This is a genomic window from Halomonas sp. Bachu 37, assembly GCF_039691755.1.
GTDB classification, from domain to species: Bacteria; Pseudomonadota; Gammaproteobacteria; order Pseudomonadales; family Halomonadaceae; genus Vreelandella; species Vreelandella kashgarensis.
The window spans coordinates 1,376,490-1,434,160 of the sequence record NZ_CP137552.1 but is presented as its reverse complement, the minus strand read 5'-3'; the positions used below and the strand labels follow the sequence as shown (position 1 = coordinate 1,434,160).

The 57,671-nt window shown below is 60.3% G+C and carries 52 protein-coding genes and 1 pseudogene (2 of these 53 cut by a window edge); 47 read left to right on the top strand and 6 right to left on the bottom strand.

Annotation, left to right across the window (positions count from 1 at the left end; all coding sequences use genetic code 11):
- From pabC to R5M92_RS06555, 8 genes are all read left to right on the top strand, one after another.
- Positions 1-461 carry the 3' portion of an aminodeoxychorismate lyase gene (gene pabC / locus R5M92_RS06590; protein ID WP_346798785.1) on the top strand. 352 nt of this gene lie to the left of the window's left edge, so only the last 461 of its 813 coding nucleotides appear in the window; its start codon lies off the left edge, out of view; its stop codon occupies positions 459-461.
- 35 nt (positions 462-496) lie between these two features.
- On the top strand, positions 497-1,501 hold the full coding sequence (gene mltG, locus R5M92_RS06585) for an endolytic transglycosylase MltG (protein WP_346798783.1): 1,005 nt from the start codon (positions 497-499) through the stop codon (positions 1,499-1,501).
- Positions 1,502-1,523: 22 nt separating this feature from the next.
- A complete protein-coding gene (gene tmk / locus R5M92_RS06580) occupies positions 1,524-2,177 on the top strand; it encodes a dTMP kinase (protein WP_346798781.1) in 654 nt (217 codons plus the stop codon).
- Entirely contained in the window at positions 2,168-3,154 is a 987-nt protein-coding gene (locus R5M92_RS06575) for a DNA polymerase III subunit delta' (protein ID WP_346798779.1), read from the top strand. The genes tmk and R5M92_RS06575 overlap by 10 nt, the downstream gene beginning before the upstream one ends.
- Positions 3,155-3,179: 25 nt before the next feature.
- Positions 3,180-3,515, top strand: a complete 336-nt coding sequence (locus R5M92_RS06570; protein ID WP_346798777.1) for a PilZ domain-containing protein — start codon at positions 3,180-3,182, stop codon at positions 3,513-3,515.
- A gap of 81 nt (positions 3,516-3,596) precedes the next feature.
- Positions 3,597-4,424 (top strand): TatD family hydrolase, encoded by an 828-nt coding sequence (locus tag R5M92_RS06565; protein ID WP_346798775.1) that lies wholly within the window; start codon positions 3,597-3,599, stop codon positions 4,422-4,424.
- A gap of 77 nt (positions 4,425-4,501) precedes the next feature.
- Positions 4,502-5,065, top strand: a complete 564-nt coding sequence (locus R5M92_RS06560) for a DUF1285 domain-containing protein (protein WP_346798773.1) — start codon at positions 4,502-4,504, stop codon at positions 5,063-5,065.
- Positions 5,062-7,284, top strand: a complete 2,223-nt coding sequence (locus R5M92_RS06555) for an ATP-dependent helicase (protein WP_346798772.1) — start codon at positions 5,062-5,064, stop codon at positions 7,282-7,284. The genes R5M92_RS06560 and R5M92_RS06555 overlap by 4 nt, the downstream gene beginning before the upstream one ends.
- A 66-nt stretch (positions 7,285-7,350) precedes the next feature.
- Here R5M92_RS06555 and R5M92_RS06550 read toward each other — a convergent pair whose 3' ends face one another.
- Positions 7,351-9,015 (bottom strand): electron transfer flavoprotein-ubiquinone oxidoreductase, encoded by a 1,665-nt coding sequence (locus R5M92_RS06550; protein WP_346798770.1) that lies wholly within the window; start codon positions 9,013-9,015, stop codon positions 7,351-7,353.
- Between the two features lie 440 nt (positions 9,016-9,455).
- Between R5M92_RS06550 and R5M92_RS06545 the strand changes: the two genes are divergently transcribed.
- The 15 genes from R5M92_RS06545 to R5M92_RS06475 all read left to right on the top strand — a co-directional run bounded on the left by R5M92_RS06545 (position 9,456) and on the right by R5M92_RS06475 (position 25,328).
- Complete coding sequence (locus R5M92_RS06545) at positions 9,456-10,205, top strand: electron transfer flavoprotein subunit beta/FixA family protein (RefSeq protein ID WP_346798768.1); 750 nt, start codon at positions 9,456-9,458, stop codon at positions 10,203-10,205.
- Positions 10,206-10,219: 14 nt separating this feature from the next.
- Complete coding sequence (locus R5M92_RS06540) at positions 10,220-11,158, top strand: electron transfer flavoprotein subunit alpha/FixB family protein (protein ID WP_346798766.1); 939 nt, start codon at positions 10,220-10,222, stop codon at positions 11,156-11,158.
- A 224-nt stretch (positions 11,159-11,382) separates the two neighbouring features.
- Complete coding sequence (locus R5M92_RS06535) at positions 11,383-11,994, top strand: superoxide dismutase (RefSeq protein WP_346798764.1); 612 nt, start codon at positions 11,383-11,385, stop codon at positions 11,992-11,994.
- Positions 11,995-12,321: 327 nt separating this feature from the next.
- Positions 12,322-12,543 (top strand): glutaredoxin-like protein NrdH, encoded by a 222-nt coding sequence (nrdH, locus tag R5M92_RS06530; RefSeq protein WP_346798763.1) that lies wholly within the window; start codon positions 12,322-12,324, stop codon positions 12,541-12,543.
- On the top strand, positions 12,540-12,983 hold the full coding sequence (gene nrdI / locus R5M92_RS06525) for a class Ib ribonucleoside-diphosphate reductase assembly flavoprotein NrdI (RefSeq protein ID WP_346798762.1): 444 nt from the start codon (positions 12,540-12,542) through the stop codon (positions 12,981-12,983). The genes nrdH and nrdI overlap by 4 nt, the downstream gene beginning before the upstream one ends.
- Positions 12,965-15,130, top strand: coding sequence for a class 1b ribonucleoside-diphosphate reductase subunit alpha (nrdE, locus tag R5M92_RS06520; protein ID WP_346798761.1), 2,166 nt, complete (start codon positions 12,965-12,967; stop codon positions 15,128-15,130). The genes nrdI and nrdE overlap by 19 nt, the downstream gene beginning before the upstream one ends.
- 173 nt (positions 15,131-15,303) lie before the next feature.
- Positions 15,304-16,296: a class 1b ribonucleoside-diphosphate reductase subunit beta gene (gene nrdF / locus R5M92_RS06515; protein WP_346798759.1), complete on the top strand. Its 993-nt coding sequence runs from the start codon at positions 15,304-15,306 to the stop codon at positions 16,294-16,296.
- A gap of 137 nt (positions 16,297-16,433) precedes the next feature.
- Entirely contained in the window at positions 16,434-20,117 is a 3,684-nt protein-coding gene (locus R5M92_RS06510; RefSeq protein ID WP_346798757.1) for an ATP-binding protein, read from the top strand.
- Between the two features lie 11 nt (positions 20,118-20,128).
- Entirely contained in the window at positions 20,129-20,755 is a 627-nt protein-coding gene (locus R5M92_RS06505) for a hypothetical protein (RefSeq protein WP_346799277.1), read from the top strand.
- A complete protein-coding gene (locus R5M92_RS06500; RefSeq protein WP_346798755.1) occupies positions 20,752-21,996 on the top strand; it encodes a hypothetical protein in 1,245 nt (414 codons plus the stop codon). Before R5M92_RS06505 ends, R5M92_RS06500 begins: the two co-directional genes overlap by 4 nt.
- A 2-nt stretch (positions 21,997-21,998) precedes the next feature.
- A complete protein-coding gene (locus R5M92_RS06495) occupies positions 21,999-22,880 on the top strand; it encodes a DUF7281 domain-containing protein (protein ID WP_346798753.1) in 882 nt (293 codons plus the stop codon).
- 245 nt (positions 22,881-23,125) lie between these two features.
- Positions 23,126-23,650, top strand: coding sequence for a hypothetical protein (locus R5M92_RS06490; protein WP_346798752.1), 525 nt, complete (start codon positions 23,126-23,128; stop codon positions 23,648-23,650).
- A 189-nt stretch (positions 23,651-23,839) separates the two neighbouring features.
- Positions 23,840-24,058: a CopG family transcriptional regulator gene (locus tag R5M92_RS06485; RefSeq protein ID WP_346798750.1), complete on the top strand. Its 219-nt coding sequence runs from the start codon at positions 23,840-23,842 to the stop codon at positions 24,056-24,058.
- Positions 24,058-24,243, top strand: coding sequence for a hypothetical protein (locus R5M92_RS06480; protein WP_346798748.1), 186 nt, complete (start codon positions 24,058-24,060; stop codon positions 24,241-24,243). The genes R5M92_RS06485 and R5M92_RS06480 overlap by 1 nt, the downstream gene beginning before the upstream one ends.
- Positions 24,244-24,365: 122 nt before the next feature.
- On the top strand, positions 24,366-25,328 hold the full coding sequence (locus R5M92_RS06475; RefSeq protein ID WP_346798747.1) for a ribonuclease Z: 963 nt from the start codon (positions 24,366-24,368) through the stop codon (positions 25,326-25,328).
- A 63-nt stretch (positions 25,329-25,391) separates the two neighbouring features.
- Here the strand turns inward: R5M92_RS06475 and R5M92_RS06470 are convergent.
- Positions 25,392-27,063 (bottom strand): annotated as a pseudogene (locus R5M92_RS06470) (isovaleryl-CoA dehydrogenase).
- Between the two features lie 261 nt (positions 27,064-27,324).
- On the opposite strand from R5M92_RS06470, the gene R5M92_RS06465 reads away from it, so the two are divergent.
- Genes R5M92_RS06465 through R5M92_RS06440 form a run of 6 tightly spaced genes read left to right on the top strand, consistent with a single transcriptional unit; the run spans position 27,325 to position 32,396 of the window.
- The gene (locus R5M92_RS06465) at positions 27,325-28,137 is read left to right on the top strand and encodes a DUF3450 domain-containing protein (RefSeq protein WP_346798745.1); all 813 of its coding nucleotides are present in this window, start codon (positions 27,325-27,327) and stop codon (positions 28,135-28,137) included.
- Positions 28,134-29,522, top strand: a complete 1,389-nt coding sequence (locus tag R5M92_RS06460) for a MotA/TolQ/ExbB proton channel family protein (RefSeq protein WP_346798743.1) — start codon at positions 28,134-28,136, stop codon at positions 29,520-29,522. Before R5M92_RS06465 ends, R5M92_RS06460 begins: the two co-directional genes overlap by 4 nt.
- Positions 29,500-30,039, top strand: a complete 540-nt coding sequence (locus tag R5M92_RS06455) for a MotA/TolQ/ExbB proton channel family protein (RefSeq protein WP_346798741.1) — start codon at positions 29,500-29,502, stop codon at positions 30,037-30,039. The genes R5M92_RS06460 and R5M92_RS06455 overlap by 23 nt, the downstream gene beginning before the upstream one ends.
- Complete coding sequence (locus R5M92_RS06450; protein WP_346798739.1) at positions 30,032-30,439, top strand: biopolymer transporter ExbD; 408 nt, start codon at positions 30,032-30,034, stop codon at positions 30,437-30,439. Before R5M92_RS06455 ends, R5M92_RS06450 begins: the two co-directional genes overlap by 8 nt.
- Entirely contained in the window at positions 30,436-31,263 is an 828-nt protein-coding gene (locus R5M92_RS06445; protein WP_346798738.1) for a TonB family protein, read from the top strand. The genes R5M92_RS06450 and R5M92_RS06445 overlap by 4 nt, the downstream gene beginning before the upstream one ends.
- 26 nt (positions 31,264-31,289) lie before the next feature.
- The gene (locus tag R5M92_RS06440) at positions 31,290-32,396 is read left to right on the top strand and encodes a hypothetical protein (RefSeq protein ID WP_346798736.1); all 1,107 of its coding nucleotides are present in this window, start codon (positions 31,290-31,292) and stop codon (positions 32,394-32,396) included.
- Positions 32,397-32,414: 18 nt separating this feature from the next.
- Here the strand turns inward: R5M92_RS06440 and xthA are convergent, their stop codons facing one another.
- Both xthA and R5M92_RS06430 read right to left on the bottom strand, forming a co-directional pair.
- Positions 32,415-33,239, bottom strand: a complete 825-nt coding sequence (gene xthA / locus R5M92_RS06435) for an exodeoxyribonuclease III (protein ID WP_346798734.1) — start codon at positions 33,237-33,239, stop codon at positions 32,415-32,417.
- Positions 33,239-33,490 (bottom strand): hypothetical protein, encoded by a 252-nt coding sequence (locus R5M92_RS06430; RefSeq protein WP_346798732.1) that lies wholly within the window; start codon positions 33,488-33,490, stop codon positions 33,239-33,241. The genes xthA and R5M92_RS06430 overlap by 1 nt, the downstream gene beginning before the upstream one ends.
- A gap of 142 nt (positions 33,491-33,632) precedes the next feature.
- Between R5M92_RS06430 and rhlB the strand changes: the two genes are divergently transcribed.
- Both rhlB and dinG read left to right on the top strand, forming a co-directional pair.
- Positions 33,633-34,907: an ATP-dependent RNA helicase RhlB gene (gene rhlB / locus R5M92_RS06425; RefSeq protein ID WP_346798730.1), complete on the top strand. Its 1,275-nt coding sequence runs from the start codon at positions 33,633-33,635 to the stop codon at positions 34,905-34,907.
- Between the two features lie 5 nt (positions 34,908-34,912).
- On the top strand, positions 34,913-37,039 hold the full coding sequence (dinG, locus tag R5M92_RS06420) for an ATP-dependent DNA helicase DinG (RefSeq protein WP_346798728.1): 2,127 nt from the start codon (positions 34,913-34,915) through the stop codon (positions 37,037-37,039).
- Between the two features lie 69 nt (positions 37,040-37,108).
- On the opposite strand, the gene R5M92_RS06415 is transcribed toward dinG, so the two are convergent.
- A complete protein-coding gene (locus R5M92_RS06415; RefSeq protein WP_346798726.1) occupies positions 37,109-38,185 on the bottom strand; it encodes a 3-deoxy-7-phosphoheptulonate synthase in 1,077 nt (358 codons plus the stop codon).
- Positions 38,186-38,543: 358 nt separating this feature from the next.
- Here R5M92_RS06415 and rpoE point away from each other — a divergent pair, with 358 nt between their 5' ends.
- From rpoE to acpS, 12 genes are all read left to right on the top strand, one after another.
- The gene (gene rpoE / locus R5M92_RS06410) at positions 38,544-39,143 is read left to right on the top strand and encodes an RNA polymerase sigma factor RpoE (protein WP_346798724.1); all 600 of its coding nucleotides are present in this window, start codon (positions 38,544-38,546) and stop codon (positions 39,141-39,143) included.
- A gap of 175 nt (positions 39,144-39,318) precedes the next feature.
- Positions 39,319-40,065, top strand: coding sequence for a sigma-E factor negative regulatory protein (locus tag R5M92_RS06405; RefSeq protein ID WP_346798723.1), 747 nt, complete (start codon positions 39,319-39,321; stop codon positions 40,063-40,065).
- Positions 40,066-40,162: 97 nt separating this feature from the next.
- On the top strand, positions 40,163-41,185 hold the full coding sequence (locus tag R5M92_RS06400; protein ID WP_346798721.1) for a MucB/RseB C-terminal domain-containing protein: 1,023 nt from the start codon (positions 40,163-40,165) through the stop codon (positions 41,183-41,185).
- Positions 41,178-41,639: a SoxR reducing system RseC family protein gene (locus R5M92_RS06395; RefSeq protein ID WP_346798720.1), complete on the top strand. Its 462-nt coding sequence runs from the start codon at positions 41,178-41,180 to the stop codon at positions 41,637-41,639. The genes R5M92_RS06400 and R5M92_RS06395 overlap by 8 nt, the downstream gene beginning before the upstream one ends.
- A 113-nt stretch (positions 41,640-41,752) precedes the next feature.
- On the top strand, positions 41,753-43,174 hold the full coding sequence (locus R5M92_RS06390) for a DegQ family serine endoprotease (RefSeq protein ID WP_346798718.1): 1,422 nt from the start codon (positions 41,753-41,755) through the stop codon (positions 43,172-43,174).
- A gap of 233 nt (positions 43,175-43,407) precedes the next feature.
- Entirely contained in the window at positions 43,408-45,225 is a 1,818-nt protein-coding gene (lepA, locus tag R5M92_RS06385) for a translation elongation factor 4 (RefSeq protein ID WP_346798716.1), read from the top strand.
- A gap of 15 nt (positions 45,226-45,240) precedes the next feature.
- Entirely contained in the window at positions 45,241-46,044 is an 804-nt protein-coding gene (gene lepB / locus R5M92_RS06380; RefSeq protein WP_346798714.1) for a signal peptidase I, read from the top strand.
- A 54-nt stretch (positions 46,045-46,098) separates the two neighbouring features.
- On the top strand, positions 46,099-46,791 hold the full coding sequence (rnc, locus tag R5M92_RS06375) for a ribonuclease III (RefSeq protein ID WP_346798713.1): 693 nt from the start codon (positions 46,099-46,101) through the stop codon (positions 46,789-46,791).
- Entirely contained in the window at positions 46,788-47,687 is a 900-nt protein-coding gene (era, locus tag R5M92_RS06370; RefSeq protein WP_346798711.1) for a GTPase Era, read from the top strand. The genes rnc and era overlap by 4 nt, the downstream gene beginning before the upstream one ends.
- A gap of 8 nt (positions 47,688-47,695) precedes the next feature.
- Positions 47,696-48,397: a DNA repair protein RecO gene (recO, locus tag R5M92_RS06365; RefSeq protein ID WP_346798708.1), complete on the top strand. Its 702-nt coding sequence runs from the start codon at positions 47,696-47,698 to the stop codon at positions 48,395-48,397.
- A 70-nt stretch (positions 48,398-48,467) separates the two neighbouring features.
- Positions 48,468-49,286, top strand: coding sequence for a pyridoxine 5'-phosphate synthase (gene pdxJ, locus R5M92_RS06360; RefSeq protein ID WP_346798706.1), 819 nt, complete (start codon positions 48,468-48,470; stop codon positions 49,284-49,286).
- 12 nt (positions 49,287-49,298) lie between these two features.
- Entirely contained in the window at positions 49,299-49,676 is a 378-nt protein-coding gene (gene acpS / locus R5M92_RS06355; protein ID WP_346798704.1) for a holo-ACP synthase, read from the top strand.
- A gap of 39 nt (positions 49,677-49,715) precedes the next feature.
- Here the strand turns inward: acpS and R5M92_RS06350 are convergent, their stop codons facing one another.
- Positions 49,716-52,412, bottom strand: coding sequence for an ATP-binding protein (locus R5M92_RS06350; protein ID WP_346798703.1), 2,697 nt, complete (start codon positions 52,410-52,412; stop codon positions 49,716-49,718).
- A gap of 100 nt (positions 52,413-52,512) precedes the next feature.
- Here R5M92_RS06350 and cysM point away from each other — a divergent pair, with 100 nt between their 5' ends.
- From cysM to mazG, 4 genes are all read left to right on the top strand, one after another.
- A complete protein-coding gene (gene cysM, locus R5M92_RS06345; protein ID WP_346798701.1) occupies positions 52,513-53,409 on the top strand; it encodes a cysteine synthase CysM in 897 nt (298 codons plus the stop codon).
- On the top strand, positions 53,410-54,906 hold the full coding sequence (rlmD, locus tag R5M92_RS06340; protein ID WP_346798699.1) for a 23S rRNA (uracil(1939)-C(5))-methyltransferase RlmD: 1,497 nt from the start codon (positions 53,410-53,412) through the stop codon (positions 54,904-54,906). It abuts the gene before it with no gap.
- Positions 54,907-54,986: 80 nt separating this feature from the next.
- Positions 54,987-57,239 carry a GTP diphosphokinase gene (gene relA / locus R5M92_RS06335; RefSeq protein ID WP_346798697.1) on the top strand — a complete coding sequence of 751 codons (2,253 nt, stop codon included), beginning with the start codon at positions 54,987-54,989 and terminating at the stop codon, positions 57,237-57,239.
- A protein-coding gene (gene mazG / locus R5M92_RS06330) for a nucleoside triphosphate pyrophosphohydrolase (RefSeq protein WP_346798696.1) crosses the window boundary here: on the top strand, positions 57,236-57,671 show its 5' portion. Its footprint extends 431 nt past the window's final position; the window shows 436 of its 867 coding nt (coding positions 1-436); the start codon lies at positions 57,236-57,238; its stop codon lies off the right edge, out of view. The genes relA and mazG overlap by 4 nt, the downstream gene beginning before the upstream one ends.

Genomic DNA, 57,671 nt, shown 5'->3' with positions numbered 1-57,671 from the left:
ATCTTCGTCTGGGTCGTCAGCCACGGCTAGCTGGAATCAAGCATCTCAATCGGCTGGAAAACGTCCTGGCTCGAGGCGAGTGGGATCGAGTCGATATCGATGAGGGGCTGATGGCCGACCAGAATGGCCAGATGATCGAAGCCACCAGCATGAATCTGTTCTGGGAGCGCAACGGCAGCTTCTTTACCTCCGAGCTGGATACCTGTGGCGTGGCGGGAACCTTGCGAGAAGCGTTGCTGGCGGATAACCGGGTGAGTATCGCTCCCCTGGATGTGGCTGACATCGGCGGAGTGGACTCGCTATGGCTGGGCAATTCCATTCAGGGTTTATGGCCCGTTGCCGAACTCCTTGACGCCGATAACGTGCCTTGCCGCCGCTGGCCGTCGGCACAGCGAAATCGTGAACTGCAAACTGCCGCCCATCAGCTGCTGGGCTATCCCGTGATTGCCACTGACGTTTGAGTTCCTGGCAGGCGTACTACCAATCGAGGTGAAATGTGAAACGGTTACTGACCGTAGTGGCAATTCTGGCAATCGCAGCTGTCGCAGCCGGCTTGGCGGGACATCGTTATTGGCAGAGTCGCCTGGAAGCGCCTCTCGCTCTGGATGAGCCCATGCGCTATGAAGTGCCGCGAGGGGCCGGCTTCAATCGTGTCGTGGCGGAGCTCGAGGCACAAGGAGTCTTGACGGATCGATGGGCGTATCAGGTGTTGGCCCGACTGGAGCCGGAATCCATTCCGCAGCTGCGCACGGGAGAGTACCAGCTCGAACCGGGAATGAGCGGGCGTGACCTGCTGGCGCTGCTGGGAAGTAACGATGTCGTCACTTATCCGCTGACCATTCCCGAAGGATGGACGTTTCGCCAGATGCGCGAATTGCTCGATGACGCGCCGAAGCTGGAGAATCGTACCGCCGAGATGGGCGATGACGAGATCATGACTCTGCTGGACCGCGAAGGCCAGCATCCGGAGGGGTGGTTCTTTCCCGATACCTATCGTTATCACAAGGGCATGAGCGACGTGGATCTCCTGCGTCAGGCCCTGTCGCGCATGGAATCTATGCTCGAGGAAGTCTGGGCAGAGCGTGACGATGATCTGACGATCGATACCGCTTATGAGGCCTTGATCATGGCTTCGCTGATCGAACGTGAAACCGGGGCCCCAGAAGAGCGCAGGGAGATCGCTGGCGTATTCAAGCGGCGCATGGAGCAGGGCATGCGTTTGCAGACCGATCCCACGGTCATCTATGGCATGGGCGAACGGTATGTCGGTAATATCACCCGCGCCGATCTACGCGAAGCCAGCGAATACAATACTTACGTGATCGATGGCCTGCCGCCCACGCCCATTGCGCTGCCGGGCCGGGCGGCGCTGGAAGCCGCCGTCAATCCGCTGCCGGGAGACACGCTGTATTTCGTCGCCCGCGGAGATGGCTCTCACCATTTCTCGCGTACGCTGCGGGAACACAACAATGCGGTCAACCGGTATATTCGAAACCGTTAACTCTTTGCCATTGGGAAACTCGATGCATCAGCGTGGGCGTTTTATCACCCTGGAAGGTAGCGAAGGTGTGGGTAAATCCACCAATCTGGCCTGGGTGGTGGCCTGGCTGGAGGCACGCGGTTGCGAGGTCGTGCAGACTCGCGAGCCAGGTGGAACGCCACGAGCCGAAGCCATTCGCCAGTTGCTGCTCGATCCCGAGCCAGGCGAGCCGCTGGATAGCGATGCCGAACTGCTGCTGATGTTTGCCGCCCGCGCTCAGCATCTCGCTCTCAAGGTGCGTCCCGCCCTGGCCCGGGGAGCGTGGGTGGTATGCGATCGCTTCACCGACGCTACTTATGCCTACCAGGGGGGAGGTCGTGGGCTGCCGGCCGAGCGCATTGCGATTTTGGAAAGCTTCGTGCAGCAGGGGTTGGCTCCCGATCTGACCCTGCTTCTGGATATGTCACCCGAGGCCGCACGTCGGCGTCTGCAACGGCGCCTGGACAGCCATAACGAACAACGAGACCGGTTCGAACGCGAGCATACGGCGTTCTTCGATAGTGTGCGCCGGGCCTATGTGGAACGCGCCCGGGCCGAGCCCGAGCGTTTTGCCTTGATCGATGCCGAAGGGTCGTTGCAAGAGGTTCAATCGCAGCTGGCTCAGGTACTGGAAGCACGGGTGGCGGCATGGAGTTGACTTCGGTACCCCCCTGGTTGGCAGACACCTGGCAGCAACTGGTCGGTCTGGCACGCAGCGGACGCTTGCCCCATGCGCTGCTTTTCAGCGGTGCTCATGGCGTGGGCAAGCAGCAACTAGCCGATGCCCTAGTGGCACGTATGCTATGTGCATCGCCGAGGCATCAAGCCTGCGGGCGTTGCCACAGCTGCAGCATGCTGGCAGCCGGCTATCATCCGGACTTGTTGCGTATTGCCCCCGAAGAGGGCAAGCGACAAATTCGTATCGATCCTATCCGGGAGGTGAACCGCTTCGTGGCGCAGACGGCGCAGCAGGGTGGGTATCGCGTGATCGTGATCTCCCCAGCCGAGGCCATGAACGTCGCCGCCTCGAATGCGTTATTGAAAAGCCTGGAGGAGCCGGGAGGCGATACGCTTTTCGTGCTCATGGCCGATGTACCTTCGCGGCTGCTGCCGACCATCCGCTCGCGGTGCCAGCAGTGGCGCTTGCCGCCGGTGGAATTCCCTGCCTGCCAAGGCTGGCTGGAAGAACAGCTGGGAGGAAGGGAAGAGGCCCATTTCTGGTGGCAGGTCTCCAACGGTTTGCCCTTGCTTGCCGTGGAGCTGGCGGCACCGGAGGCGAGAGCTCTGCGCCATCAGCTTCACGACAGCTTCGAGCAGCTGGTGCGCGGCGCCGAGCCGGCGGCCGAGGCATCCCGCCTGGATCGGCAGGCGATAGATGACATCCTGTGGTACGGTATTGCTTGGCTGGAGGATCTGATTCGGCTGGGGCTTTCGGGCAATTCGACAACGCTTCACAATCCCGACCTGCTGCCGCTGTATCGGCAAGCGGTGAAAAATGCCCGGGTGCAGGACTGGTTCCGCCTGCTGGATTATGCCCGTGAACAGCGTCGCCTGTTGAGCGCCGGGGCGAATCCCAACCCACAGCTGGTCCTGGAAGCCTGGTTGGTGCGTTGGTCAACCTTATTACGCTCCTGATCGACTGTCGCCCCTGGAGGTTGCAATGACTGCCCGCAAAGCCTTGTCCTTGACTATCGAAGACGTGCCTACGCTGCTTTCGGCGTATATGCCGTTTCTGGATCGAGGGGGGATCTTCGTCCCCACCCGTGGCTACTACACACTCGAGCAGGAAGTTTTTCTGCTGCTGACACTGCCTGGCGAAACCGAGCGCATGCCGGTTTCCGGCCACGTTATCTGGGTCACTCCAGAGGGCGTGACGGGCCGGCGAATGGCGGGTATCGGCCTGCACTTCAGCGCCCAGGACCATACGGTTCGGGATCGCATCGAAACACTGCTGGCCGGTCAACTGGACAAGGCGGCTCCTACGTATACGCTCTAGCGCCGGCCGTCACTTTCCGCCAGGCAGCTATTGTTTACCTTTGTTCTGCCATTCTCCATTACTCTCCTGTACGAGCCCTGCATGTTTGTCGATTCTCACTGTCATCTCGATCGCTTATCGGAAAAAACTCACGGCGGAAACCTGAACGCCACTCTCGATGCCGCCCGTGCCAGGCGAGTCAATCACTTCCTGGCGATTGCCGTCACCCTCGATGAGTTGCCCAAGCTGGCGCAGATTGCCCGCGAGCATACGGACGTGGACATTTCCGCCGGTGTGCATCCCCTGCATCAGGTCGTGGAAGAGCCTACCGTCGAAGTGATCAAGGAAGCGGCGGAGAGTGTTGGCGCCATCGCCATCGGTGAGACCGGGCTGGATTATCATTACGACAGCGTTCCCCACGATGTTCAGCACGAGCGCTTCAGGCGCCACCTGATTGCCGCACGCGAGCTGGAGCTCCCGGTGATCGTGCATACCCGGGAAGCCAAGGACGATACCCTGGCGCTGCTCAGGGAATACAGCGATCCCAGGGTAGGGGGCGTATTGCACTGTTTTACCGAAGATATCGCCATGGCCCGCGAAGCCGTGCGCCTGGGATTCTATATTTCCTTGTCGGGTATCGTGACCTTTCACAGCGCGGCTGCCCTACGCGAACTGGCGGCGGCGCTGCCGCTGGATCGGCTACTGATCGAGACCGACAGCCCCTACCTGGCTCCGGTGCCTCACCGAGGCAAGCCCAATGAGCCCGCCTGGGTAGTCGAAGTGGCGGAATGCATTGCCGCCCAGAGGGGAGTCAGCGTCGACGAGATCGCGATGCAGACCAGCGCCAATTTCTATCGTCTGTTTCGCCAGGCGGCGCCGGCGGCGTCGTCGCAGGACCGCGAGACGCTTTCCCGTGCCGGCCTGCTATAGTCGCATCAGGGCGGGGTATTGAGCGTAGCGCAATGCGTCGAGAAGGACCAGGGGCGCTGGATGAAGGAGGGGGTGGCATGAATTTCGACAGATTGCTCGGCCAGCTGGACGCCGCTGATAGCATTCCGCCGCTTGATCAGTGGCAGCCGGCCCTGACCGGTGATATGGATGTGTGCATCACCGCCGACGGGCGCTGGCTGCACGAGGGCGTACCGTTTTCCCGGCCCCGCCTGGTGCGCATGCTCGCCAGCCTGCTGCGGCGTGATCCGGAAGGCTACTGCCTGGTGACACCGGTGGAGCGCTGGCGTATCCAGGTAGAGGACTTGCCGCTGATCATCGTCGAAGCGGATTATCGCGACGGAGCCTGGTGGTTGACCACCCAACTGGGCGATAGCGTTCGCCTGGGACGTGAGCACTGCCTCAGCGTGACCCAGACGCCGAGCGGCGAGCAGGTGCCACAGGTGCCGGTCCGCTTTGGTTTGGCTGCTCGCCTCAATCGCAACGTCTATTATCAGCTGGTCGAGGCGGCCAGCGTGCGGCCGCTGGCCTGCGGCGCAAGCGAGTTGGGCGTTGAGAGCGATGGCGTCTGGCAGCCGCTGGGGAGTATTGACAAAGAAGATACTCCGGACGAGGCGCCGTGAAACTTACCCCGGAACAACACGCGGTTGTCAGTCATACCGGTGGCCACGCTCGTGTGGCTGCGGTGGCGGGGGCGGGCAAGACCACCACGATGGCGGCACGTGTGCTGCACTTGTTGGAACAGGGGGTCGCTCCCAAGCGGATACTGGTGTTGATGTTCAACCGCGCCGCCCGGGAGGACTTTCAGCGGCGGCTGGGCGAGATGGCCGAACCGGGCCAAGAACTGCCCGATGTACGCACGTTTCACTCCCTGGGTCACCGGCTTAGCCAGAGTCTCTGCCGCTGGGGGGTCTTGACGTCTCGCCAGCTGCTCTCCGCCGATTGGCAAGTGGAGCGCCTGGTACGCCAGGCATCACTCAATGTATTGGGTAATGCGCGCGAGCGACGCGACGCCGCCCTGGACGGCGATCGCCTGGAAGCCTTGGCTCACTTCTGCGGGCTGGTAAAAGCGGAAGTCGCCGAGCCTGGAGAGCTTTACGCCCGCCTGGATTTCGACGCCGATACCGATTATTTTCCCGCCGCCTTCGAGGAAGCCGAGCGCCTTCTGGCCCAGGAAGGGGTAATGACCTATGCCGACCTATTATATCGGCCCCTACTGGCGCTTGAGGCAAATGCCGAGCTGAGCGCCAGGGTCCAAGGATTTCTCGATCACGTAATCGTGGATGAATACCAGGATATCAATGCCGCCCAGCAGCGCTTGCTGGCCGTGCTGGCGGGGCGGCAGGCGGCTGTAATGGCCGTGGGCGATGCCAATCAGTGCATTTACGAGTGGCGGGGCGCTCACCCCGATACCATGCTGGAAAACTTTACCGCGACCTTCGGCAGCGCGACCGATTACCCGCTTTCGACCACGTTTCGCCATGGACATGCATTGGCGCTCACCGCCAACCACGCGATTGCCGCCAACCGGCGTCGTCCCGATCAGATATGCCTTGCTGCCGCCTCGAATCCCGTCACGCAGATTACCGTGGGCCAGGGTAGCCGCCAGTTGCTGGATGCCTTGTCAGCGTGGCGCTCAGAGGGAAGGGCGCTGAGCGAAACGTGTCTTCTGGTGCGAAGCTGGGCGCTATCGGTTCCCGTACAGCTGGCGCTGCTCCAGGCGGGTTTTCCCTTTCGTCTCTCCCGTGACGATCGTTTCGTCTTTCGCCTGCCGCTGGTGCAGGCGCTGGCGGGCTATCTGAAACTGTCGCGCCGCCCGGCCTTGCTGCAGGACCCGGCTCACTTGCTGCTGCTGCTCTCCCAGCCGACGCCCTTCGTGGCGCGAGAGCGGTTGATCCAGCTGGCCAACCAACTGGCACGAACCCAGAGCTGGCCCGAGCGGCACGACCCGGTGCTGACCGAATTGAAACCGCAGCAACGGCGTAACCTCAAGAAGCGCTGGATACTGCTGTGCGAGCTTCCGCGCTTGGCGGCGTGGCCCCCGGCCAAGCTGCTGTCGCATGTCGTGGACGCCATCGATGCCGAGAAGATTCTCAAGCGAGCCGCCGCCAGGCGCGACAAGGGCGAGGAGGATGTCCGTCTGCTCGACGTGCTTATCGAACAGGCCCAGGAGGTTCAGGATGCCGATGCCTTTATCGAGCTGCTCGAACGCCCTGTGGAAAACCATGCCGATGGCGTTCTGATCACCACCGTACATGGGGCCAAGGGCCTGGAATGGCCGCTTGTGGCCGTGGTTGGCGTAAATGAAGAGGATTTTCCCCATTACAGTCGTGAAAACCCGCTGAGTGAAGAGCGTCTCGAGGAGGAGCGCCGGCTGTTCTACGTGGCAATCACCCGAGCGCGGGAGCGACTGATGCTGCTGCATGATGGGGGCGAACATCGCCCCAGCCGTTTCATCGGAGAAAGTAATTGGCAGGACGGCATGCGTGTCGCTTCGGTATTGACCGATGATAGCCGGCACAATGCATCGTTGCAGGTGGCGGTACCGAGCCTGACGAAACGCTACCTGGCGCAATTGGGCCTTGATGATATCGCCGTCGAGCCTCTGCGCGGAAATGAAACGAATAGCGTCAACGAAGGGCGGCCGAGCTACCACGGCAAGAGTGAGTTCTACCCTGGCCAACGGCTGCGCCATGCCGTGTTCGGGGAGGGCGATGTGGCTACGGTGGAGGGCAATCCCGCCGATCCGGTCATCGAGGTGCGTTTCGACCAGGCCGGCCGGCGCCGTCTCATTGCCCGGCGGGCGCCGATCGAGCTTCTGGCGGCCACTGCGGAAAAATAGATGGCCGCTCCCGACATACGCCTCTGTCGGGAGCGGCCATGGGATACTGCCTAACGAAAAGCGGGCCTACATATTGGGATAGTTGGGGCCGCCGCCGCCTTCCGGGGCTACCCAGGTAATGTTCTGGGCCGGGTCCTTGATATCGCAAGTCTTGCAGTGGACGCAGTTCTGGAAGTTGATCTGAAAGCGCGGCTTGCCCTGCTCATCCTCGACTACCTCGTATACACCGGCGGGACAGTAGCGCTGAGCCGGTTCGGCGTACTTGGGCAGGTTGACCTCGATCGGAATTGCCGGATCGTCGAGGCGTAGATGACACGGCTGGTCTTCTTCATGATTGGTATTGGAAAGAAAGACCGAGGAGGGCTTGTCGAAGGAGAGTTTGCCGTCCGGTTTGGGATAATCGATCTTGTCGAATTCCGCTGCTGGTTTCAGCGCTCCGTGATCGGTGGTCGTATCGTGCAGGTTGGGGAGCTTGCCGCCCAATAGCTGATTGACGAAGTTGAAGGCACCCCCGCCTACCGTGCCGTATTTGTGCAGGGCCGGGCCAAAGCTGGCGCTCTCCTTGAGCTCCTCGTATGCCCAGCTCTGTTCCCAACGCTGGCTGAACTGGGTGAGCTCGGTGCCGCCTTCATCGCCTGACTTCAGGGCATCGAAGACGCTTTCCGCCGCCACCAGGCCGGATTTCATGGCGGTGTGCAGGCCCTTGATCTTGGAGAAGTTCAGCGTGCCGGCATCGCAGCCGATCAGCAAACCGCCGGGAAAGGTCATCTTCGGCAGACAGTTCAGACCGCCTTTGGTGATCGCGCGAGCGCCATAGGCAACGCGCTTGCCTCCTTCTAGGTACTGGCGGAGCACCGGGTGATGCTTCATACGCTGGAATTCATCGAACGGCGAAAGCCAGGGGTTCTGGTAGGAGAGATCCATGATCAACCCCACGACAACCTGCTGGTCCTCGGCATGATAGAGAAACCAGCCGCCGTGGGTATTCTTGTCCAACGGCCAGCCTGAACCATGTACCACCAGGCCCGGCTCGTGCTGCTCGGCGGGTACATCCCAGAGCTCTTTCAGACCGATGCCGTAGTGCTGAGGGTCCTTGCCCGCATTCAAGTCGAATTGCTCGATCAGCCGCTTGCCCAGGTGGCCGCGCGACCCTTCGGCGAACAGGGTGTACTTGGCGCGGAGTTCCATTCCCGGCATGTGGCCGTCCTTGGGTGTGCCATCGGCCGCTACGCCCATGTCGCCGATCACGATTCCGCGTACGATTTCGTCCTCGTCGAGGATCACTTCCTGGGCTGCAAAACCGGGGAAGATCTCCACGCCCAGCTCTTCGGCTTGTTCGGCTAGCCAGCGGCACAGGTTGCCGGCGCTGATGACGTAGCGCTTCTGTTCGCCGGTATTGTGCATGCTCTTGGGCACCACGGCGTTAGGCACTTTCTGCGCCTTTTCCGCATCCTTCAGCAGATACACGTCGTCACGGATGGCCGGAGTGGTCAGAGGGGCGCCACGCTTCTCCCAGTCGGGGAACAGTTCCGCCAGGGCGCGTGGCTCGAAAACGGCGCCAGAGAGAATATGGGCGCCGACTTCGGACCCTTTCTCCACCACGCATACGCTCAGCTCCTGTTCGGCTTCATTGGCTTGCTGCATCAAGCGACAAGCTGCCGACAGGCCCGATGGGCCGGCACCTACCACGACTACGTCAAAGTCCATTACATCGCGTTCGACTTGTTCCACCTTGGTTTCTCCTCATCATGCGCGCCAAGCGATCCTCGCATGGAGCCCAGCAATTTAAACGGTCGTTTGCTTCTGATTATTCTCCATGATAGGCATAATACCTGGCTCAGGTCATCCCTACGATGGCAAAACGCAATTTCGCAGTGTCATCATTTAGTACTGTCGTGCAAGCGGGGTAGGGGGGCCAGGAAGGTCATGGCTAAGACCAACGCCGTACACATCCGGTATTGTTGCCGAGGTAATGCTTATGGCACATTAAAAGGGTTTTTTCACTTGATTGCCTATCAAACGCTTGCATGAATTATCGCGGCCTGGTGCGAAAGGGCCGCTCCGTGACTAGAGCAAGACTCAGCGCCTTGGCGTTATATTCATCCGGTGGCCGGGCACTGTCCGGTTTCGAATCAGCTTAGCGGCTTTTCCATGAGCCAAGCGAGGAATGTATGAAGGTACTCGTCGCGGTCAAACGCGTCATCGACTACAACGTCAAGATCCGGGTCAAGCCCGACCACTCCGATGTGGAACTGACCAACGTCAAGATGGCCATGAACCCCTTCTGCGAGATCGCCGTGGAAGAAGCGGTACGCCTGAAGGAGAAGGGCGTGGCCACGGAAGTGGTGGCGGTGACCATCGGCCCCAAGGCCGCCCAGGAACAACTGCGCACCGCCCTGGCGCTGGGCGCCGACCGCGCCATCCACGTCGCCACCGACGACAAGGTCGAATCCCTGGCCGTGGCCAAGCTGCTGGCCAAGGTGGTGGAAGACGAGCAACCCAACCTGGTGATCCTCGGCAAGCAAGCCATCGACACCGACAACAACCAGACCGGTCAGATGCTCGCCGCGCTGACCGACCTGCCCCAGGGCACCTTCGCCTCCGAGGTCACGGTCGACGGCGACAAGGTCGCTGTCACCCGCGAGATCGACGGCGGCCTGCAGACCGTGGAACTGACGCTGCCCGCCATCGTCACCACCGACCTGCGCTTGAACGAGCCGCGCTACGCCAAGCTTCCCGACATCATGAAAGCCAAGAAGAAGCCGCTGGACAGCAAGACCCCCGAGGACCTGGGCGTCGCCACCGGTTCCCAGGTCACCCTGCTCAAGGTCGAATCCCCCGCCGAACGCAAGGGCGGCGTCAAGGTGGGCTCCGTCGACGAGCTCGTGGACAAACTCAAGAACGAAGCCAAGGTGCTTTGATAGGAGCTAATTGCATGAGCATACTGGTACTCGCCGATCTCCACGACGGCCAGCTGGCCGGCGCCACCGCCCACGTGGTCGCCGCCGCCCAACGCATCGCCGCCGACAACGGCGCCGACATCCACGTCCTCGTCGCCGGTGACGGCGTGCAAGCCGCCGCCGACGCCGCCGCCAAGCTCGACGGCGTCGCCAAGGTCCGCCTTGCCGACAACGCCGTCTACGCCCACCAGCTCGCCGAGCCCCTCGGGGCACTGCTGGTCGCCCTGGCCGACGACTACAGCCACGTCCTCACCAGCGCCTCCACCACCGGCAAGAACGTCCTGCCGCGTCTCGCCGCGCTCAAGGACGTCTCGCAGATCTCCGAGATCGTCGAAGTCGACAGCGCCGACACCTTCAAGCGCCCGATCTACGCCGGTAACGCCATCGCCACCGTGCAGAGCGCCGACCCGCTCAAGGTCATCACCGTGCGCAGCACCGGCTTCGACGCCGTGGGCGAAGGCAACGACGCCACTGTCGAAACGGTCGACGTCGTGGTCGAGAACACCCAGTCCACCTTCATCAAGCAGGAACTGGCCCAATCCGACCGACCCGAACTGGCCGGAGCCAAGGTCGTCATCTCCGGTGGCCGCGGCATGGGCAACGGCGACAACTTCAAGCTGCTCGACGGCATCGCCGACAAGCTCGGGGCCGCCATCGGCGCATCAAGAGCGGCGGTGGACGCGGGCTTTGTGCCCAACGACATGCAGGTGGGTCAGACCGGCAAGATCGTCGCCCCCGAACTCTACATCGCCGTGGGCATCAGCGGTGCCATCCAGCACCTGGCGGGGATGAAGGACTCCAAGGTGATCGTCGCCATCAACAAGGACGAGGAAGCGCCGATCTTCCAGGTGGCGGATTACGGCCTGGTGGGAGACCTGTTCGAGATCCTGCCGGAGCTCGAGAGCAAGCTGTAAGTGGTTGCTTCCGCAATGAATGAAAAGCCGGCTTCAGCAGAAGCCGGCTTTTTTGTTTTATGCAGGCCAGAAGACGTTTGTCCATTAGATAAGAGGCGCTTAGTTGACTAGGCTACTAGGTCAACGATAGCAAAAGATGCCGGGACGGGATGGTTGAAAAGACCGACGAGTGCCCGCATCTAATTTGATGCAGTGAAAATCAAGCCAATCAAGGAGACGACGACATGGCGCATACACTTCCTGAATTGCCGTACGCATACGACGCCCTGGAACCGCATATCGATGCGATGACCATGGAAATTCACCATTCCCGTCACCATCAGACGTACGTCAATAATCTGAATGGCGCTCTGGAAGGCACTGGCCTGGAAGACATGCCGGTGGAAGAGCTCGTCGCGAATCTGGACCGTGTGCCGGAAGACAAGCGTCAGCCCGTGATCAACAATGGTGGTGGCCACGCTAACCACTCCATGTTCTGGCAGATGATGTCTCCTCAGGGTGGCGGTGCGCCTAAAGGCGACGTGGCCAAGGCCATCGACTCCGAGCTGGGCGGTTATGAAGATTTCAAGGAGGCGTTCAAGAAAGCGGCCCTCGGACGCTTCGGTAGCGGCTGGGCATGGCTCAGCGTCACACCCGAGAAGAAGCTGGTAGTGGAAAATACGCTCAACCAGGACAGCCCGCTGATGCACGGCAATACGCCGATCCTCGGACTGGATGTGTGGGAGCACGCCTACTACCTCAAGTACCAGAACAAGCGTCCCGATTACATTTCTGCCTTCTTCGAGGTGATCAACTGGGACGACGTGGAGCGTCGTTACCAGGCCGCCATCGCCTGATTTAGCAGCGACGAAACACCAGGCCGCGCCCCTCGGGGCGCGGTTTTTTTCTGCCTGAAAGAAAAATCGTGACTCCCAAATCCTTAGTGGCATGGCCAATTGGCTAGCGGTTTATGTCCCGGTCTCTACAACAAATGGGTTGGTGGAGTAAAGGATTTTAAACTAGATTTAACACTAGATGTGGTATTTGAAAAGGATCTTGGTAGCGTATATAGTGCCTGGAGCGAAATGCATGAGCTTTTAGCGCCAAGTGGCGACTGCCGCTTCATGGCCGTGATTCGGGTCATGGCGGGCTTTTTTACCTGCTTTGGAAGGAGAATGCACATCATGAAGATTAAGATTTACAGCAAGCCCGCCTGTGTCCAATGCACCGCTACCTATCGAGCGCTTGATAAGCAGGGACTCGACTACACCGTGGTCGATCTGATGGAAGACCCGACCGCCCAGACCACGGTGGAAGCACTGGGGTACCGCCAACTGCCGGTGGTCGTGGCGGGAGAGGAGCACTGGGCGGGGTTTCGTCCCGATCGGATCCAGGCACTGGCATGAATCGGGCCCAGCTTCTTGCCAGCGAGCCGCCAGCTCTCGGCGAGATCGTTTATTTCTCGACACGCTCAGGCAATACCCATCGGTTTGTCGAAAAGGTGGGGTTGCCGGCCAGGCGCATTCCTCTGGATCGCGAAGCGCCCATGCTGCGTGTCGAGATACCTTACATCCTGGTCGTGCCCACCTATGGCGGCGGAAGCCTGAAGGGAGCCGTGCCCGGCCAGGTGATTCGCTTTCTCAACAATGAACATAACCGCAGCCTGATTCGGGGTGTGATTGCCGCCGGCAATACCAATTTCGGCGAAGCCTACTGCCTGGCCGGGCGGATCATTGCCGAAAAATGCCAGGTTCCGGTCCTTTACAATTTCGAACTGCTTGGCACCAGTGAAGATGTCGCCAAGGTTCGCCAGGGAGTAGAAGAGTTTTGGAAACGACAAGCCTAGCCACGCCACGCCACGATGCCGGAACTTCAGGGGGACGTGCCCTGGATTACCATGCATTCAACGCCATGCTCAACCTCTATGGGCCGAACGGTGAGTTGCAGCTTGAACGCGACCGCGAGGCGGCGCGTCAGTACTTTCTCCAGCACGTCAACCAGAACACGGTATTCTTTCACTCGCTGGAAGAGAAACTCGACTATCTGATGGAGGAGGAGTACTACGAGGCGCAGGTGCTCGAGCAATACGAACCCGCCTTCATCAAGTCGCTGTTCGAGCAGGCTTATGCCTACAAGTTTCGCTTCCCCAGCTTCCTCGGTGCCTTCAAGTACTACACCAGCTATACGCTGAAGACCTTCGATGGCAAGCGTTACCTTGAACGTTACGAGGATCGCGTCTGCATGGTGGCACTCTCGCTGGCGCGTGGCGACGAGACCCTGGCACGCGCACTGGTCGACGAGATCATCAGCGGCCGCTTCCAACCCGCTACTCCTACCTTCCTCAACTGCGGCAAGCGCCAGCGCGGTGAGCTGGTGTCGTGTTTCCTGCTGCGGATCGAGGACAACATGGAGTCCATCGGTCGTTCCATCAATTCGGCCTTGCAACTCTCCAAGCGCGGCGGTGGAGTTGCTTTCCTGCTCAGCAACATCCGCGAATTCGGCGCGCCGATCAAGCGCATCGAGAGCCAGTCGTCGGGCATCATTCCGATCATGAAACTGCTGGAAGACGCATTCTCCTACGCCAACCAGTTGGGCGCGCGCCAGGGTGCGGGGGCGGTCTACCTCAATGCCCACCATCCGGACATCCTGCGCTTTCTCGACACCAAGCGTGAGAATGCCGACGAGAAGATCCGCATCAAGACGCTCTCGCTGGGTGTGACGATTCCCGACATAACGTTCGAGCTGGCCAAGCGCAACGAGGACATGTACCTGTTCTCGCCCTACGATGTGGAACGTATCTACGGCGTACCGTTCGGCGATATCAGCGTTACCGAGAAGTACCACGAAATGGTCGCCGACGGTCGCATCCGCAAGAGCAAGATCAAGGCGCGTGAATTCTTCCAGACCCTGGCCGAACTGCAGTTCGAGTCCGGTTATCCCTACCTGATGTTCGAAGATACGGTCAACCGCGCGAATCCCATCGCCGGACGTATCAACATGAGCAACCTGTGTTCGGAAATCCTGCAGGTCAATACTCCGACCGAGTACGACGAAGACCTGGGCTATCGCCATGTCGGCCAGGATATCTCCTGCAACCTGGGCTCGATGAACATAGCCAAGGTAATGGATAGTGGTGATATCGGTACCAGTGTCGAGATCGCCGTGCGCGGGCTCACTGCGGTCTCGGAGATGAGCAACCTGAGTTCGGTGCCTTCGATCGCCCAGGGCAATGCCCAGTCGCGCGCCATCGGCCTGGGGCAGATGAACCTGCATGGCTTCCTGGCGCGCGAGCGCATCTTCTACGGTTCCGACGAAGGGCTCGATTTCACCAACCTCTATTTCTACTGCGTGGCTTATCATGCCATTCGGGCCTCGAACCGCATGGCCATCGAAAAGGGCGAGAGCTTTTTTGGTTTTGCCGAATCGAAATACGCCAGTGGCGAGTTCTTCGACCAATATACCGAGCAGCCTTGTCTGCCCCGTACCGACAAGGTGCGCGATTTGTTCGAGACAGCCGGGATCGCCATCCCCGACCAGCAGGACTGGGAAGCGCTCAAGGCATCGGTGATGGCCCATGGCTTGTACAACCGCAATCTGCAGGCGGTGCCGCCCACGGGGTCGATCTCCTATATCAACCACTCCACCTCGAGTATCCACCCGGTCGCGGCCAAGATCGAGATACGCAAGGAGGGCAAGTTGGGGCGCGTCTACTACCCCGCGCCTTACCTCAGCGACGACAATTTCGAATATTACCAGGACGCCTACGAAATCGGTCCCGAGAAGATCATCGATACCTACGCCGAGGCTTCCAAGCATGTCGATCAGGGGCTGTCGTTGACCTTGTTCTTCCCCGATACCGCGACCACCCGCGATATCAACAAGGCGCAGATCTACGCCTGGCGCAAGGGCATCAAGACCCTCTATTACATTCGCCTGCGTCAGACCGCGCTGGAAGGAACGGAAGTCGAGGGCTGCGTCTCCTGCACCCTCTAGGAAAGCTCGATTTGTTGCTGTGCTCGATATCCTGGCCGCTGGCGGTGCTCGCTGTCCTCATGTAGCAGGCTACACTCCGGCAGCTCTGCTCCGGCAGCGACCAGCCTCTCGTCGCTCGCGACACAAATCTAGGTTTCCCTTAAGATCATCATCATCTGAGAAGAAGACGATACATGACTACCAAACATGTGATGCAAGGCGAAGCACCGCGCCTGGCGCGCGTCGATGCCATCAACTGGAATCGCTTGCAGGACGACAAGGACCTGGAAGTCTGGAACCGCTTGACCAGCAACTTCTGGTTGCCGGAAAAGGTGCCGCTGTCCAACGATATCCAGTCGTGGAACACCCTGACACACCAGGAACAGCAGCTGACGATCCGCGTGTTCACCGGCTTGACGCTGCTCGACACCATCCAGGGCAGTGTCGGCGCTCCGGCATTGATCCAGGATGCGCGCACGCCCCATGAAGAGGCGGTCTATACCAACATCGCCTTCATGGAATCGGTGCATGCCCGCTCCTACAGCTCCATTTTCTCCACGCTATGTGCCACACGAGACGTCGACGATGCCTTCCGCTGGAGCGAGGAGAACCCGACCCTGCAGGCCAAGTCGGAGCTGATTCTCGAGCGATATCGCGCCGATGACCCGCTGATGCGCAAGGTCGCCAGCGTATTCCTGGAATCCTTCCTGTTCTATTCCGGTTTCTACCTGCCGATGTACTGGTCTAGCCATGCCAAGCTGACCAACACCGCCGACCTGATCCGCCTGATCATTCGCGATGAAGCGGTACACGGCTACTACATCGGCTACAAGTTCCAGCTGGCGTTGGCGGAGGCGTCACCGGAGCGCCAACAAGCGGTCAAGGACTACGCCTACGAGCTGCTGCTCGAGCTGTACGACAACGAGGTGAAGTACACCGAGTCGCTCTACGACGACGTCGGCCTGACCGAGGACGTCAAGAAGTTCCTTCACTACAACGCCAACAAGGCGTTGATGAATCTTGGTTACGAGGCGCTGTTCCCTAGTAGTGTCACCGATGTCGATCCCACCATCATGTCGGCGCTTTCCCCCAGTGCGGATGAGAATCACGACTTCTTTTCGGGTTCCGGTTCGTCCTATGTCATCGGCAAGACGGTAACGACCGAAGACGAAGACTGGGCATTCTGAGGCGGATACTTCGGGAGGCAAGTGAACGTGATGTCGCTTTGAAGACGCGACATCACGTCCCAAGTGTCGTGTCTGGTGTGTCTTGGGGCCAACTGGCAAGATAGCGTTTTCGAGCGTTTGACGATCAAGGACACGGCATGGCCCACCTGCTACGCATCGTGATGATTCACGGCCACCTGGAAGGGGTGGTGGAACTGAGTGTGGATGGCCACACCAATATCTGCGGCACCAACGCCTCCGGCAAGACCACGCTACAGCGCCTGGTGCCGGTGTTCTACGGCGAGCTACCCAATAAGGTAGTGCCTAAAACCCGCATGAAGTTCGATGCGTTTTACCTGCCTCATCGCAACAGCTACCTGGTGTACGAATATCGCCGCGAAGCGGGCAATATCTGCCAGGCGGTGCTGACCCGCAAAGCCGAAGGCGGGGTGGAGTACCGCTTCGTCGGCGCGCCTTACCGGCCAGAGGATTATCTGGTGGAGAGCGAAAGTGGTGCGGTGGCGCTGGAGTACGCCCAGTGGGCCAACGGCCTGCGCCGGGAGAACCTCAACGTCTCGTTCAAGCTCACGGCCACCTCGGAATATCGCGCGGTAATCCAGAACGACTTTACCCCCACGCCAGGCATCATGCCCTACGGCAATCGTAAGGACGCCCTCAAGCTGCGCCAGCTGGCCGCGCAGTTCAGCCTGGTCAAGCCCGATCACCGTATCCGCCATATCGAAAAGCTGGTCTCGGCGGTGCATGCCAAAGAGGGCAAGATGGATACCCTCAAGACCATGCTGGCGGCGATCTTTGAAGAGGACGGCGTCGAGCTGCCCGTGACCCGCATCCGCAGCGCCAAGGCTCGGGAGTGGATCGACCAGATGCGCCAATCCATGCGTCTGGAGCCGCTGCAACGCTCGCTTGCCAAGCTGCACGACGTTGACCGTGAGCTGGCGGATGTGGAGGCCGCACTCTGGCAGCTGAAACCGCAGTTGGAAGCCGACCGCCACCACATCGAGCGCACCCTGGCCGATGCCGAAGCCGAAATGGGCGCACGACAAGAGGCATTCGACGACGAGAAGAACGCCTACGAGGCGGCCCGCGATGACCTGAATGAACAGCTTAGCGAGCTGGAAAGCGGCCTCAAGCAAACCCAGCGTGACCTGAGCGACCTTCAGACGCAATTTGAAGCTTATGAGGCAGCGGACATGCCCGCCCTTGAGCGTGACCTCAACGCGCTGCCCCAAAAACGCGAGCAGTTCGAGCAGCTAAAACGCCATCTGGCCGACTTACAAGAGGCCAACCAGGCAAGTCAAATCCTCAAGGAAGAGCGGCTGCGTGAGCTGGGCGAAGCGCTGGCCCGCCAGGGTGAAGAAATACAAGGGCTGGTCGATGGCCTCAACGAAGAAAAGGCCGCGCATCAGGAAGCCCACTGGGAGGCCCAGCGCCATCTGGACGCCCGCAACCAGGCCCAGCGTGAAGAGGCAGAAGCCGACTTTCAGGCACGCCTCAACCAAGGAGTTGAGCGCTTGGCGGCGCTGAAAGCCGCGCTTAGCCACAGCGGTCTGACGGCGGAGGAAAGCGAAGAGGCCGCCCTGGTTCAAGCGCGAATCGACCAGGCGCAAAGCGACCACAACGCTGCCAGCAGCCAGCGGGAAAGCCAGCGCCGCGAGCTGGATGGCCTGAAGCGCGAACGCGATAGCGCCGAACAGGCCCACGCGGATGCCCGCCGAACGCTTACCCGCGCCCAGCAAACCAGCCAGGCGCTGCACCGCCAGCGCGACCCCGCGCAAGGATCGCTGCGGCATTTTCTGCGCTACCACCTGCCCGGATGGGAACAGCGGCTGGGTAAGGTGATTGCCCCGGAGCTGCTGGAGCGCCGGGACCTTTCGCCGACCTTGACGGAGTCACCCAGTGACGACCTTTACGGCCTGGAGCTGGATACCCAGCTGATCGAGCCGCCGGACTACGCCCAGGATGAAGCCAGCCTGCTCGCCGCCATTGAAGCGGCGGACGACGCCGTGGCGCGCGCCGAAGCCGAGCTCGGCAACAGCGAAAGGCAGCTCAAGCGGCATAACGAGCGTGTCCAGGCCGCCGATGAAGCGCTAAGCCAGGCTCAGTTGGCGGTGAAGCGCGCCGATGAGGAAGTCGAATACGCCCAGGAGGCCCGCCGCCAGTGCCAGGCGCGCCATGCCCAGGCGCAACGCCAGCGCAAGGCCGGGCACGAAGCCGCCCTGGCCGAACAACAAGCTCAGCAGCAAGCCCTGCGCGACGAACGCCAGACCGCGCTGGACAAGCTAAACGCCGCCTATCAGGCGGAACTGCTGGAGTTAAAAGCCGATGCGCAAAGCCAGCTGACTACCATCGACCGGCAGATTCAGCAGCACAAGACCCAGCTCATTGAGCAAAAAGCCGAGCACAAGCGCCAGTGCGCTGAGCTGGAAGAGGCGTTCGACCAGGAATTGAAGGCCCAGGGCGTCGACCCGGAAAAACTGCGGGATACCCGCGCCCGGCTGCAGCAATTGGACGAACACATCCGCCACACCGCCGCCCGTCAGGATGAGCTGGACGCCTACAAGCGCTTTATGCGGGTGAGCTGGGGGCAGCGCAAACCGGAACTGGTCGAGCAGGAAGGGCGTTTAAGCCGTGAGATAGACGCTGCCCAGCGACAACGCGAGCAGCATCAAAAGGCGTTCAAAGCCACCAAGGCGGCCCACCAGCAGCACGTCGCCGCGTTTGAAACCAGGCGCCGCGAAAGTCACGAGATGCTCAACGACCTCAAGCCGCTGCTCAAGCAGCTCGATGAACTCACGCTGACCTCGGACGCCACGCCCCAGCAGGAGGCCCCCGGCGATGTCGCCGAGCGGTTGTCGCGCACCCGCCAGGCACTCTCGCGCCGGGCCCAGGAGCGCGACACGCTGCGCAAGGGCTGCCAGGATGCGGAGAGCCAGCTGATAAAGGGGGCCAGCACCAGCTTTGTCGATGTGCTGGAAAGCGAGCGCGCTCAGCTTGCCGACCCCGACGACCCGCGGGCGCTGCTGCCACTGCTGGGCGGTATGCTCAAACTGCTCGAAGACCAGCAGCAACAGCTGATTCAGCAGGGGCGCAACTTAAGCGACGACTTGGATAAGTTCTTCACCGTGTTCCGCGATTTGAACCGGCGCATCAGCGCCCAGAGCAAGCGCCTCTCGGATGAAGTGGCCGACGACCTGCGCCTGGAAGGTATCAGCAAGGCGGAGGTGCGCATCCAGTCGACCATCGACGAACTCGGCTTCTGGGACCCGCTCAAGCTGTTCGCCCAGCGCTACAAGGTGTGGCGCGACTCCGAGCAGACCCTGCCCAGCGACGACTACCTCAACGCCCTGGCGGACGTGGTCGATTTGCTGCGCAGCGACCAGCAGTACAGCTTCGAAAGCCTGCTGCGCCTGGAGCTGCACCTCAACGAAGGCGGCACCGACCTGATCATCAAGAACGACCGCCAGTTGCTGGAATCGTCCAGCCACGGCATGGCGTATCTGATTCTGTGCAAGTTCCTGCTGGCGTTTACCCGGCTGCTGCGCGGGCGGGCGGCGATCGCCATCCACTGGCCCATCGACGAGATCGGCACGCTGGCCTACCACAACGTTGAAAAGCTGTTCGAGGCCTGCGACAGCAACCAGATTCATATTGTCGGCGCCTTCCCCAACCCGGAATCCGACGTGCTGCTACTGTTCGCCAACCGCTACCTGATCGACCGCGACGCCGACGCCCCCGCCAAACGGCGGCTAAAACGCATCGAGCCCCGGCAAAGCCGCCTGGCCGAGCGGCTCAGAGCCCGCCATGAGGAGGTGCCGGTATGAGCGATATGAGTCTGTTACCCCATGGCCCGCTGCTGGAACGGCTGCTGGCGGGCGAGTTTATCTGCGCCGTGAGCGATGAAAGTGCCTTCAAGCGCCTGCAGGATGACGCCACGCGCGAGGCTATCGACAGCTATCTGCGCCCGCTCAACCGCCGCGTGGCCAGCAGCCTGGAGGAAGGCGTGTATTTCCTTGCGTGGCGTCAGTTGGATGACAGCGCGCGGGACCAGCTCGCCCGCCAACTGGGCGACACCGTCAACAGCCTGTTGCCGCTGCTGGAATGGCTGCAGCTCGTGCAGGAAGCCCTGGGCCGCGACAGCGTGCTGTCCCCCGGCGATGTGCTCAAACCCGGCGAGCTGCAGGCCAAAAGCGAGGATAACCCCAGCCTGCGCGAGCGCATCGAGCGCCTCGCTACCGACAGCTTCTTCGGTTCCCAAAGCGACCAGTTGGATGCCCAGGTCAAGCAGGTGTTCAAGCGATTAAGGGAGCACGGCTACCTGCTGCAGCCTCACGCCGATCGCCAGGTATTCCTGGTCACCGGCAAGGTCGACTACCTGCTCGAACTGGTGCGCTTTATTCGCGATGAAGAGCATCTGCCAGTGGAGGCCGAGGGCGAGGATACGCAGGAGTCGCTACTGTGAACGACGCGGAAACGCCAGGACTGGAAAGCCGCCTGATCACCACTGGGGTAGAGCGCCTGGCTCTGTTGGGCCGCCACGCCGAGGCGCTGATGCAGGGCTACGCCAACGATCACGTCCCCCTGGATGGGCTGAGCCACACCGCGTTGCGCAAGCTGCTGAGCGCGCGGATTGTCTGGCGGCCCGACGAGCAGGGCGGCATCAAACTCACCCCCAAGGTGCGCGAACTAATCGCCGAAATGGTCGCCGATGAAGCCCGGCGCCACGTCAACGCGGATGTGGCCGAGGCGCTGGAGCTGATCCGCAGCCTGATCGAGAGCTATCGCGATTCCAGCAGCCGCGGCGACTACTGGCAGCAGGAGCAGCAACTGTTGCGCCTGCGCCAGGCGGTGGATGACATGAACGGTCGCTTTGCCGACGCCATCGACAGCCTGTGGCAGCGGCTCAACAGCGATTTCGGCTTTGTCAGCCAGCTCAACGACAAGGTGCGCGAAAACGACCGCGCGCAAAAGCAGGTGGTCCGCCTGCTCGATGGGCTGGAGCTGATCGACTTTGACGAGTTGATCGAACTGGTGGGCAGCGACGGCACGCTGCGCAAGGTGTTGATTAGCCAGCTGCAACAGCAGCTCAGCCAGCACTACACCAGCTTGCGTGAGGTGCAGCACCGCCTGATCGAGTTGATGGCGCGTTTTCGCCGCATGCAGGCACGCAGCCGCCTGGTCGCAGGCATGGCCGCCTTCCTGCGCGAGCATCCCAACTTCACCCCCGGCAATTACGCCCGCCGTAGCGAGGTGCCCGTGCTGTTCAATCACGCAGCACCCCTTACCGCCGCCGGGGCCGTGGCGCTGGACCGCGCCCAGGACATGCCCACCCTCAGCGCGCTGCTGAAAAATGTGCCCACCCCGTCACGTGCCGCCCAGCCGGTCACCGCGGCACGCCCGGCGGAACACGTCGAAGACACGCTCGTCGCCGCTCGCCAGCAGGCCCTCAAGGATGACGTCGAAACCTTCTACCTCAACGTGGTAGACCGCGCCGAGCACGCCCCTATCAGCGCCCTGGATTACCTGCACCAAAGCGGCCTTGAATGGCCTGCCGAAATCTGGCTGTTCCAGGTTATTGCCGAGCACCAAGGCCTGCCGCACAGCGAGCAGCGCGCGTTTCACCTTTATCAGCAGGAAGAGCGGACGAGCGCCTACAACGATGTGAAATTGATTCGTGACGTTTCGTTAGGCCTGGCGGTGTAACGATGAATGATCAGACACTCACGGCCAAGGTCTACAGCAAGCTTGGCGACGTGGATCGCCAGCTGCGCAAGCAGACGTGGGTCGACAAGAAACGCAGCCAGCAGTGGGTAGCGGACTTCATTCACTGGTGTGATGAGCAACACATTGAGCTTGGCCCCGGGCTACGTCATCAAACCCTGCGCTTTGATCGCGCCCTTATCCAGCAGGTGAACGCCGCGCTCGAAAGCCAACGACTGACCACCATCGGGCAATGGCAGAGCGGCTTGACCAGCGCAGCGCAAGCGGAGCAGGGCGTCAACGAAGATAAAACCAACCGCGAAGGCCCGCGCGCCCAGCGGGTGCTGGTGAACACGCCTGCCAGCACACCCGCTTGGCTGTCGGCCCAGCCGCGCTCGATGCACGACGTCGGCTGGCGCGACATCGACCTCGAAGAGTGCGATGTACTGGTGCAGGTTGAAAACCTAGACAGCTTTTATGAATTCTCGCCGGAACTACCAGCGTTAAGCGGCTACGCTAATCCACTGATCGTTTACCGAGGCGATAGCCACTATGGTGGCGGCTTCAAGCAATTCGCCAGCGCCTGGAACGCGACCCAAAAGCCACACTTTTATGCAGGCGATTTCGATATCAAAGGCGTCAGCATCGCACTTTCCGGCGGCGCCTCGCACTTATTACTCTCGCCGCTGGGATGGCTCACCGAGCAGGCCACCCCGTTCCACGACCCCGCGAAACAGCTCGAATACCGCCCACGCCTGCAACGCCACCGCGACCAACTACCCGCTGCACATCCGCTACAGCCGTATCTAACGCTGCTACTCGACCAGCAGCGCGGGCTAAGGCAGCAGTGGTTGGGTGAAAAACTGGAGCGCGTGGCGTTGGTGTGAGGCAACCCCCGTCGACATAATGCGCATTGCCGCGTTGTGTGTTTGCGTTCAGTATGATTGAAGCGGGCAAAACGCGAAGTCACGCGAATTCTGGCTATGTTGCCAAAATTGACTTTTCTTTCAGCAGAATCAGTGGGGTGGAGTCATTTTTGTGGCTATATAACACCAATCAATTTGCCTTCACGTTCATTAGGGTTATATAGCGGGACGTATAATCACTGTTAACAACCCCCGAGGAGGGAATATTGAGTCCAATTCTGACTATTCAGGTAGAGAATTTTCGGGAGTCTCTAAAGCTTACCCAACGATCTATTTATTTGGGACTTTTGATAGCGGGGATAGTGCATTACTTGGGGCATCTGGATGAGGGTAAGCCGCTTCCCACTGTTCCATTTTTGAATGTCGAGTTCACCTCTGCGGAGTCTCTCCAGATCGTACTCCTGGTTTTGTATATTGGTTCGGGCATGACAGCTTGGTTTTCGACGAGTAGAGCCCTGCAGGTACTGGGTGATATTGATGACTCGGAAACTGCAATGGCTGCCTCAAAATATCCCTGCTTAGTCGTTTCTAATATTTGGTTCAGCTCTCTACTTGCTGGGGCGTTGCTAGGAATCGGATACCTGTTGCTATCATCAATTTTTGTTTTCGACAGTGTTTGGGAACGTTCTCTTTATTTCATCGTTTCATTGCCGTTTTTCGCTACCTTGAGATTTGGAAGAGATATTTACTCGTGGGGTCAGGAAAATGCGTGTAAGTCAGATGCTTGTTAACAAGTAGTTGCAGTTCGCTCCGGGCCTAACGGCCCTCCACCGGACGCCCTTTTCTCCGCTTCGCTACAAAAAGGTCGCCGCTGAACAAAAGCGTTATGAGTCTTTCATGTAGTGCGGAATTTCAGTACATTTGCAGTAATTTTAATGTAGTGCTATCCTTTGGGAATACGACTTGCAGAGGAAAGCAGTATGTCTAGGTTGACCGTTGATTTATCTAAAGAAATTAGCGATAGGCTCACGGAAATTGCCCGTAAAGAGGGAATCACGAAGGCTGAAGCAATGAGAAGGGCCTTTGCTCTATTGTCAGTTGCTGAACAGGAAAAGGCTAAGGGGAATTCTCTCGGTATCGTCCGCGAAGATCCGCAGAGCCACCAACTCCAGGCAATCGGGCGAGTGGTTGGTATCTAATGGCTGATGAAGGCAATGTAGATATCAATTCTGTCTTTACCCAAGACAGCAAGGTAACAATAGATGAAAGCGATAGGCTCAAGTTTGCAAAGCAAGTTCTTTGCTGGCTCGGGATTGTTTGCATAGGCGTTTTTGTTGCCTATGGATTTTTTTCCAACGAACCAAGCGCTATCTTCAATTTTTGAATTAATAAAAATAGGCGCATTGCCTTTGGTAACGTTGGTTGTGTCCTTTTACTTCCCAAACTCTAATTCCTAGGGTGGTAGCCTTCATTACCTTGGTCTTGAAGTGAGATCACGGACGCGCTATGAAGCTGATATTCCTCGGCACCTCCGCCGGTGTCCCCACCAAGCAGAGAAACGTCTCTGGGGTTGCGTTGCGAGAGAGCAAGGGGAAGGGCTGGTACCTGATCGATTGCGGGGAGGGCACCCAGCATCAGGTCTTGCACACGAAGCTGTCATTCCATTCTCTGAAAGCCATCTTTATTACCCACGTACACGGCGACCACTGCTATGGGCTGCCGGGCCTACTGGCGAGTGCGGGAATGGGTGGCCGGACAGCACCGCTGACCATTGTCGCGCCCGCAGGCATCAAGGCATGGCTGGACGCTACTTTTGATGCTACACAGCTTTGCTTGCCCTTCGCCCTGGAATTTATCGCCTCGGATAACCTGCCCAGCCTCGAGTTTGAGAACATGGCGGTGGCCACGTTCGGACTTTCACACAGGGCGCCGTCCTATGCTTATGGGTTTACGGAGACAAAGATGGATGCTGCCTTGGACGTGGATAAGCTAGCGCAGAAGGGGATTCCCAGAGGGCCGTTGTGGGGGCAGTTGAAGCAAGGCTTTGATGTTGAGTTTGGGGGCGAGCGGTTAAAAAGCCATGAGTTCTTGATCTTCAAACACAAGCCGAGAAAAGTCGTGATTGCCGGGGACAACGACCGGCCCGACTTGTTGTATGAGGCGTGCGCGGGGGCGCAGGTGCTGGTACATGAAGCCACCTACACCGAAGCAATGGCCGAGAAGGCCGGTGACGTGGGGCATAGCTACGCCAAGCTGGTCGCTGCATTTACCGAATCGGTAGCGCTCCCCAACCTGGTGCTGACGCACTTTAGCCCCCGTTACCAGCTAAGCCCTCATGCGTCGCCATCCATTGAGGACATCCGCAAGGAAGCCCAAAGCGTCTATTCGGGTTCGCTTTATCTAGCGCGGGATTTTAGCGAATACAGCCTGGATAAAACGGGCCGCTTCTATGAAGTGGCAGGCGAATAGCCATTTCGTGCATAGCCCCAGAATTCCCACGCTATCTTCGTTGCCGCTTTCGCCGAAGTAGCCTCATGCTCGGGCCCTGGCGCGGTCAAGGATGGCAGCGCAATCTAGCCCCGTGGACAGAGTGCCGTAGTTCAGCCCGCCAGTGGCTTCCAACCGGCTGGCACAGAAGGCGTCCGCTACATGGTTCGGGGCGTGGCGGACCAGCAGGCTGCCCTGAAGCGCCAGGGCCAGGCGGTCGGCCAAGTTGCGCGCGCGATATTGCAGTTCATCGGTACGGGTAACGCTTTCTTGCAGCTGATCGACGAAACGGTCCAACCGCGGGTCGCCTCCACGAGCCTTGTTCACTTCGCTGAGATACGCTTGTAGCACTTCCGGCTGCTTGCCGATCGCGCGCAGGATATCCAGGCACTGAACGTTACCGCTCCCTTCCCAGATGGCGTTGATGGGGGACTCGCGGAACAGGCGCGGCATGATGTGATTTTCCATCACGCCGCTTCCGCCGATCACCTCCATGGCTTCGTAGGCGTGATTCGGTGTGCGCTTGCAGACCCAGTACTTGCCGACCGGGGTCGCCAGGCGCGACAGCAGTTTTTCGTGCTCATCGTCCTGGTTATCCATGGCGCGGGCAACACGCATGGTGAGGGCGAGAGCCGCTTCGCTCTCCAATGCCAGGTCGGCCAGTACGTTGCGCATCAAGTTGATCGCTCAATACGGCACCGAACGCGTGACGGTGGTCGGCGTGATGTATCGCTTGCGCCACAGCTTGGCGCATACCAGCGGAGGATCCGATCATGCAGTCGTAGCGGGTCATGGCCACCATGTCGATGATGGTGGGCACACCGCGACCTTCCTCGCCCACCATCCAGGCGTAGGCGCCACGCAGTTCGGTTTCGCTGGAGGCGTTGGCTACGTTTCCCATCTTGTTCTTAAGTTGCTGTATCTGCAGCGGATTCTTGCTGCCGTCGGGGCGCCAGCGCGGGAGCAGGAAACAGCTTAGGCCATGTTCTGTCTGGGCCAGAACGAGAAAAGCATCGCACATGGGGGCCGAGACGAACCACTTATGTCCCACCAGTTCATAGGGTTGGCCCGATCCGGGTGTACCCACGGGGTAGGCGCGGGTGCTGTTCAAGCGAACATCAGAGCCGCCCTGTTTCTCGGTCATCGCCATGCCGAGGGTCAACCCCTGTTTTTGCGTATGCGGCACGTTACGCGGGTCGTAATGGAGGGCGGTCACCTTGTCTCCCCACGCCTGGTACAAATCCGGTTGATGCTTTAGCGCGGGGAGGGCGGCGAAGGTCATGGTGATAGGGCAGCCATGGGCCGCTTCCACTTGGGTATGCAGGTAGTATTTGGCCGCGCGGGCCACATGCGCACCCGGCTTGGGGTCGCGCCAAGGGCTCGAGTGCAGGCCATGGCGGATGGCGGTCTGCATGAGCTGATGATAGGCCGGATGAAACTCCACCTGGTCGATGCGATGGCCATGGCGGTCGTGGGTAGTGAGCTGGGGCTTGAAGGCGTTGGCCTGGAATCCGAGCTCGATACTGTCGGCGGAGCCTGCCAGTGCGCCGAAGGCCTCCAGGTCGTCCTCGGCCCAGGAGGCCTCTTCACGTGCCACCGCTTCCCGCAGGGCGGTATCGCTAAGATAGCTATTGTAGTCATGCAACGGCGGCGGCTGGTTCTCCACCTCATGGGTGTTGGCCAGGAACTTGTCAGCTAGAGGGTAAGTTGTGCTCATTGTTGGCCTCCAGAATAAAAATTTGGGTTCAGTTCAGCTTACGCTTTCTAGATGCACCAGCAAATGGCCACTGTTTATGCACCCAAACCGTGACACTGGCAGGGCGGAGCACACTGTGGGCGTTAATGATAAATATTGTCATTTATTATTTTACTGGTACCCTTGTATACCCGTAGCATGAATACCAATCGTTCTTATTCGATCCTGTTTCTACCCTATTTCAATGGAAACGTCTGGCCCATGAGTTATTGGAGAAATGACGTGAAGCCCAAGTTATTGGCGCGTTCCGGCTGGTTGTTGCTAGTCGGCGTGATGTGGTTTTCGCCGCTAACAGCCCAGGAGTCGCTGACCCGCGAGGCGTATGACGCCCAGCAAGCCCAGGCTGCACTGCAGGAACAGATTGACACCGCTGATCAGCAAACCCGCGATGCCCTCGAAGAACTGCGTAGCCTCGAACGCGAGACCCGGCATCTAGAGCAGCAAAACGCGCAAACGGCGGCTCGCCTGGCCGAACAGGCGCAAAAACAACAGCAGCGCGAGACGGCGCTGGCCACGCTCGACCAGACCCGCCAGGCGCTGCCCCGGTTCGAACAACAGATAGCGACACAATTGAAGCAGTGGATCGAGCAGGACTTGCCGTTCCTGCAAGAAGAGCGTCTGGCGCGGGCTGCAAGTCTGCAAACGGTAGGCGACGCGGCTTCCCTCTCGAGCGCCGAGCGCTTCGAGCTTCTGTTGGAGGCGTGGCGAGCCGAGCTCGAGTACGGGCGCGAGATGGATGCCTGGCGTGGCCGGCTGGAAGACGACGAGGGACAGGTACGCGAAGTGGACTACCTGCGAGTCGGTCGGGTGGGGCTTTACTACCTCTCTCCCAATGGCCGCCAAGGCGGCGTCTGGCGGTCGCAGGAGCAAACCTGGCAAGCGCTGAATGGCTCCGAACGCAATCAAGTGCGGGAAGGGTTGCGTCTGGCGCGTGACCAGCGTGCTCCCACCCTGTTGACGCTTCCGGTTTCACAGCCGCTGACTCAATCATCCTCGACGCAATCATCCTTGACTCAATCAGAGGCTGACTTATGACGCTGCGCCAACGACTAAACGCCATGGCGCTGAGCTGCCTGGTTGGCATTTCGGGTGCAGCGCTGTCGGTGGCGACGGCCTCTGCTCAGGATGAACCATTGACCTCATTGCGGGAAGCGCGAGAAGCGGCGGAAATGCGCGACCAGACCCGCCTGAGCGAGCTACTGGATGATCGTCAGGCTCTGGAAACGGCACTGGAGGACGCGCGTGAGGCCAACCAGCAGGCGCAGCAGGAGCAGGAAGCCCTGGCAGCACAACGCAATGAGCAGCAAGCGCTGCAGCAAGAGCTGGATGCCCGCCAGGCGGAGCAGGGTGAGGACTTCGATCGTATTCTCGACGCTTTGGCCCGCCACAGTACGGAGCTGCGCGAGAGCTTGAGCGGAAGCTGGATCAATCTTGGCGAGACCGAGCTGCCGCCCCGGCTAGACGGCGTCGACGTGCTGGAGGGGCGTCATATAGAGCAACTGTTCGACAGACTAATGGCCCTGACGGCAAAAACCGCCACCATTGAAAAGCAGCAAGCGCCGGTAGCCGATGCCGATGGGGTAATCGAAACCCGAGATGTTATTCGCCTGGGTGACTTTGCCGCGTTTACCCAACGCGATCTGCTGGAGCGGGACGAAGGTGACTCTACCCTGACCGTGGCGCCTCGCACCCCGCCGGAGGTCGCCGATATCTTGTCGGCGTTTTTCCAGGGCGAAACCCGCCAAGTGGCAATCGACCCGACCCAAGGGCAGGTGCTGGCCGCCTTGGCTCAGCAGCCAAGCTTGCTGGAGCGCTTCCATCAGGGCGGTGCCGTGGGGTATGTCGTGGTCGCGTTGGGGCTGTTCGGACTGCTGGTTGCCTTGTTGCAGTACATCTATCTACTGGGAGTAACGCTCAAGGTGCGGCGTCAACGGCGCCAGTTGGACAAGTTGCAGGAAGATAACCCGTTGGGGCGTGTCCTGTTGCGTTTTTATTCACTGGATAATCATCAGGCGCCGGAAGCCCTGGAGGCACGCCTCGATGAAGCGGTGCTGGCGGAACTTCCGCGCCTGGAGCGTGGCCAGCCGATCGTCAAATTGCTGGCCGCCGTGGCACCGCTGCTGGGCCTGCTGGGCACGGTGACGGGGATGATTGTGACATTTCAATCCATCACGGTATTCGGCACGGGAGATCCGCAACTGATGGCGGGCGGCATCAGTCAGGCGCTGGTAACCACGGTGCTGGGTCTGGTCACGGCCGTACCGCTATTGTTCGCCCAGACCGCGCTTGCGGGCAGAAGTCGCCAATTGAGCAATATCGTCGAAGGCCAGGCGAGTGCCACCCTGGCCGAGCACCTGGAATCGCGCTCGCCATACCAACCCCACACGGTGAACCGAGATGCTGATCGAGCAATGGCTTGAACCTCTACAGCGCCTGCTCGAGGCGGGCGGTTCGGTACTCGTGGTGCTGGCGGTGCTGGCGGTAGTGCTGTTCAGCATGGCTCTGGAGCGCTGGTGGTACTACCGCGTGACCTGGCGCATGGCCCGCCGTTCGCTGGTCAAGCGGTGGGCGGCGCGGGAAGACCACCGCAGCTGGAGTGCCCGCACCTTGCGCCAGGTATGGGCGGACGAGTTGATCATGCGCCTGCGCCGGCCCTTGCCCTGGTTGAAGTTGCTGGTCGCGCTGTGTCCGCTGTTCGGCCTGCTGGGCACGGTAACCGGGATGATCACGGTGTTCGACAGCCTTACCTTGAGTGAAACCCATCAGGCGCGCGCCATGGCCGACGGCGTGGCTCGTGCCACGCTGCCGACCTTGACCGGCATGGCGGTGGCAGTGGTTGGCTTGCTGTTCATCAGCCGGCTGGAACATGTCATTCGCCGCGAAGACCAGCGCCTGCATGATCGCTTGGCACGTGCCGTGGAGGATACGCATGCGTAGACGCCGTATCGGTGCCGATAACGCCGAGAATACCGAAATCAACCTGACACCGATGCTGGATGTGGTGTTCATCATGTTGATCTTCTTTATCGTCACCACCAGTTTCATCAAGGAGAGTGGTATCGAGATCGAGCGGCCGGAATCGAGTGCCGCCACACCGCGTCCGGACGCCCAGGTGATGGTCGCTATCACCCCCGAGGGGGCTGTTTGGGTGGATGGCCAGGCGGTGGATATGCATCGATTGGGAGATACTGTCGCCGATATGGTCAGCGATGAAGGGGCCGTGGTCATCCAGGCGGATCGGGATGCCACCACTGGTATCTTGATCGAGGTAATGGATCGGTTGCGCGAGGCGGGAGTGGACCAGGTGGCCGTGGCGGCCACCAGGAGCGCTTCATGACACGAGTGCCTTTTTCCTTGCTCGGTGGGGCGGGGCTGGCGCTGGTTCTGTTCTGGTTGCTGGCGTTGTTGGTCACGCCCCCGGAAGCCCCCCTTGAGGAGCCGGAGGTCCACTTGAGCATGACCATGGTGGAGGCACCCGAGGTAGTCGAGGAAGTGCAGGAAGAGGTCGTCGAGTCGGTACCCGACGTTGCGCCACCGCCACCCAGTCAGCCTCCCCCTGCGCCCGAGCCGCTACCCACCATGGAAAGCCCTATTGCCATGCCGGAACCCGAGCTTCCGCCGGAGGAGGTTTCGCTTGCCGAGTTGGACAGCAGCTTGCCCGAGCTGTCTGAAATTCAGCCCGAGCCTGAACCACGTCCGGAGCCGCAGCCTGAACCCGAACCACAGCCTGAATCCGAACCACAGCCCGAACCTGAGCCACGGCCGGTAGCGGAGCCACAGCCGGAACCTGAAGCAAGCGAACCCGCTGCCGCGCCGAGCGACACGGCACCGTCGAGCAGCGATTTCACCAACGAGAATGTCGCGGAAAATGCTCAGCCCGCAACTCAGGAGCCGGTCGATGTGGGCTCTCCCACCCCGACCAACCAGGTGCCACCGGAGTATCCATCTCGCGCCCAACGCCGTGGCCTGGAGGGGTATGTCGAGCTGCAGTTCCTGATCCGTCAGGATGGCAGTGTCGATTCTTCCTCGATCCAAGTGGTGAGCGCTCAGCCGCGTAATGTGTTCGATAAAGCGGCACGCACTGCTGTGTCACGCTGGCAGTTCGAAGCAGCCGGGCAGATGCGGCGTGCTCGCCAGCGAGTTGAATTTAAGCTGAGGTGAAAAAGATGGACGCAAGGCGGGGGATCATGGGTTGGCTACTGGCAGGATTGCTGGCGGCGTGGCTGCCACTCACAGGGTGGATAACGCCCGTGATGGCTGCATCTCCCGCACTGCCCGCGGATATCATCTCCGATCTTGGTTCGTTGCAAGAGCAGCTGGAGCAGGGTGACTACGAGCAAGTCAGCCGCCACGGCCAGGCTCAGGCTGAGCGCCTCGCTGGGGGAAACGCCGCCGACCGCTGGGCGCGAGCGCTGTATCTACAATTGGCGGCGGGGGCTCAAGCCAGGCTCGAGCGTCACGAGACTGCTGCCGATCTGCTTTACCAGGCTCGCCAAACCTCCGGGCTCGAACCGCAACAGCAAGATCGCTGGTTGCACCAGGAAGCCGGTTTACGACTCTCGGCGGGTCAGGTCGAGCTTGCCATCGAACGCCTGGGTCAATGGCTCGAGCGCCACCCGCAGGAAGTCGAGGAGTTGTGGCAGATGGCCAGGCTTCAGGCGCGACAGGAAAAATGGAATGAAGCCGCCGAATGGGTGTCTCGAGCGCTTGAGGCAGATCCATCGACGGATCGTCGGCAGCGCACGCTCGCCGTTACGGTGTATCAGCGGGCCGGCCAGATCGATCGTTCCCTATCGGTCCTGACCGAGTCGTTGGATGAGCAGGCGTCCGCTGACGAGTGGCGCCGCGCCGCCGCCATGGCGCAACGTCTGGAGCAGAATGCCCTGGCTGCAGCGTTATGGGAGGCAGGCTGGCGTCTCGGGGCGCTGGCGGAGCCGGAGGATCTGCTCACCCTGGTACAGCTTCATTTGCAGGCGGGTACTCCCGCGCGAGCGGCTGAATTTCTCGAACGAGCCCTGGCGCGCAATGAACTTGATGATACGCGGGACCATCGTCGCCTGCTCGCCCAGGCCTGGCAGGCCGCGAAGGATCGGGACCGTGCCCTGGATGCGTGGCAGCGCCTCGCCGATGATGGCGATGAAGCGGCTGATTGGCTGCAATTGGGACAATTGGCCTACTTGTGGGACCGCCCCGAGTTGGCCTTGTCGGCACTGGAGCGTGCCCGGGAGCTGGGGGCGGAGGTGAAGGATCAATGGTTAACGAGCCTGCATTCAGCTCCTGGCGAAGGGCGCTAAATATCGTCGGGGGCAGCTTCAACGGATATCGAGATCGAACCGGCTCCAGGTGGGTGCGTGGTCGGAAGGCCTGGGCATGGCGCGCAGTTCGTAATCGACACCGGCGTCCTGAATCGTCTCCCCGAGGCTGGAAGTCACCAGAATGTAGTCGATTCGCAGCCCACGTTTGGGTTCGCGGGCGAAGCCTTTCGAGCGGTAATCGAACCAGCTGAAGCAGTCGTCGTTGTGGGGATGGCAGAGACGGTAGCTGTCGCCCAATCCCCACTGCTTGATGCCGTTCAGCCACTCGCGCTCGATCGGCTGGAAACTGGTCTTGCCTTCGCTTAGCCAGCGCTTACGATTGGGTTCGCCAATACCAATGTCCTGGTCTTCAGGCGAGATATTGAAATCTCCCATGACGGCCAGGCGTTCTGCCGGAGAGTGTTTTTCGTGCAGCAGTTGCGACAGCTGTGCATAGAAGCGTTGCTTGTGCGGGAACTTGACGGGGTGGTGGATGCTTTCGCCCTGAGGGAAATAGCCGTTCCATACCGTCAAGGGCTGACCGTCGGTACAGGCCAGGCGAATTCCGATCATGCGCCGTTGAGCTTCCTCGCCGTCATCGGGAAAACCGTAGTAGACCTGTTCGGGAAGCGTCCGACACAGCAGGGCGACCCCGTAATGGCCTTTCTGACCATGGAAAAACACCTGGTAGCCCATGGCCTCGACGGCTTCGCGAGGAAACTCGCTATCCTGAACCTTGGTCTCCTGCAGGCCGATGACATCGGGCTGGTGGGTGTCGATAAGCGCCTGCAACTGGTGCAGACGCGCCCGAATCCCATTGATATTGAACGATACCAGCTTCATTACTCGCTATCCCCACGCTCGGAAGACGAAGTGTCGCGAGGGGAATGAATCGAGATCGATGGGCCGGATTGCTGACGTTCGAGCTTGCGTGCCGCCTGCAGCTTGCGTTGTTGCTGTTTCTTGGCAACGAAACGCCGAGAAGGCGCGACCTGGTCGGGATTATCGTGGCGCCATTTCTTGAAATCCTTGCGCCTTCCGGTGCGAATCGTCACCTTATCCGCCAGCGAGCGGGTCTTCTTTTTACGTGTCATGGCGGGCTCCTCTCGAGTAAGGCCCCATTCTAACAGGCCTGAGGGTAGCTTCGACAGCAGGACGCGCCCTTGGCGCAAAGGACTGGTACAATATGGCCTTCTCGATGCCTAACATCCACTGCAACGGATAGATACACAGCCTATGAGCGAGTCGGAACAGACCACAGCACCGGCCCAGAACCGTAAACCCAAGCGCCGCCGTCGCAAGCCGCGCCGCCGTCAGTCCAACTGGGATCTACGCCAGTTTCAGGTACCGGCCGTGGCCGGCAAGTGGCGCTTTCATGACTTCAATCTGCCGCTGCCGCTGATGCGTGCCATTCACGCCCAGGGCTTTGAATACTGCACGCCGATTCAAGCCGAAGCGTTACGCCAGACCCTGCTGGGTGGCGACGTGGTCGGTAAGGCGCAGACCGGCACCGGCAAGACGGCCGCGTTTCTTATCTCCATGTTGGCCTACTTTCTCGAGGAAGACGCGCCGGATGGACAGAAGCCGGGCGCACCCCGCGCCCTGATCATTGCTCCGACGCGAGAACTCGCCCTGCAGATCGAGAAAGACGCCAAGGCCCTCGCGCGTTTCACTCAGTTGAATGTAGCCAGTGTCGTCGGCGGCATGGACTACCAGAAGCAGCGCGAAAGCGTGACCAAGAAGGTCGATATTCTCGTGGCCACGCCGGGACGCCTGCTGGACTTCCACCAGAAGCGCGATATCGACCTATCGGAAGTCGAGGTACTGGTACTGGATGAGGCGGATCGTATGCTTTCCATGGGATTCATCCCCGATGTGAAGCGCATCATTCGCTACACGCCGACGAAGGAAGAGCGTCAGACCTTCCTGTTTTCCGCCACTTTTACCCCTGACATTCTGGAGCTGGCAAGCCAATGGACTCTGGACCCGGCGCACGTCGAAATCGAGGTCACCGTCGAAAACCAGGCCAATATCGAGCAGCGTGTCTACGTGGTGGCGGATGACGACAAGCAGCGCCTGCTGGTCAGGTTGCTTGAACAGGAGAACTTCGAGCGCGTCATGGTGTTCGGTAACCGCCGCGACCTGGTGCGCAAGCTCGACGACCTGCTGAAGAAAGCGGGTATTAACGCCGCCATGCTGTCCGGTGATGTGCCGCAGAACCAGCGTATCAAGACCCTGGAGAGCTTCCGCGAAGGCGAGATCCAGGTGCTGGTGGCCACCGATGTTGCCGGCCGAGGCATCCATATCGAGGATGTCAGCCACGTGATCAACTACACCTTGCCCGAAGATCCTGAGGACTATGTCCACCGTATCGGGCGTACCGGTCGTGCCGGTGCCAAGGGCGTCTCCATCAGTTTCGTGGGCGAAGAAGACGCCTTCTCGCTGCCGGAGATCGAGCGCTATATCAACGAAAAGCTGCCCTGCGAGCATCCTCCGGAAGGATTGCTTTAAGCCCCATGCTGGATAGCACCCTCAAGGAAGAGATCCAGACCGCCTACCGCAACGTGGTGGAAGGGCTGGATCTCACCCCCCGTTACAGCCAGCGACTGATGATCGCCGAAATCGCTCGCACCCTGGGCGACATTCAAAGCGATGATGACGGCAAGCGAGTCAATGATACCCATGTCTGCGTGCTGGAGGCCGGCACGGGTACCGGCAAGACACTGGCCTACCTGCTGGCGGCTTTGCCCATTGCCAAGGCTCGCGGCAAGCGCCTGGTCGTGTCGACCGCTACCGTAGCGCTTCAGGAGCAGGTGCTGAACCAGGATCTTCCCGCCCTAGCCAAGCATAGCGGCATCGCCTTTCGCTATGCCCTGGCCAAGGGGCGAGGACGTTACGTATGCGTGGCGCGTCTGGATCAGGCTCTGGAAGGGACCGAGGTCAATCCCACTCTGTCGCTATTCGAGCAGTCGCTACAGGAAAAGGGCGGCGATGTCGGCGAGCTCGCCACGCAACTGGGGGAAGCCTATGGCAGCGGTGAATGGGAAGGGGATCGCGATACCTGGCCGCAGACCATCGAGGATCATCAGTGGCGCCGTTTGACCGTGGACCATCGTCAGTGTACCGGCCGGCGGTGCGGCCATTTCGGCGCCTGTGCCTTCTTTCGCGCCCGGCGCGAGATGGAGAGCGCCGATGTGATCGTGGCCAACCACGACCTGGTGCTGGCGGACCTGGCGCTGGGCGGAGGGGCGATACTTCCCGATCCCGCCGACTGTATCTATATCTTCGATGAAGGCCATCATCTGCCGGACAAGGCGCTGTCCCACTTTGCCTACCGCTTTGCGGTAACGGCGGGCTTGCGCTGGTTGCAGATGCTCAAGGGAAGCCTCACCGACCTGAACCAGGCATTAGCGGTTCAGCCCACCGTGGCGCGCCTGCTGGCCACGCTGCCGGAACTGATCAATGGATTGGAGCCTTTGTTGGGGGATGTATTTCGGGTAGGGCATGAAATTGCCGAGCGCCCGAATGGGCTTCACGAAGGCGAGACCCGCTGGCAGCAGCGTTTCGAGAACGGGCGTATCCCCGAGGCATTGCGCGAGCAGGCGGGGCAATTACTGGTCATGTTCGCCGAGCTTTCGCGCAATCTGGAAACCATCAGCGATATCCTGCGCGAAAGTCTTGACCCCGACAAAGCCACAGGGCTGGACCGGGAGCAGGCGGAAAGCTGGTTGCCCCTGGTCGCCCTGGTTCATGGCCGTGCCCTCGATGCGCATGCGCTATGGCAAGCCTTCAGTGAAACGGACCCCGTTGACGCCCCGCCGCGGGCGCGCTGGCTGGATCTGACACGACCGGCCGGCGAGGCGGAACTGGTGTTCTCGGCAAGCCCCGTTTCCGCCGCCCACACGCTGGCCAAGAACTTGTGGGGGCGCTGCCATGGAGCGGTGGTCACCTCGGCCACCCTCACGGCACTGGGGCGTTTCGAGCGTATTCAGGAGCGGGCGGGCCTGGCCAATCGCTATCGCTACCAATCGCTGCCCAGCCCGTTCGATTATTCCAAGGCGCTGCTCAGCATTCCGGCGGAAGCGATGGACCCCAGCGACCGCGAGGGGCATGAGCGCGCCATCGTCAAGTTCGTTGCGTCCCTCGATAAGAATGAGGCGGTTCTGGTGCTGTTTTCCTCTCGCGCCCAGCTGCGTGCCGTGGAGAAGGCGTTGCCTGCGACAATCAGAGAGCGGGTACTGGCGCAGGATGCGCTACCCAAGCGTGAGTTGATCGAGCGCCATCGGGCAGCAGTGGACCGCAATGCCGGCAGCGTCATCTTCGGATTGGCGAGTTTTGCCGAGGGAATCGACTTGCCGGGCCGTTATCTGACTCATGTGGTGATAACCCGCTTGCCGTTCGCCGTGCCGGATGATCCGGTCGGCGCCACCCTGGCGGAGTGGATCGAAAGCCAGGGCGGCAACCCGTTCATGCGAATCAGTGTGCCCGACGCCTCGATCAAGCTGGTTCAGGCCTGTGGCCGCCTGATTCGAAAGGAGAGTGATAGCGGGCGCATCACCTTGCTGGATCGGCGTGTCCTGACACGCCGTTACGGCCAGGCACTGCTGGAAGCTTTGCCGCCGTTTCGACGCGAGATCGCCTGAGTTCTGGACGGGGAGCAAAAACAAAAATAGCGCCCCAAAGGGCGCTATTGACAGACCGTTGAGGTTAGTTCAGGCGGCGGTACGCTTGATCAGTACCGGAGCCAGTTTCTCGTTCATGCGCTTGAACGCAGTCACGGTGGTATCCCAATCGATGCAGGCATCGGTGATCGAGACGCCGTAGGTCAGTTGGCTGAGATCCTCGGTCATCTTCTGGTTGCCCCAGCCGATGTTGGATTCCACCATCAGGCCGATGATGGAATGATTGCCTTCCAGAATCTGGTTGGTGACGTTGTCAAGCACCAGTGGCTGAAGTGCCGCATCCTTGTTGGAGTTGGCATGGGAGCAGTCGATCATGATGTTGGGGGAGAGGCCGGCTTTCTTCAGTTCCTGCTCGGCCAGCGCGACACTGACACTATCGTAATTGGGCTTGCCGTTGCCGCCGCGCAGAACTACGTGGCCGTACGCGTTGCCGCGAGTGCGAATTATGGCAACCTGGCCCGCCTGGTTGATGCCGAGGAAATTGTGTGGGTGAGCAACGGATTGCAAGGCATTGATCGCCACGTCGAGGCTGCCGTCGGTGCCGTTCTTGAAGCCGACCGGGCAGGAAAGGCCTGACGCCATTTCTCGGTGTGTCTGGGATTCCGTGGTACGGGCACCGACCGCCGACCAGCTGATACAATCCTGCATGTACTGGGGGGAGATCGGATCGAGCGCTTCAGTCGCCAGCGGGAGGCCCAGTTCGGCCAGATCGACCAGCAGTTTGCGGGCGATGTGCAAGCCCTCCTCGATCTCGAACGAGTCGTTGAGGTGCGGGTCGTTGATCAGGCCTTTCCAACCCACCGTGGTGCGTGGTTTCTCGAAATAGACACGCATCACGATATATAGGCTCTCCTTGACCTCCTCGGCCAGTTGCTTCAAGCGACGGGCATAATCGAGCGCTGCCTCGACATCATGGATCGAGCAAGGGCCGACCACTACTAGCAAGCGCGGGTCCTTGCCTTCGAGAATATTCTGGATGGTGCGACGGCCTTCGATTACCGAGCGCTCGGCGGTGGCGGTAAGCGGAACGGCATCCTTGAGCGACTCGGGAGTGATCAGGACGTCCTGGGCGAGAACGTTGAGGTTGTTGACCTGCTGTTGTGACATCTTGCTACCTGTAAGCTTGCGCGAGTGGCGTGGAATGCCACCTACTATCGCTCGCGTTGGCGGTAAAAATCAATTGTTGCGGAACTATAGGATGAGAGGTGTGGTCAGCCGCTGGGTTTGTCGCTATCGACGAAAGGCTTGATGCTCTGTCGCCAACGCGTAACACTTGTCAGTAAAATTTCGCCGAAGCCATTCAATCATCATCAAGTCGGGCTTCGCATCATTATATTGTCGTCGATTTCTGGTCATCATTTTCGATTGCTCAAGGGACACTATGCTGCATGTCGTGAAAGCCCACCATCCGTGGCGAAAAGGAACAGTGTCTGGCGTGACGCAACGGGCCAAGGGGAGTGTTTGAATGGGCACACGGGAGACAGATCAGCAGCTAGTGGAACGAGCCCAGCAAGGTGATACACGCGCTTTCGATTTATTAGTGAAGAAATACCAGCACAAGATTCTTGGCCTGATAGGCCGTTATGTCCACGATCACGCCGAAGTACAGGATGTCGCTCAAGAGGCCTTTATCAAGGCGTACCGCGCATTGGGCAAATTTCGTGCAGAGAGTGCGTTTTATACCTGGATGTACCGTATTGCTATCAACACGGCCAAGAATCACCTGGTGTCGAAGGGGCGCAGGCCGCCGGGCAGCGATCTGGATATCGTCGATGCGGAAATACTCGATCACAGCGGACGCCTGGCCGATCCAGAATCGCCCGAAGCGGCAATCTCCCGCGACCAACTCGAGGTTGCGGTATTCGAGGCGATCGAGAACCTGCCTGAAGACTTGCGTACCGCCATAACGCTGCGTGAGTTCGACGGGCTGGCCTACGAGGATATTGCTCAGATCATGCAGTGCCCTGTGGGGACGGTGAGATCGCGCATCTTCCGTGCCCGTGAAGCGGTGGATGAGCATATTCGGCCATTGGTAACGACATCGCGCAATAGTCGCGAACCATAGCCGCGAATCGTGAGCGGGAAGGCAGCGAAGTTGAGCTGCGCCACATAAACCAACTGTTTTGTTATTGTCGCTGAACTGTCCGGCGATGATGACGTCATAAGAACCTGAGCCGGCCCGCTAGACGGGTTGTTGTTGACGGTACAGGGTGATGACCTTGTCAGTGAGGGTGTGAAATATGAGTCATAACGCACGAGAGTCGCTTTCCGCATTGATGGATAGTGAGAGCGATGAACTTGAATTGCGTCGGATTCTCAAGTCCCTGCCGGGGGACGCCGATGCGGCGGATACATGGCGAAGATATCACTTGGCTCGTAGTGTCATGCAGCGCGACCATGACGTCGACCTCACGACCGATCTTTCGGCGGGCATCATGGCGCGACTGCAGGATGAGCCGGCGCCGGGTGTGGAGCGCGACGACGCAGTACCGGCTCGTCATGGCATTTCCTTCGCCCGTGGCGCCGGAGTGGCGGCTGCCGTCTCGCTGATGGTGATCACCGGTGTCCAGTTCTACAGTGGTTTTTCCGGTGAGGGAGCGGGCAGCAGCGATATGGCGAGTTCGCCCGAACAGCGTCAGGTTCAGCCGGTAAATCTGGGCAGTTCTACCGCAAGCATGCCGAGCGTGGCCTCAAATGCCACCTCCGGTGCCCAGACAGCAAGCGTCTCCGCCGAGATGCCCGTCTTCGAACAGACACCTTTTCGCATGAACAACCGCGCCAGCCAGAGCCAGCTGATGAATGTCGGCAGTTCCATGGCGAACCCGACCACGCCGAACCAGGGCGCACTCCAGTTGGATGGCGAACAAGTTCGTCTGTTGCAATCCTATCTTGATCGCCATGCAGAAGGTGCTGCCTACGGTAGTGGCGAAGGTTGGTTGCCGCTTCTGCGTGCATCCAGTGGTAGCGAGCCCTTGGGTCAGCGCTGAGCGATCTGGACGATGAACGCCACACTGATCGTGGCGCTCAAGGTGAACAAAACGGTTGTAAAGAGTGCTCTAGGAAAGTGATGTCTCGAGGCGAGCCATGTCTTTAGGCCAATATGGGCAGTCCCGATTTCGTACCTTGGCGATGGCCTGCCTGGTCGGGTTAGCCGTGACGAATGTGGTTCATGCCGAGGAAGAGCGTGCGGCCTCAACCGACAGCCGGTTCGATTGCGCCCGCCTGGAAGAGTGGAATAATCCTGCCTCGGCACAGCGCTGGCTGGAACGAAGCCTTTGGGCAAGCCAGTGTTATATTTTCCAGGCGCGCGCCGTCACGGTAGGTGACGGTGGGGCGAGAACCCTCGCATTGTCACATCGCGTCAATGATGGGGTTCAGCAGCAAGTGGTGCAATTTCTGGACGGACCTCCGGTCAGTTTCGAGCGCCAGGCACGTGTCGGGCGTGTTCGCTGGGCCCAGGGCCTTGATGATGACGTCGCGGCTTCTCCCGGCGCAATTGCCGAGCACCTGGCCAACTATTACGAGTTTCGGTTGGGTGAGGAGGAGCGCGTTGCCGGGCGCCCGGCCTTGCGTCTGGAAATCCTGCCTCGCGATGATCAACGCTACCAGCATCACTGGTGGCTCGACCGCGCTAGCGGGCTGGTTCTGAAGCAGGTGGTGCTGGATGCTGGGAAGGGCATACTGGAAACATTTCTGCTTACCCAGCTCCAGGCGCCGGAACGGTATTCAGGGTATGTCGAATTCGATCAGACGCGCATGGCACCCAAGCGAGACTGGGAAGCGGCCTGGTTGCCGCCTGGATTCATCGCCCAACCCGTCTTGACCCACTCAAGTCGAGGTACCGCACGCCGACACCAGGTCTTCAGCGACGGGCTCGCCTCGGTCAGCATCTTCGTCGAGCCGGACACGGGTGTCGAGTCCCGGCTGCCTTCAGGGGTGCACCGATTGGGTGTCACCAGCGCCACCATCCTTTCATTCCGACATCAGCAGCGCGACTGGCAGGTCGTGGTGCTAGGGGAGGTTCCCCCCAGCGTGCTGGAACGCATCGCGCATTCGGTTGAATTCACTTCTGATCCCACCTTCGACGACGGTTCACAAGATGGCTGATACATCCGACACCAGCTTATGCCAATCGTCTTATGGCTGTGTAGTGCTGGAAACCGGTGTCGTATTGGCCTGCGATGAGCACCATGCTTTGGTGGAAGTGTCACCGCGACAAGGTTGCAGCCGATGTGCGCAAGGCCGTGGCTGTGGCCTGGGGTTGTTGGCCAGGCAGGAAAAAAGGCGTATCTCCGTCGCGCTGGGCTCGTCACCTTCACCGCAAATCGGCGATACCGTCAGCGTGGCGATTCCGGCGAGAATTGTTACTTGGTTAGCATTATTCACCTACGGCGTACCACTGCTACTGGCGCTGGTGTCGGCCGGTCTTGTGCAGGCGCTACAATTGCCTGCATGGGCTCCGCCGGTGGCGTTCTTCTTCGCCTTGGCCTGCGCAGCTTGCGGCCTGCGCTATTTTCTATCCAGAAAAATGGAACGCTTTCGGCCACGGTTGGTCTGTTAAACTTTCCGTAACAGACAGCCGAGCTGTAATTGGTTCTCCGGTGTCAGCAGGTGGCACTATCCTTTGGTTCGAGCACTCTGGTTCGAGTATCACTAGCGTAGTAGGAGCCTTGCATGAAGCGTTTGATTCTTCCCTCCACCCTGTGGCTTTGTCTGGCGGCGCTACTGCTGTTGAGTAGCCATGCCCAGGCGCAGCAAGACCTGCCGGATTTCACGCAACTGGTCGAAGAGGCAGCGCCCGGGGTAGTCAACATCTCCACCAGTCGGGTAGTGCAGAGCCCCAGCGGGCCATCCTTGCATGGTTTCGATCAGGAAGTCCCTGAAATATTCCGTCACTTCTTCGGCGATCGTTTTCCCACTCCGCCGGGAAGTGGTGCTCCAGGGCGTGGTCAGGAGCGCCAGTCGCTGGGGTCGGGATTCGTCATCAGTGAAGATGGCTATATCATGACCAATGCCCATGTGGTGGCGGAAGCGGACGAGATACTGGTGCGCCTGAATGACCGTCGCGAACTCGAGGCCACGGTGGTGGGGAGTGACGTGCAAACCGATGTGGCGGTACTCAAGATCGATGCCGAGGACTTGCCGACCTTGAGCCTGGGTGATTCCGATGTGTTGAAAGTCGGGGAGTGGGTAGCGGCGATCGGCTCCCCCTTCGGTTTCGATCATTCCGTGACGGCGGGAATCGTCAGCGCCATCAACCGCACCTTGCCGCGCGACGCCTATGTCCCGTTCATTCAGACGGACGTGGCGATCAATCCGGGCAATTCCGGTGGGCCCTTGTTCAACCTGGCCGGTGAAGTGGTCGGGATCAATTCGCAAATCTTTACCCGCAGCGGCGGCTTCATGGGGGTTTCGTTCGCCATTCCCATCAATGTGGCCATGGACGTAGCCGAGCAGCTTCGCGAAGGTGGCCGGGTCGACCGCGGTTGGCTGGGCGTCATGATCCAGCCGGTATCGCGCGATCTGGCGGAATCCTTCGGCATGGAGCAGGCCAGCGGTGCCTTGATAGCCGATCTTGACCCCGAAGGGCCGGCGGCAAACGGCGGGCTGCAGGCAGGAGATATCATTCTGGAAGTGAACGGCGAGGAGGTCGAGCGCTCCAGTACGCTGCCGCGCCTGATCGGTCGTACCAGCCCCGGAAGCGAAGTCACGCTGACGCTGCTGCGTGACGGAGAGCAAATGACCGAAGAGGTCGAGCTGGGGCACTGGCCGGATAGCGAGACGCGAGTTGCCGAGAATGAGGCCGACAATCAGGCCCGGCTAGGTATCGTGGTGGATGAACTGGATGAGGCCATGCGGGAGCGTCTGGATATTTCCGGCGGTGTCCTGGTGCGCCAGGTGGAGTCGCAGAGTGCGGCTGCTCAGGCAGGTATTCGTTCCGGTGATATTTTGGTCAGTCTCGATAATCGCTCGGTTTCTTCGGCGCAAGAGTTGCGAGAAGTGGCTGAAGAGCTACCTGGCGACCGGGCCGTGCCGGTACGTTTGTATCGGGATGGGCGCTCCCTGTTCGTCGCGTTGCGTCTGGGCAGCGACTAGGCTGATGCCATCCGGTGTGCTGATCGATAGAAAATCACACACTTGAGTAGTTCCATCCGGCGGCCTTGTGCCGCCGGATTGCTGTTCCTAGCCCTCGCATCTCGCTACAATGGCGGCCATTCTCTTTTTGGTGAAGGTGAAGGCGCACCATTTCTTCATCCATTCACCCACCACACCGTTTCCGATCCGGCCATGTTGCAGGCCGGCTCGAACCAAAAGGTAGAACAGATTCGATGTCCCACGACGTGTCCAACGGCAAGCTCAAGCATATCCGCAACTTCTCCATCATCGCTCATATCGACCACGGGAAATCGACCCTGTCGGATCGCCTGATTCAGACGTGCGGTGGGCTGACAGAGCGAGAGCTCAAAGAGCAGGTGCTTGATTCCATGGATATCGAGCGCGAACGTGGGATTACCATCAAGGCCCAGTCGGTGACCCTGGACTATACGGCACAGGATGGCCAGACCTACCAGCTGAACTTTATCGACACCCCGGGGCATGTGGATTTCTCCTACGAGGTCTCGCGCTCGCTGTACGCTTGCGAGGGCGCTCTGCTGGTGGTGGATGCCGCTCAGGGAGTCGAGGCGCAATCGGTGGCCAATTGTTATACCGCTGTCGAGCAGGGGCTTGAAGTTCTGCCGGTGCTCAACAAGATCGATCTGCCTCAGGCCGACCCGGACAGGGTCGCTCAGGAAGTGGAGGAGATCATCGGTCTGGATGCCACCGATGCGTGTCAGGTCTCGGCCAAGAGCGGCATCGGCATCGACGCCCTGCTGGAACGGCTGGTGCGTGATATTCCACCACCCAAGGGCGACCCTGACGCTCCGCTGCAGGCCCTGATCATCGACTCCTGGTTCGATAACTACCTGGGCGTGGTGTCGTTGGTGCGGCTGTTCGACGGTACGCTGCGCAAGGGCGACAAGATCCGTATCAAGTCCACCGGGCGGGATTGGGGAGCCACCGAGGTGGGTATCTTCACGCCGCTGCGCAAGCAGACCGATATTCTGCGTGCCGGGGAGGTGGGTTTCATCGTTGCCGGTATCAAGGAGATCCAGGGGGCTCCGGTGGGGGATACCATCACTCACACCAAGACGCCGGATGTGCCGCGGCTGCCCGGTTTCCAGAAGGTCAAGCCTCAGGTCTACGCCGGCATGTTCCCGGTCAGTGCCGATGATTACGAGGACTTCCGCGACGCGCTGGAAAAGCTTGCGCTCAACGATGCCTCGCTGGAGTACGAGCCGGAGAATTCGGATGCCCTGGGCTTCGGCTTCCGGGTGGGGTTTCTCGGCACGCTGCACATGGAGATCATCCAGGAGCGGCTGGAGCGGGAATACGATCTCGACCTGCTGACTACGGCACCCACCGTGGTGTACGAGCTGGCCATGAAGAATGGCGATATCAGTTATGTCTCCAACCCCTCGAAGCTGCCGGACATGGCCGATGTGGACGAGATGCGCGAGCCCATCGTGCGGGCCAGCATCCTGGTGCCGCAAGAGTATGTCGGCAATGTGATCATGGAGTGCGAGCAACGTCGTGGTACGCAGCTGGACATGCAGTTCCTGGGTAACCAGATTCAGCTCAGCTACGAGCTGCCCATGTCAGAGGTGGTAATGGACTTCTTCGACCGTCTCAAGTCCATATCCCGTGGCTATGCTTCCCTGGAGTACAATTTCGAGCGATTCGAAGCGGCCAAACTGGTCCGCCTGGATGTCTTGATCAACGGCGACAAGGTCGATGCACTGGCGGTGATCATCCACCGTGATCATGCCCACGGTCGTGGCCGGTTACTGGTCGAGAAAATGAAGGAATTGATCCCCCGCCAGATGTTCGATGTGGCGATTCAGGCCGCTATCGGTGGTCAGGTTGTTGCCCGGTCGACGGTGAAAGCACTGCGCAAGAACGTGACCGCCAAGTGTTATGGTGGCGATGTCTCGCGCAAGAAGAAACTGCTGGAAAAACAGAAGGCAGGTAAAAAACGCATGAAACAGGTCGGCCGAGTGGAAATCCCCCAGGACGCCTTCCTTGCCGTGCTCAAGGTCAACGACTAGGGATTTTCGCTCATCATGGATTTTTCGCTTCTGCTGGTGCTGGCGGTTGCCGTCTCCGGCGTTATCTATCTGTTGGATGTCGTCTGGTGGCGTCCCAAGCGGCACCAGCGTATCGCGAGCGCGGAAGCTTCCACCATGGAAGGGCTAGATGCCAAAACGCGCGAGAAGTTGCTCAAGGAGCCGTGGCCGGTCGATTATGCGCGGTCGTTCTTTCCGGTATTGCTGGTAGTACTGGTGGTACGCAGCTTTATCATCGAGCCCTTTCAGATTCCCTCGGGGTCGATGCGCCCGACGCTTGATGTAGGGGATTTCATCCTCGTCAACAAGTATGCCTACGGATTGCGCTTGCCGGTGGTCCATACCCGGATACTGGAAGTCGACGACCCCGAACGTGGCGACGTCATGGTGTTTCGTTTTCCCGAAGAGCCATCGGTGAATTTCATCAAGCGGGTCATCGGCCTGCCTGGTGATCGTATTCGCTACGAAGGCAAGCAGCTTTATGTCAACGACGAAGCCGTGCCGAAGCAGTTGATCGAAGAGGGGCCGCAGGAAAATCCTCGCGAGCTGTTGTTTGAAGAACAATTGAGCGAAGCGACTCACTTCATCTACAACAACCCTCGGGATCCCGGTCCGCAAATGCGCGAAATCGAAGTTCCAGAGGGCTATTATTTCACCATGGGCGATAATCGCGATCACTCCAACGATAGTCGCTACTGGGGGTTCGTGCCCCAGGAGAATATCGTCGGTCGTGCCTTTGCCGTGTGGATGCATTGGGATGGTGGTTTGCCCAGCTTCACGAGTGTACGAGGGATTCATTGATGCCGGTACACGCCCCATTACAACCTTTAAAGTCGAGAATGACCCAGGAGCACCGTGAGTAATCCTTTACCCGCTTTTTGCCGACGAATCGGCCATACTTTCCAGGACGAGACGCTGCTGGAGCTGGCCGTGACCCACCGTAGCTATGGTGGTCGCAACAATGAGCGTCTGGAGTTCCTGGGCGATTCGATCGTCAATTTCGTCATTGCCGAAGCGCTTTTCGAGCGCTTCCCCCAGGCGCGAGAAGGACAACTGTCGCGCTTGCGCGCGCGCCTGGTAAAAGGCCAGACCCTGGCGGAACTGGCCAGGGAAATGACATTCGGCGAATGCCTGCGCCTGGGCTCGGGGGAAATGAAAAGCGGCGGGCACCGCCGCGAATCGATCTTGGCGGATGCGGTGGAAGCGGTGATCGGCGCGATCTATCTCGATGCCGGGATGGAGGTGGTACGCGACCGAGTCCTGGCGTGGTACGCGGAGCGCCTGGCCGGAATCTCGTTGCAGGATACTCAGAAAGATCCCAAGACGCGCCTGCAGGAATTTCTGCAATCGCGTCAGGTCGCCTTGCCCCGCTACGAAGTAGTGCTGGTAAAGGGTGAGGCGCATGCGCAACTGTTTACGGTGGAATGCCATATCGACCTGCTGGACGAACACACGACAGGCAAGGGGCCGAGTCGCCGCCATGCCGAACAACAAGCTGCTGAAGAAGCTCTAACCCGCCTGGAAAGCAGCAAGGGGAAAGCGTCATGACCCAGACCTGTGGTTTCGTTGCTATCGTCGGACGGCCCAATGTGGGCAAATCCACCTTGATGAACCGCATCCTGGGGCAGAAGGTATCCATCACCTCGCGTCGTCCCCAGACGACACGGCATCAGGTGATGGGAATCAAGACCCTGGACGACACCCAGTTCGTCTATGTCGATACTCCCGGCATGCACATCATGTCCAAGGATCGCAACAAGGCGATCAATCGGTTCATGAACCAGGCGGCTACCCAGGCCCTGCGTGACGTCAATTGCGTGGTGTTCATCATTGACCGCACGCGCTGGTCGGATGAGGACCAGGCGGTGCTCAAGCGGCTCGAGCACGTCAAGGCGCCGGTGATTCTGGCGGTCAACAAGGTTGACCGTTTGAATGAAAAGGGCGACCTGCTGCCCTGGCTCGCCGAGGTCGGCGCACGGCGCGATTTCGCCGCGATCATCCCCATCTCGGCCAAGCACGGCACCCAGGTGGATGCGCTGGAAGCGGAGGTGGCCAAGCATCTCCCCGAGAGTCCGCATTTCTTTCCCGAGGACCAGATCACCGACAAGAGCCTGCGCTTTCTTGCCGCCGAGCTGGTGCGGGAAAAGGTCATGCGCCAGTTGGGCGATGAGTTGCCGTACCAGATGACGGTGGAGATCGAGGAGTTCCGCGAGACCGAGCGAGTTACCCACATCAGCGCCCTGATTCTGGTGGAGCGTCAGGGACAGAAGGTGATCCTCATCGGAGATGGCGGCGATCGTATCAAGAGTATCGGCCGCGAAGCACGCCTGGACATGGAGCGAGCCCTGGATACCAAAGTGATGCTCAACCTATGGGTCAAGGTGAAACGTGGCTGGTCCGATGACGAGCGTGCCTTGAAGAGTCTCGGCTACAATCTTGATTGATGTCAGCGATGCAGCCGGAACCCGCGTTTTTACTGCATCGCCGGGCGTATCGTGAAACCAGTGCGCTGGTGGATCTGCTGACACTGAATGAAGGGCGTATCAGCGCGGTGGCTCGCGGCGTTCAACGCCCGGGCTCGCGGGCACGCAGTCGGTTGCAGCCATTCACGCCGTTGCATGTCACCTGGCAAGGCAAGGGCGAGCTCAAGCGGCTGGTCGTCATGGAGTCTCACGGCAGCACGGCGCTATTGGTGGGTGAAGCGTTACTCTGTGGGTTGTATGCCAATGAGCTGGCTACCCGCTTGTTGCCCAACGCCCTGCGTGTAGCGGATGTATTCGCTTTCTATGGCGCCCTGCTTGACGCCTTGCCCACCCCGGTGGGGCGCGCTCCGGCGCTACGCAACTATGAATTCGCCTTGCTGGAAGCGCTCGATGCGTCGCCGCGTTTCTGTACCCCGCAAGGAGAAGCCCTCGATCCCCAGCGCCGCTATCGATTCGAGCCGGCGAGCCGCGGGTTCGTCGAGGCGCCCCGCGGTATCGAAGGGCGCACCTTGCGCTTGATCGACAATGGCGACTGGCGGGCGCCGGGCTTGGCCGGCCCCCTCAAGGTGGTATTGCGGGCGGCACTGACGCCGCTGTTGGGGGCGCGACCCTTGCGGTCCCGCGAATTGATGACTGCACTGGTCCAACGCCGGCATCGCCACGCCACGTGAACCATGCGACGTGACCCTACTGTGTGAAGCCACGAACCTGATCTCGTCTTTTTCTGCTGCTGGAGGCTTTATGCATCCCCCCCGTATTCTACTGGGCGTCAATATCGACCACGTCGCAACGCTGCGCCAGGCCCGCGGTACCCGCTACCCGGACCCGCTTCAGGCAGCGCTGGTCGCCGAAGAGGCTGGTGCCGACGGTATCACGGTGCATTTGCGCGAAGATCGGCGTCATATCCAGCCGCGCGATGTGCGCCTGCTTGCCGAGGTGCTGAATACGCGCATGAACCTGGAAATGGCGGTCAGCGAAGAGATGCTGGCCCTGGCGGAAGAGATACGCCCGGCCCATGTGTGCCTGGTACCGGAGAAACGCGAGGAATTGACCACCGAGGGTGGACTGGATGTCGTGGGTGGTTTTGATGCCTTGGTTGGCGCCTGTTCCCGGTTGGCGGCGGCCGGCTGCAACGTGTCGCTGTTCATCGACCCCGAACCCGAGCAGATCGAAGCGGCGGTCAAGCTTCAGGTCCCCACCATCGAACTGCATACCGGCGCGTATGCCGAGGCGCCCGTAGGCAGCCAGGCCGCGCAGCAGGAGCATCAGCGCCTCACCCGCGCTGCCTTGCTGGCGCTGGAGCATGGGCTGGTGGTCAATGCCGGACACGGCTTGAACTATCACAATGTGGAAGCGATCGCTGCGATACCCGGCGTCAATGAACTCAATATCGGCCATGCCATCGTGGCCCGGGCGCTATTCGTCGGTTTCAAGGAAGCGGTGGCGGAAATGAAGCGTCTCATCATCTCGGGTCAGGAAGCGGGATTGGTAGCGGCCCTGGAAGAGCATGACCATGAACACGAACATGGGCCCGACTGTCAGCATCGTCACCTGCATTGAGGCGGGTCGGCCATGATCGTCGGAATCGGTACTGACATAGCCCGTATCGAACGCTTCGAGCGGGCCCTGGCTCGCCATGGCCTGCGATTCATGCGGCGTGTGCTCGGCCCCCGCGAGCAAGCACGCTACTCAGCACATGCCCAGCCCGTCGCCTACCTGGCCAAGCGCTTTGCCGCCAAGGAGGCCTTTCTCAAGGCCTTGGGCACCGGGCTGCGACACGGCATGCGCTGGGGCGAGATAGAGATACTCAATGATGCCCAGGGCAAGCCGGAACTGCACCTGTCCGGGGCCGCACGGCAGTTCTACGCTTCCGTCGGCGTGAGCCGCTGTCATGTTTCGCTCAGCGATGAAAAGGCGTATGCGATCGCTTTCGTCATCCTTGAGCGTTAGTCTCTATCCGAATCTCCGTCTAGTTGAGACAACGATACGCTACAGATTGTGCCGCTCGGCACGTAAACGCTCAATGGCGTCATACAGGTCATCGAGCAGCGTGCCGGCACTTTCGATTCCCCCGGCTCGCAAGCGCGTTTCGAGTGTCTCCGCCAGTAGTGCCAGTTCGGGGACGCCGCAGTAGCGGCTGGCGCCATTCAGCGCATGCACTTCGTCCAGTAGCGCGGTGCTGTCGCTAGCTTCATAGGCGGCCCGAATAGCGGTGCCACTCGCTTCCAGGCTATCGATCAGGCGTCGCAACTGCTCACGGGCGAGATTCTCGCTGCCGCCAGCCAGGCGCCTGCCCATTTCCAGATCGATTACCGCTAGCGAAGTGAACGAGGATGCGCTTTCCCGGCTGGGCTGGTTGCCGTACTGGTTGGATTCGCGGGGTGAGACGCCCAGAAAGCGCTTGAGCAGTAATTCCAACTGTTTCTCATCGATAGGCTTCAGCAATACCTCATCCAACCCTGACGCCAGCCACTGCTGACGTTCGCTTCCGACCACATGGGCGGTCACCGCCACGATGGGGCAAGTCGCCCAGCCATTGCCCAGCCGGCGCAGCGCCCGTGTGGTTTCCAGGCCGTCCATGCCCGGCATGCGGATATCCATCAATACCATGTCGTACAAGGTGTGCTGGGCCAGCGACAACGCCTGTTCACCGCTCTCGGCGAGAGTGATCTGTACACTTTCACTTTCCAGCAAGGCCTTCAAAAGCAGCCGGTTGGGCGTGTTGTCGTCCACCACGAGTAATTGCAGCGTTTCGCTTTGCCGGTTCGCACACTCACCATCGACGGGCGCCGTTGGCGCGGTCAGTTGATTCTGCACGGCATTGGCCAACTGCATGCGTGACAAGGGCTTGCAGAGGATTTCACCGCCATGGGGTAGGCGATACGTGGGCAGCTCGAAGGGCGAGGCATTCACCAGCAGCAATACCGGGCACGGGGCGGAATCGATTGCCTGCTGCCAGCGCTTCGCGTCTGCAGCCCCGTCGGCTTGTGTCTCCACGCCGATGATCAACAAGCGGGAACTGTCCATTTCGGCAAGGGTGGTCACCTTCGCTCCCCAGCGTGTCAGCAGGTGATGGAAAAGATGACGCGTGGGCATGTGGGCTTCGAGCAGGCAGACACGTTCGCCATGCAGGGAGAGTTCAGGCAGGGGCTCGGTGGCGTTTCCGGCTTGCAACGGCAGTGTGAAAGAGAACGTCGCGCCTTTATCCGGCTGACTTTCGACACTGATTTCCCCGCCCATTCGCTGGATCAACTGGCGGCTGATGGTCAGGCCGAGTCCGCTGCCGCCGAATTGCCGGGGGTGGCCGGGAGTGGCCTGGGAAAATGCTTCGAAGAGTTGCTTCTGGTGCGTTTCACTCAGGCCGATGCCGCTGTCGCTGACACTTACCTTCAACAGAACGCGCTGCCCATCCCGCGCTTCCAGCATCACCCGGATGATGACCTCACCCTGTTGGGTGAACTTGATGGCATTGCTGACCAGATTGTTGAGTACCTGGTGGATACGCAGCGGGTCGCCTTTCAATGAAGCGGGCACATCGTCGTATACCAACCCGACCAGATGGAGATGCTTGCGCTGGGCTTCGGGAGCCTGCAATCCCAGCACCTCATCGACCAGCGAGACGAGATCCAGATCCACCTGCTCCAGGGTGAGTCGCTCGGCCTCGAGTTTGGAAAAATCCAGCACATCGTTGACCAGCATCAGCAGGTTGTCGCAGGCTCGATGCACGTGATGCAGCCACTCTTTCTGCCGCGTATCCAGCGAGGAGCGGCCGAGCAAGCGACAGAATCCGATGATTCCGTTGAGGGGAGTGCGGATTTCGTGGCTCATGTTGGCCAAAAATTCCGACTTCACCGCATTGGCCTTGACCGCCGAGCGGTGGGCCAGGTCCAGCTTGATATTCTGCTCCTCGATGGTTTCCATCGACTCCTGGAGTTCGCTGGTGGTCTGCTCTATCTGTGTCTGCATGTCCTGCTTGGCATGATGCAGATGCTCGGCCAGGGCATTGATGGCGCTGGCCAGCGCACGGTGCTCACGGGGGCGGTACGGTGCCATGCGCGGACGATAGTCGCCCTTGTCGAGGCGCACCAGCACCTCGCGCGCCTGTTCCAGGGGGCGGGTGGCGTAACGGCTGATGCCGAAGGCGACGAGAAAAAGTACCAGCCCCAGCAACAGCCCGCCGAGACCGAGACCGGCCAGCAGGCGGTAGTGTCCCAGGGTGAGTGACCGGGTGTCCGCCTCCGCTTCGAGCCATCCCGGCAGCGTGAACGAGGAGGTATCGGCCACCGCGGAAAGCTGCATCGTCGAGGGCATGAGCGGCGTTTTTAAGCGCCAGATGACGTCCTGGGTGTCGAGCTGGGTGAAGCGGGGCGTCGTTGACGCGGGGGGCGCCTGGGTCGGGTGGCCCAGGGCCAACAGTCGATTGCCCTGGGCATCGTAGATCGTGACGGAGCGTAAATCCTCGCGTTCGAGCAGTTGCCGGGCCAGCGCCTCCAGGCGTTGGGCGTCGGCCTCCTGCAAGGCGTCGCCGAGTGCGGGAGCGAGTAGTTGGCCGGCATTGATCAAGCGCTGCTCCAGAGCCGTGCGTGACATGTCCTGGTCGTTGACGGCCAACGTCGTGGCCATGAGGACATAAACCAGCAACGGGATGCCCAGCAAGGCGAAAAGAAGACGATTGGAAAGTGACATTAAATGGGCCTGAAAATTCGAACGTGGCGGATGGGGTGCCTGTCCACTCTGCGACAGCACCGATATAATGCAGCACAACCGCCACTATAAGGAATGAGACATGGAATTTCCCACTCTCGAGGATATCGTTGGCAACACGCCGCTGGTGCAACTGAAGCGAATCGGCGCCGGACGCAACAATACCTTGCTGGCGAAACTGGAGGGCAACAACCCGGCCGGCTCGGTGAAGGATCGCCCCGCGCTTTCCATGCTGGCCGAAGCCCAGGCGCGCGGCGAGATTGCCCCCGGTGACACCCTGATCGAAGCCACTTCGGGGAATACCGGCATCGCCCTGGCCATGGCGGCGGCAATTAAAGGCTACAAGATGGTGCTTGTCATGCCCGAGAATGCATCCAGCGAGCGTAAGCAAGCCATGGCCGCTTACGGTGCCAAGCTGATCTCGGTGAGCAAGGAGGGCGGCATGGAAGAGGCGCGGGATGTGGCGAACGCCATGATCGCGCGTGGTGAAGGCAAGCCGTTGGACCAGTTCGCGAACCCCGATAATCCATTGGCGCATTATCGAACCACCGGCCCCGAAATCTGGGAGCAAACCCAGGGTAAGGTGACGCATTTCGTTAGTTCCATGGGCACTACCGGCACCATCATGGGCGTATCGCGTTATCTCAAGGAACGCAACTCCGCCATCCAGATCGTCGGCTTGCAGCCAGCGGACGGCGCCAGCATCGCCGGAATTCGGCGTTGGCCAAAGGAGTACCTGCCGGCGATTTTCGAAGCTCCTCGGGTCGATGTCACGCTGGATATCGGTCAGCGGGAAGCCGAAGAGCATATGCGCCGCCTGGCACGCGAAGAAGGCATTCTGGCGGGCGTCTCCTCGGGTGGAAGCCTGGCGGGAGCCTTGCGCATCGCCGAGCAGACGGAAAATGCCACTATCGTGTTCGTCGTCTGCGATCGCGGCGACCGCTACCTGTCCACCGGCCTTTTTGCCCCGGAGGTATAAATGGCCATGCTCGGCAAGCGCCGCCCGCCGCGGCAGCATTCGGGCCACTCGGGCTTGGCGCGCTCCGCTCCCGCTGTGCCAGCGTCCAAGCCGTCAGTGCTTGATGAAGCCGTCGGCGCCGATAGCGTCACCATCGAGCGCCTGGCCCACGATGGTCGCGGTGTGGCGCATCTGGCCTCGGGCAAGACCGTATTCGTCGATCATGCGCTGCCGGGAGAGCAGGGTGTCATTGCGGTTCACCGTAACCGCAAGCGCTATGACGAGGCTCATCTCAAGTCCGTGACCCACGCATCGACGCAGCGCACAACGCCGATTTGTGAACATTTCGGTCATTGCGGCGGGTGCGATCTTCAGCACCTTGCCGTGACCGCCCAGCGTGATCACAAGCGACAAGTGATCAAGGAGCTATTCGCCCGCCAAGGTATTACCGTGGACGTGCCCATCGAGCTGCTGGCCGGAGAGAGTGATGCTTATCGACGCCGCGCCCGGTTGGGCGTGAAGGTGGATGGCGACGGTCGCGTACTGCTGGGGTTCCGCGCCCGCCATAGTCATCGCCTGGTGGATATAAAAGGCTGCCCGGTGCTGGTGCCGCCACTTCAGGCGCTGCTGGCTCCGCTACGAGAACATCTTGAACGGCTGCAAGCGCCGCGCTATATCGGCCATATCGAACTCATCGCCACCGCCGAGACCAGCATGGTCGTGGTGCGGCAATTGCGCGAGCATCTCCATGACAAGGCTTGCTGGGAGCGTTTCGCTGCAGAACACGGTGTCGTTCTGGGTACCTGGCTGGGTCGTGAAACGCCTGAGTTGCACTGGCATGGTGCGCCACCGCATCTGGTCGACAGGCTGGGCGAGGTGGCGTTGTCCTTCCAGCCGGGAGATTTTCTCCAGGTCAATGCCGAGGTCAATCGACAGATGGTGGCCACGGTGAGCGAATGGCTGGCGGGGGAACCGGGTCAGTGTGTGTTGGATCTGTTCGCTGGTATCGGCAATTTCAGCTTGCCCTTGGCCGCGCAGGGCGCCCACGTTCACGCGGTGGAGGGCAGTGCCGCCATGGTAGAGCGCCTGCAGGCCAATGCCAGTGCCAATCGGCTTGATGTCAGTGCCGAACAGGTAGATCTCAGCCAGCTCCAGGCGGTGGAAGCGCTACTGTGTCACAGTGGCGAAGCGAATTCGGCACCGGGTGCCCGTCCGGTGGTAGAGCGGGATGGGGGGAGTCATGGAGCCTGGAACGGTAGTTGGAACAGTAGCTGGAACAGGGCCTGGAACAGCGTCGTGGTGGACCCGCCGCGCAGCGGGGCGGAAAGTGTCTGTCGAGCCTTGTCGCGTAGGCCGCCGCCTCGGGTAGTCTACGTTTCATGCGATCCAGCGACCCTGGCGCGGGATGCGGCACAACTTGTGCATGCAGGCTACCGCATCGCCAGAATGGCCGTGGCGGACATGTTCGTCCACACCGCTCATATGGAAACGCTGGTGCTGTTCGAACACTCGGGATGACCAAGTGAACGGCAACCGGGAGAGGCGGGGTCGCGCGGCCTCGCGGTTCCGGAGGAGGTCCAACAGGATGGGTAAGACACATGGTTAAAGTGCGGGAAGACCAACCGCTTACGCCAAGCGGAAAAGTCGACATACAGCAGTGGTTGACACGCCTGCAGGAAGATGTCCGGCTACGCGATCCCGCCAGGCTGGCCCGGGCCTGCGAACTGGCCGAGCAGCTGGAGCTGGATGCGCCCAAACCCCATCGCGCCTGGCTGGCGCCGGGGTCCAGTTTTCGCATGGGCCTGGAAATGGCCGATATCCTGGGGGAGCTCAAGCTGGATCAGGCCGCACTCGAAGCCGCCGTGCTTTACCGCGCCGTGCGGGAGGGCTTGATCAGTCTCGAAGACGTGAGCAAGCAATTCGACAGCGAAGTGTCGAGCTTGATCGATGGTGTGCTGCAGATGGCCGCCATCAACTATCCCCACGCGCCCAGCCATGGAATGACCCAGCACAACCAGCAGGAAAACCTGCGCAAGATGCTGATCAATCTGGTCGACGATGTGCGGGTGGCGTTGATCAAGATCGCCGAGCGTACCTGCGCCTTGCGTCAGGTAAAGGATGCGCCCCGGGAAAAGAGCCTGCAGGTGGCGCGGGAGGTGTTCGATATCTACGCGCCGCTGGCACACCGCCTGGGTATCGGGCAAATCAAATGGGAACTCGAGGATCTTTCGTTTCGTTACCTGCACGAAGACGAGTACAAGGCCATCGCCAAGTTGCTGGCGGAGAAGCGAGTCAATCGTGACCGCTATATCCACGATGTGATGGAAACGCTCAAGGCCTTGATGGAAGCCCAGAACATCCACCAGTACGATGTGAACGGCCGGGCGAAGCATATCTACTCCATCTGGCGCAAGATGAAGCGCAAGCGCATCGATTTCTCCCAGGTCCATGATGTGCGCGCGGTACGTATTCTCGTTCCGGAAGTGGCGGACTGTTATACCGTGCTGGGTATCGTCCACTCTCAGTGGCATCACGTGCCCAACGAATTCGACGATTATATCGCCAACCCCAAGAAGAACGGTTATCAGTCGCTGCACACGGCGGTCATGGGACCGGAAAACAAGGTGCTGGAGATTCAGATCCGTACCTTCGCCATGCACGACGAAGCCGAGTTGGGCGTGTGCGCGCACTGGCGCTACAAGGGTCACGACACCAACGCCAAGAGCCGCAGCTACGAAGAGAAGATCGCCTGGTTGCGTCAGGTACTCGAGTGGCAGGAAGAAATTGGCGACTTCGGCGACCTGCGGGAGGGGCTATCCAGCGACGTTGCGCCCGACCGTATCTACGTCTTCACTCCCGACGGTCACGTCATCGATCTGCCGCGCATTGCCACCCCGATCGATTTCGCCTATCGAGTCCACACCGAGATCGGCCATCGCTGCCGGGGCGCCAAGGTCAACGGCCGCATCGTGCCGTTGACCTACAAGCTCAAGACGGGCCAGCAGGTGGAGATACTCAACTCCACCAAGGGCGGCCCCAGCCGCGACTGGCTCAACCCGAGCCTGGGTTACGTGCGTACCTCGCGGGCTCGCGCCAAGATCCAGTCATGGTTCAAGCACCAGGCCCGCGATCAGAACCTGGACGAGGGCAAGGCCCTGTTCGAGCGCGAAATGCAGCGCCTGGATGTGGAAGGGCTGGATCTGGTGCGCCTGGCCAAGGCGGTCAACTACACCAACGCCGACGATATGTACGCCGCACTCGGAGCCGGCGACCTGCGTATCGGGCAGGTACTCAACCAAGCTCAGCAACTGTTCGGCGAGACCGATGACCAGGAGCAGCTCGATCGTCTGCTGGCCAAGCCCAGACGCCAATCCAGCAAGGCCGGCAAGAGCGATATCACCGTGCTCGGGGTGGGCAACCTCAAGACCAGCATGGCCAATTGCTGCAATCCGGTGCCGGGCGAACCCATCGTCGGCTTCATCACCCAGGGCCGAGGCGTGACCGTGCACCGCCAGGATTGTCCCAATATTCTGCAACTGCGCATGGAGGAGCCCCAGCGCATCATCGAAGTGGAGTGGGGCGAACGCGCTCTGACGCGCTATCCGGTCAATATCGAAGTCCAGGCCTGGGACCGCTCCGGCCTGCTGCGCGACGTGACCGCCGTCCTCAGTCACGACAAGGTCAACGTGCTGGCGGTGAATACCCTGACCGATACCGACGAAGGCATTGCACGGTTGAGCATCACCCTGGAAGTAGACGGCCTGGAAACCCTGGGACGTCTGTTCTCGCGTATCCAGCAGTTACCCAACGTAACCGAAGTCAGAAGACTGCGCAGTGGTGGTAAGCGATGAGAGAAGATCTAGAGGCTGGGGCAGGGCGCGCCGGTTTGTCCGAGACCCGTTTCGAACTTCAGGATCTTCTGGAGCTCATGGCCGTGCTGCGCGATCCCCAGCAGGGCTGCCCTTGGGATATAAAGCAGGATTGGGATTCGATAGTGCCGCACACGCTGGAAGAAGCCTATGAAGTCGCCGATGCCATCGAGCGGCGGGCCTTCGATGAGCTTCCCGGTGAGCTCGGCGACCTGCTGTTTCAGGTGGTCTATTACAGCCAGTTCGGCGCCGAGGAGCAGCGCTTCGACTTCCACGACGTGGTACATACCCTGACCGCCAAGATGCTGCGCCGCCATCCGCACGTCTTTCCGCAAGGCACACTCGAATCGCGCCGTCCGCCCGGCACCGATGCCGACAAGGTACAGGAGCAGCAGGTCAATCGCCGCTGGGAAA

Coding starts and splice junctions, on each gene's coding strand:
- tmk (WP_346798781.1), top strand. CDS start 1,524: ATGCATCAGCGTGGGCGTTTTATCACCCTGGAAGGTAGCGAAGGTGTG.
- R5M92_RS06575 (WP_346798779.1), top strand. CDS start 2,168: ATGGAGTTGACTTCGGTACCCCCCTGGTTGGCAGACACCTGGCAGCAA.
- R5M92_RS06570 (WP_346798777.1), top strand. CDS start 3,180: ATGACTGCCCGCAAAGCCTTGTCCTTGACTATCGAAGACGTGCCTACG.
- R5M92_RS06565 (WP_346798775.1), top strand. CDS start 3,597: ATGTTTGTCGATTCTCACTGTCATCTCGATCGCTTATCGGAAAAAACT.
- R5M92_RS06560 (WP_346798773.1), top strand. CDS start 4,502: ATGAATTTCGACAGATTGCTCGGCCAGCTGGACGCCGCTGATAGCATT.
- R5M92_RS06545 (WP_346798768.1), top strand. CDS start 9,456: ATGAAGGTACTCGTCGCGGTCAAACGCGTCATCGACTACAACGTCAAG.
- R5M92_RS06540 (WP_346798766.1), top strand. CDS start 10,220: ATGAGCATACTGGTACTCGCCGATCTCCACGACGGCCAGCTGGCCGGC.
- R5M92_RS06535 (WP_346798764.1), top strand. CDS start 11,383: ATGGCGCATACACTTCCTGAATTGCCGTACGCATACGACGCCCTGGAA.
- nrdH (WP_346798763.1), top strand. CDS start 12,322: ATGAAGATTAAGATTTACAGCAAGCCCGCCTGTGTCCAATGCACCGCT.
- nrdI (WP_346798762.1), top strand. CDS start 12,540: ATGAATCGGGCCCAGCTTCTTGCCAGCGAGCCGCCAGCTCTCGGCGAG.
- nrdF (WP_346798759.1), top strand. CDS start 15,304: ATGACTACCAAACATGTGATGCAAGGCGAAGCACCGCGCCTGGCGCGC.
- R5M92_RS06510 (WP_346798757.1), top strand. CDS start 16,434: ATGGCCCACCTGCTACGCATCGTGATGATTCACGGCCACCTGGAAGGG.
- R5M92_RS06495 (WP_346798753.1), top strand. CDS start 21,999: ATGAATGATCAGACACTCACGGCCAAGGTCTACAGCAAGCTTGGCGAC.
- R5M92_RS06485 (WP_346798750.1), top strand. CDS start 23,840: ATGTCTAGGTTGACCGTTGATTTATCTAAAGAAATTAGCGATAGGCTC.
- R5M92_RS06480 (WP_346798748.1), top strand. CDS start 24,058: ATGGCTGATGAAGGCAATGTAGATATCAATTCTGTCTTTACCCAAGAC.
- R5M92_RS06475 (WP_346798747.1), top strand. CDS start 24,366: ATGAAGCTGATATTCCTCGGCACCTCCGCCGGTGTCCCCACCAAGCAG.
- R5M92_RS06460 (WP_346798743.1), top strand. CDS start 28,134: ATGACGCTGCGCCAACGACTAAACGCCATGGCGCTGAGCTGCCTGGTT.
- R5M92_RS06455 (WP_346798741.1), top strand. CDS start 29,500: ATGCTGATCGAGCAATGGCTTGAACCTCTACAGCGCCTGCTCGAGGCG.
- R5M92_RS06450 (WP_346798739.1), top strand. CDS start 30,032: ATGCGTAGACGCCGTATCGGTGCCGATAACGCCGAGAATACCGAAATC.
- R5M92_RS06445 (WP_346798738.1), top strand. CDS start 30,436: ATGACACGAGTGCCTTTTTCCTTGCTCGGTGGGGCGGGGCTGGCGCTG.
- R5M92_RS06440 (WP_346798736.1), top strand. CDS start 31,290: ATGGGTTGGCTACTGGCAGGATTGCTGGCGGCGTGGCTGCCACTCACA.
- xthA (WP_346798734.1), bottom strand. CDS start 33,239: ATGAAGCTGGTATCGTTCAATATCAATGGGATTCGGGCGCGTCTGCAC.
- R5M92_RS06430 (WP_346798732.1), bottom strand. CDS start 33,490: ATGACACGTAAAAAGAAGACCCGCTCGCTGGCGGATAAGGTGACGATT.
- rhlB (WP_346798730.1), top strand. CDS start 33,633: ATGAGCGAGTCGGAACAGACCACAGCACCGGCCCAGAACCGTAAACCC.
- dinG (WP_346798728.1), top strand. CDS start 34,913: ATGCTGGATAGCACCCTCAAGGAAGAGATCCAGACCGCCTACCGCAAC.
- R5M92_RS06415 (WP_346798726.1), bottom strand. CDS start 38,185: ATGTCACAACAGCAGGTCAACAACCTCAACGTTCTCGCCCAGGACGTC.
- rpoE (WP_346798724.1), top strand. CDS start 38,544: ATGGGCACACGGGAGACAGATCAGCAGCTAGTGGAACGAGCCCAGCAA.
- R5M92_RS06405 (WP_346798723.1), top strand. CDS start 39,319: ATGAGTCATAACGCACGAGAGTCGCTTTCCGCATTGATGGATAGTGAG.
- R5M92_RS06400 (WP_346798721.1), top strand. CDS start 40,163: ATGTCTTTAGGCCAATATGGGCAGTCCCGATTTCGTACCTTGGCGATG.
- R5M92_RS06395 (WP_346798720.1), top strand. CDS start 41,178: ATGGCTGATACATCCGACACCAGCTTATGCCAATCGTCTTATGGCTGT.
- R5M92_RS06390 (WP_346798718.1), top strand. CDS start 41,753: ATGAAGCGTTTGATTCTTCCCTCCACCCTGTGGCTTTGTCTGGCGGCG.
- lepA (WP_346798716.1), top strand. CDS start 43,408: ATGTCCCACGACGTGTCCAACGGCAAGCTCAAGCATATCCGCAACTTC.
- lepB (WP_346798714.1), top strand. CDS start 45,241: ATGGATTTTTCGCTTCTGCTGGTGCTGGCGGTTGCCGTCTCCGGCGTT.
- era (WP_346798711.1), top strand. CDS start 46,788: ATGACCCAGACCTGTGGTTTCGTTGCTATCGTCGGACGGCCCAATGTG.
- recO (WP_346798708.1), top strand. CDS start 47,696: ATGCAGCCGGAACCCGCGTTTTTACTGCATCGCCGGGCGTATCGTGAA.
- pdxJ (WP_346798706.1), top strand. CDS start 48,468: ATGCATCCCCCCCGTATTCTACTGGGCGTCAATATCGACCACGTCGCA.
- acpS (WP_346798704.1), top strand. CDS start 49,299: ATGATCGTCGGAATCGGTACTGACATAGCCCGTATCGAACGCTTCGAG.
- R5M92_RS06350 (WP_346798703.1), bottom strand. CDS start 52,412: ATGTCACTTTCCAATCGTCTTCTTTTCGCCTTGCTGGGCATCCCGTTG.
- cysM (WP_346798701.1), top strand. CDS start 52,513: ATGGAATTTCCCACTCTCGAGGATATCGTTGGCAACACGCCGCTGGTG.
- rlmD (WP_346798699.1), top strand. CDS start 53,410: ATGGCCATGCTCGGCAAGCGCCGCCCGCCGCGGCAGCATTCGGGCCAC.
- relA (WP_346798697.1), top strand. CDS start 54,987: ATGGTTAAAGTGCGGGAAGACCAACCGCTTACGCCAAGCGGAAAAGTC.